This window comes from Streptomyces geranii, from assembly GCF_002954775.1.
GTDB classification, from domain to species: domain Bacteria; phylum Actinomycetota; class Actinomycetes; order Streptomycetales; family Streptomycetaceae; genus Streptomyces; species Streptomyces geranii.
Genome location: NZ_PJME01000037.1, coordinates 1 through 55,939, shown reverse-complemented (window position 1 = coordinate 55,939; position 55,939 = coordinate 1). Strand labels below are relative to the sequence as shown.

At 69.0% G+C, this 55,939-nt stretch carries 58 protein-coding genes (2 of these 58 running past the window's edge); 28 read left to right on the top strand and 30 right to left on the bottom strand.

The window, feature by feature from the left end:
• On the top strand, positions 1-22 hold the final stretch of the coding sequence (gene lepB, locus CW359_RS32345) for a signal peptidase I (protein WP_105973755.1). 1,061 nt of this gene lie to the left of the window's left edge; the window shows 22 of its 1,083 coding nt (coding positions 1,062-1,083); its start codon lies beyond the left edge, outside the window; it ends in the stop codon at positions 20-22.
• A protein-coding gene (gene lepB, locus CW359_RS32340) for a signal peptidase I (RefSeq protein ID WP_232838709.1) crosses the window boundary here: on the top strand, positions 1-950 show its 3' portion. It extends 88 nt beyond the left edge of the window; only the last 950 of its 1,038 coding nucleotides appear in the window; the start codon falls outside the window, past its left edge; it ends in the stop codon at positions 948-950. The genes lepB (CW359_RS32345) and lepB (CW359_RS32340) overlap by 110 nt, the downstream gene beginning before the upstream one ends.
• A gap of 37 nt (positions 951-987) precedes the next feature.
• On the top strand, positions 988-1,737 hold the full coding sequence (gene lepB / locus CW359_RS32335) for a signal peptidase I (protein WP_105973792.1): 750 nt from the start codon (positions 988-990) through the stop codon (positions 1,735-1,737).
• Complete coding sequence (locus CW359_RS32330; protein ID WP_105973754.1) at positions 1,727-2,257, top strand: NUDIX hydrolase; 531 nt, start codon at positions 1,727-1,729, stop codon at positions 2,255-2,257. Before lepB (CW359_RS32335) ends, CW359_RS32330 begins: the two co-directional genes overlap by 11 nt.
• Positions 2,258-2,312: 55 nt before the next feature.
• A complete protein-coding gene (locus CW359_RS32325) occupies positions 2,313-2,621 on the top strand; it encodes a DUF2469 domain-containing protein (RefSeq protein ID WP_003965949.1) in 309 nt (102 codons plus the stop codon).
• A 107-nt stretch (positions 2,622-2,728) separates the two neighbouring features.
• Entirely contained in the window at positions 2,729-3,133 is a 405-nt protein-coding gene (locus CW359_RS32320) for a YraN family protein (protein ID WP_105973753.1), read from the top strand.
• On the top strand, positions 3,133-4,758 hold the full coding sequence (locus CW359_RS32315; RefSeq protein WP_105973752.1) for a YifB family Mg chelatase-like AAA ATPase: 1,626 nt from the start codon (positions 3,133-3,135) through the stop codon (positions 4,756-4,758). The genes CW359_RS32320 and CW359_RS32315 overlap by 1 nt, the downstream gene beginning before the upstream one ends.
• 180 nt (positions 4,759-4,938) lie before the next feature.
• Positions 4,939-6,147 carry a DNA-processing protein DprA gene (dprA, locus tag CW359_RS32310; RefSeq protein ID WP_408647541.1) on the top strand — a complete coding sequence of 403 codons (1,209 nt, stop codon included), beginning with the start codon at positions 4,939-4,941 and terminating at the stop codon, positions 6,145-6,147.
• Between the two features lie 322 nt (positions 6,148-6,469).
• Entirely contained in the window at positions 6,470-7,312 is an 843-nt protein-coding gene (whiG, locus tag CW359_RS32305; protein WP_105973751.1) for an RNA polymerase sigma factor WhiG, read from the top strand.
• Positions 7,313-7,408: 96 nt separating this feature from the next.
• Positions 7,409-7,966, top strand: a complete 558-nt coding sequence (locus tag CW359_RS32300; RefSeq protein ID WP_105973750.1) for a TetR/AcrR family transcriptional regulator — start codon at positions 7,409-7,411, stop codon at positions 7,964-7,966.
• Between the two features lie 79 nt (positions 7,967-8,045).
• Here CW359_RS32300 and CW359_RS32295 read toward each other — a convergent pair whose 3' ends face one another.
• Positions 8,046-8,627 (bottom strand): M23 family metallopeptidase, encoded by a 582-nt coding sequence (locus tag CW359_RS32295; protein WP_105973749.1) that lies wholly within the window; start codon positions 8,625-8,627, stop codon positions 8,046-8,048.
• 302 nt (positions 8,628-8,929) lie between these two features.
• On the opposite strand from CW359_RS32295, the gene rpsB reads away from it, so the two are divergent.
• From rpsB to CW359_RS32265, 6 genes are all read left to right on the top strand, one after another.
• Positions 8,930-9,874, top strand: a complete 945-nt coding sequence (rpsB, locus tag CW359_RS32290; RefSeq protein WP_105973748.1) for a 30S ribosomal protein S2 — start codon at positions 8,930-8,932, stop codon at positions 9,872-9,874.
• 98 nt (positions 9,875-9,972) lie between these two features.
• The gene (gene tsf / locus CW359_RS32285) at positions 9,973-10,809 is read left to right on the top strand and encodes a translation elongation factor Ts (protein ID WP_105973747.1); all 837 of its coding nucleotides are present in this window, start codon (positions 9,973-9,975) and stop codon (positions 10,807-10,809) included.
• Between the two features lie 203 nt (positions 10,810-11,012).
• The gene (pyrH, locus tag CW359_RS32280) at positions 11,013-11,771 is read left to right on the top strand and encodes a UMP kinase (protein WP_105973746.1); all 759 of its coding nucleotides are present in this window, start codon (positions 11,013-11,015) and stop codon (positions 11,769-11,771) included.
• Positions 11,772-11,920: 149 nt separating this feature from the next.
• Positions 11,921-12,478, top strand: coding sequence for a ribosome recycling factor (gene frr / locus CW359_RS32275; RefSeq protein WP_105973790.1), 558 nt, complete (start codon positions 11,921-11,923; stop codon positions 12,476-12,478).
• Positions 12,478-13,605 carry a phosphatidate cytidylyltransferase gene (locus CW359_RS32270; protein ID WP_105973745.1) on the top strand — a complete coding sequence of 376 codons (1,128 nt, stop codon included), beginning with the start codon at positions 12,478-12,480 and terminating at the stop codon, positions 13,603-13,605. Before frr ends, CW359_RS32270 begins: the two co-directional genes overlap by 1 nt.
• Positions 13,606-13,768: 163 nt before the next feature.
• On the top strand, positions 13,769-14,440 hold the full coding sequence (locus CW359_RS32265; protein ID WP_157968690.1) for a hypothetical protein: 672 nt from the start codon (positions 13,769-13,771) through the stop codon (positions 14,438-14,440).
• A 219-nt stretch (positions 14,441-14,659) separates the two neighbouring features.
• Here CW359_RS32265 and CW359_RS32260 read toward each other — a convergent pair whose 3' ends face one another.
• From CW359_RS32260 to CW359_RS32240, 5 genes are all read right to left on the bottom strand, one after another.
• On the bottom strand, positions 14,660-15,853 hold the full coding sequence (locus tag CW359_RS32260; protein ID WP_105973743.1) for a pentapeptide repeat-containing protein: 1,194 nt from the start codon (positions 15,851-15,853) through the stop codon (positions 14,660-14,662).
• A 98-nt stretch (positions 15,854-15,951) separates the two neighbouring features.
• Entirely contained in the window at positions 15,952-17,178 is a 1,227-nt protein-coding gene (locus tag CW359_RS32255; RefSeq protein ID WP_105973742.1) for a tyrosine-type recombinase/integrase, read from the bottom strand.
• 87 nt (positions 17,179-17,265) lie between these two features.
• Positions 17,266-17,508 carry a helix-turn-helix transcriptional regulator gene (locus CW359_RS32250; RefSeq protein ID WP_105973741.1) on the bottom strand — a complete coding sequence of 81 codons (243 nt, stop codon included), beginning with the start codon at positions 17,506-17,508 and terminating at the stop codon, positions 17,266-17,268.
• 456 nt (positions 17,509-17,964) lie between these two features.
• Positions 17,965-19,437: an ATP-binding protein gene (locus CW359_RS32245; protein WP_105973740.1), complete on the bottom strand. Its 1,473-nt coding sequence runs from the start codon at positions 19,435-19,437 to the stop codon at positions 17,965-17,967.
• A 2-nt stretch (positions 19,438-19,439) separates the two neighbouring features.
• Positions 19,440-20,306: a bifunctional DNA primase/polymerase gene (locus CW359_RS32240; RefSeq protein WP_105973739.1), complete on the bottom strand. Its 867-nt coding sequence runs from the start codon at positions 20,304-20,306 to the stop codon at positions 19,440-19,442.
• 112 nt (positions 20,307-20,418) lie between these two features.
• Between CW359_RS32240 and CW359_RS32235 the strand changes: the two genes are divergently transcribed.
• Positions 20,419-20,718 carry a hypothetical protein gene (locus CW359_RS32235; protein ID WP_157968689.1) on the top strand — a complete coding sequence of 100 codons (300 nt, stop codon included), beginning with the start codon at positions 20,419-20,421 and terminating at the stop codon, positions 20,716-20,718.
• 7 nt (positions 20,719-20,725) lie between these two features.
• Here CW359_RS32235 and CW359_RS32230 read toward each other — a convergent pair whose 3' ends face one another.
• From CW359_RS32230 to CW359_RS46045, 9 genes are all read right to left on the bottom strand, one after another.
• Positions 20,726-21,190: a hypothetical protein gene (locus tag CW359_RS32230; RefSeq protein ID WP_105973737.1), complete on the bottom strand. Its 465-nt coding sequence runs from the start codon at positions 21,188-21,190 to the stop codon at positions 20,726-20,728.
• A gap of 203 nt (positions 21,191-21,393) precedes the next feature.
• The gene (locus tag CW359_RS32225) at positions 21,394-23,514 is read right to left on the bottom strand and encodes an FtsK/SpoIIIE domain-containing protein (protein ID WP_105973736.1); all 2,121 of its coding nucleotides are present in this window, start codon (positions 23,512-23,514) and stop codon (positions 21,394-21,396) included.
• Between the two features lie 109 nt (positions 23,515-23,623).
• Positions 23,624-23,923 carry a hypothetical protein gene (locus CW359_RS32220; RefSeq protein WP_232838708.1) on the bottom strand — a complete coding sequence of 100 codons (300 nt, stop codon included), beginning with the start codon at positions 23,921-23,923 and terminating at the stop codon, positions 23,624-23,626.
• A 2-nt stretch (positions 23,924-23,925) separates the two neighbouring features.
• Positions 23,926-24,243 (bottom strand): hypothetical protein, encoded by a 318-nt coding sequence (locus CW359_RS32215; RefSeq protein ID WP_105973735.1) that lies wholly within the window; start codon positions 24,241-24,243, stop codon positions 23,926-23,928.
• A gap of 3 nt (positions 24,244-24,246) precedes the next feature.
• Positions 24,247-24,639, bottom strand: coding sequence for an RRQRL motif-containing zinc-binding protein (locus CW359_RS32210; RefSeq protein ID WP_105973734.1), 393 nt, complete (start codon positions 24,637-24,639; stop codon positions 24,247-24,249).
• Positions 24,639-25,499, bottom strand: coding sequence for a protein spdB (locus CW359_RS32205; protein WP_105973733.1), 861 nt, complete (start codon positions 25,497-25,499; stop codon positions 24,639-24,641). The genes CW359_RS32210 and CW359_RS32205 overlap by 1 nt, the downstream gene beginning before the upstream one ends.
• Positions 25,496-25,945 carry a Pycsar system effector family protein gene (locus CW359_RS32200; RefSeq protein WP_105973732.1) on the bottom strand — a complete coding sequence of 150 codons (450 nt, stop codon included), beginning with the start codon at positions 25,943-25,945 and terminating at the stop codon, positions 25,496-25,498. Before CW359_RS32200 ends, CW359_RS32205 begins: the two co-directional genes overlap by 4 nt.
• A complete protein-coding gene (locus CW359_RS32195; protein ID WP_105973731.1) occupies positions 25,942-26,208 on the bottom strand; it encodes a DUF6284 family protein in 267 nt (88 codons plus the stop codon). Before CW359_RS32195 ends, CW359_RS32200 begins: the two co-directional genes overlap by 4 nt.
• Positions 26,209-26,298: 90 nt before the next feature.
• Positions 26,299-26,439: a hypothetical protein gene (locus CW359_RS46045; RefSeq protein WP_198655477.1), complete on the bottom strand. Its 141-nt coding sequence runs from the start codon at positions 26,437-26,439 to the stop codon at positions 26,299-26,301.
• Positions 26,440-26,859: 420 nt separating this feature from the next.
• Between CW359_RS46045 and CW359_RS32190 the strand changes: the two genes are divergently transcribed.
• Positions 26,860-27,633 carry a helix-turn-helix domain-containing protein gene (locus tag CW359_RS32190; RefSeq protein WP_105973730.1) on the top strand — a complete coding sequence of 258 codons (774 nt, stop codon included), beginning with the start codon at positions 26,860-26,862 and terminating at the stop codon, positions 27,631-27,633.
• Positions 27,634-27,635: 2 nt separating this feature from the next.
• Complete coding sequence (locus CW359_RS32185) at positions 27,636-28,109, top strand: NUDIX domain-containing protein (protein ID WP_105973729.1); 474 nt, start codon at positions 27,636-27,638, stop codon at positions 28,107-28,109.
• Here the strand turns inward: CW359_RS32185 and CW359_RS32180 are convergent.
• The 5 genes from CW359_RS32180 to CW359_RS32170 form a co-directional block, all read right to left on the bottom strand.
• Positions 28,097-28,663, bottom strand: coding sequence for an HD domain-containing protein (locus CW359_RS32180; RefSeq protein ID WP_232838707.1), 567 nt, complete (start codon positions 28,661-28,663; stop codon positions 28,097-28,099). The two genes, CW359_RS32185 and CW359_RS32180, sit on opposite strands and share 13 nt — an antisense overlap.
• The gene (locus CW359_RS32175; protein WP_105973727.1) at positions 28,660-29,127 is read right to left on the bottom strand and encodes a GntR family transcriptional regulator; all 468 of its coding nucleotides are present in this window, start codon (positions 29,125-29,127) and stop codon (positions 28,660-28,662) included. The genes CW359_RS32180 and CW359_RS32175 overlap by 4 nt, the downstream gene beginning before the upstream one ends.
• 215 nt (positions 29,128-29,342) lie before the next feature.
• Positions 29,343-30,344, bottom strand: coding sequence for a ComEC/Rec2 family competence protein (locus CW359_RS45515; RefSeq protein WP_157968688.1), 1,002 nt, complete (start codon positions 30,342-30,344; stop codon positions 29,343-29,345).
• A 94-nt stretch (positions 30,345-30,438) separates the two neighbouring features.
• The gene (locus CW359_RS45510; protein WP_157968687.1) at positions 30,439-30,774 is read right to left on the bottom strand and encodes a hypothetical protein; all 336 of its coding nucleotides are present in this window, start codon (positions 30,772-30,774) and stop codon (positions 30,439-30,441) included.
• Between the two features lie 209 nt (positions 30,775-30,983).
• A complete protein-coding gene (locus CW359_RS32170; protein ID WP_105973726.1) occupies positions 30,984-31,712 on the bottom strand; it encodes a hypothetical protein in 729 nt (242 codons plus the stop codon).
• Positions 31,713-32,032: 320 nt separating this feature from the next.
• On the opposite strand from CW359_RS32170, the gene rlmN reads away from it, so the two are divergent.
• From rlmN to CW359_RS32145, 5 genes are all read left to right on the top strand, one after another.
• The gene (gene rlmN, locus CW359_RS32165) at positions 32,033-33,139 is read left to right on the top strand and encodes a dual-specificity RNA methyltransferase RlmN (protein WP_105973725.1); all 1,107 of its coding nucleotides are present in this window, start codon (positions 32,033-32,035) and stop codon (positions 33,137-33,139) included.
• Between the two features lie 254 nt (positions 33,140-33,393).
• Positions 33,394-34,494 (top strand): thiamine ABC transporter substrate-binding protein, encoded by a 1,101-nt coding sequence (locus tag CW359_RS32160; protein WP_105973724.1) that lies wholly within the window; start codon positions 33,394-33,396, stop codon positions 34,492-34,494.
• Positions 34,470-36,167 (top strand): ABC transporter permease, encoded by a 1,698-nt coding sequence (locus CW359_RS32155; protein WP_105973723.1) that lies wholly within the window; start codon positions 34,470-34,472, stop codon positions 36,165-36,167. The genes CW359_RS32160 and CW359_RS32155 overlap by 25 nt, the downstream gene beginning before the upstream one ends.
• Positions 36,164-37,192 carry an ABC transporter ATP-binding protein gene (locus CW359_RS32150; protein WP_105973788.1) on the top strand — a complete coding sequence of 343 codons (1,029 nt, stop codon included), beginning with the start codon at positions 36,164-36,166 and terminating at the stop codon, positions 37,190-37,192. The genes CW359_RS32155 and CW359_RS32150 overlap by 4 nt, the downstream gene beginning before the upstream one ends.
• Positions 37,193-37,354: 162 nt before the next feature.
• Positions 37,355-38,152, top strand: coding sequence for a maleylpyruvate isomerase family mycothiol-dependent enzyme (locus tag CW359_RS32145; RefSeq protein ID WP_105973722.1), 798 nt, complete (start codon positions 37,355-37,357; stop codon positions 38,150-38,152).
• Between the two features lie 77 nt (positions 38,153-38,229).
• On the opposite strand, the gene CW359_RS32140 is transcribed toward CW359_RS32145, so the two are convergent.
• From CW359_RS32140 to CW359_RS32110, 7 genes are all read right to left on the bottom strand, one after another.
• Complete coding sequence (locus tag CW359_RS32140; RefSeq protein WP_105973721.1) at positions 38,230-38,919, bottom strand: LAETG motif-containing sortase-dependent surface protein; 690 nt, start codon at positions 38,917-38,919, stop codon at positions 38,230-38,232.
• 152 nt (positions 38,920-39,071) lie between these two features.
• Positions 39,072-40,193: an LOG family protein gene (locus tag CW359_RS32135; protein WP_105973720.1), complete on the bottom strand. Its 1,122-nt coding sequence runs from the start codon at positions 40,191-40,193 to the stop codon at positions 39,072-39,074.
• 37 nt (positions 40,194-40,230) lie between these two features.
• Complete coding sequence (locus tag CW359_RS32130) at positions 40,231-40,650, bottom strand: VOC family protein (protein WP_105973719.1); 420 nt, start codon at positions 40,648-40,650, stop codon at positions 40,231-40,233.
• 151 nt (positions 40,651-40,801) lie between these two features.
• Positions 40,802-42,106 carry a hypothetical protein gene (locus CW359_RS32125; RefSeq protein ID WP_105973718.1) on the bottom strand — a complete coding sequence of 435 codons (1,305 nt, stop codon included), beginning with the start codon at positions 42,104-42,106 and terminating at the stop codon, positions 40,802-40,804.
• The gene (locus CW359_RS32120; RefSeq protein WP_105973717.1) at positions 42,088-42,900 is read right to left on the bottom strand and encodes an ABC transporter ATP-binding protein; all 813 of its coding nucleotides are present in this window, start codon (positions 42,898-42,900) and stop codon (positions 42,088-42,090) included. The genes CW359_RS32125 and CW359_RS32120 overlap by 19 nt, the downstream gene beginning before the upstream one ends.
• A gap of 192 nt (positions 42,901-43,092) precedes the next feature.
• Positions 43,093-44,493 carry an aspartate aminotransferase family protein gene (locus CW359_RS32115; RefSeq protein ID WP_105973716.1) on the bottom strand — a complete coding sequence of 467 codons (1,401 nt, stop codon included), beginning with the start codon at positions 44,491-44,493 and terminating at the stop codon, positions 43,093-43,095.
• Positions 44,478-44,993, bottom strand: coding sequence for an Lrp/AsnC family transcriptional regulator (locus CW359_RS32110; protein WP_105973715.1), 516 nt, complete (start codon positions 44,991-44,993; stop codon positions 44,478-44,480). The genes CW359_RS32115 and CW359_RS32110 overlap by 16 nt, the downstream gene beginning before the upstream one ends.
• Positions 44,994-45,158: 165 nt before the next feature.
• Here CW359_RS32110 and CW359_RS32105 point away from each other — a divergent pair, with 165 nt between their 5' ends.
• Both CW359_RS32105 and CW359_RS32100 read left to right on the top strand, forming a co-directional pair.
• Positions 45,159-46,598, top strand: a complete 1,440-nt coding sequence (locus CW359_RS32105) for a gamma-aminobutyraldehyde dehydrogenase (protein ID WP_105973714.1) — start codon at positions 45,159-45,161, stop codon at positions 46,596-46,598.
• Positions 46,599-46,624: 26 nt separating this feature from the next.
• Positions 46,625-47,815, top strand: coding sequence for a polyamine ABC transporter substrate-binding protein (locus tag CW359_RS32100; protein ID WP_105973713.1), 1,191 nt, complete (start codon positions 46,625-46,627; stop codon positions 47,813-47,815).
• Positions 47,816-47,973: 158 nt separating this feature from the next.
• On the opposite strand, the gene CW359_RS32095 is transcribed toward CW359_RS32100, so the two are convergent.
• Positions 47,974-48,924 (bottom strand): LacI family DNA-binding transcriptional regulator, encoded by a 951-nt coding sequence (locus tag CW359_RS32095; RefSeq protein ID WP_105973712.1) that lies wholly within the window; start codon positions 48,922-48,924, stop codon positions 47,974-47,976.
• Between the two features lie 113 nt (positions 48,925-49,037).
• Here CW359_RS32095 and CW359_RS32090 point away from each other — a divergent pair, with 113 nt between their 5' ends.
• A complete protein-coding gene (locus tag CW359_RS32090; RefSeq protein WP_105973711.1) occupies positions 49,038-50,006 on the top strand; it encodes an alpha/beta hydrolase in 969 nt (322 codons plus the stop codon).
• A 116-nt stretch (positions 50,007-50,122) separates the two neighbouring features.
• Positions 50,123-52,621, top strand: a complete 2,499-nt coding sequence (locus CW359_RS32085) for a glycoside hydrolase family 2 TIM barrel-domain containing protein (protein WP_105973710.1) — start codon at positions 50,123-50,125, stop codon at positions 52,619-52,621.
• 45 nt (positions 52,622-52,666) lie between these two features.
• Here the strand turns inward: CW359_RS32085 and CW359_RS32080 are convergent, their stop codons facing one another.
• A complete protein-coding gene (locus tag CW359_RS32080) occupies positions 52,667-54,199 on the bottom strand; it encodes an MFS transporter (RefSeq protein WP_105973709.1) in 1,533 nt (510 codons plus the stop codon).
• Between the two features lie 300 nt (positions 54,200-54,499).
• Positions 54,500-55,666, bottom strand: a complete 1,167-nt coding sequence (locus CW359_RS32075; RefSeq protein WP_105973708.1) for a serine hydrolase domain-containing protein — start codon at positions 55,664-55,666, stop codon at positions 54,500-54,502.
• Positions 55,667-55,939: the final 273 nt, after the last annotated feature.

The following is a 55,939-nucleotide window of genomic DNA, read 5'->3' as shown; positions in this document are numbered from 1 at the left end:
ACGCCGGCCCCGCCGCGAGTGACCCCGGGGCTCCAGGGTTCCCGGCGGGTGGCTCAGGGTCCTCCGGGACGGACATCGGCGGCTCCGGGCACTCGGGTGACTCCGGGGACGACACCGCGCAGGACGTCGACGAACCCGGCCGCAAGCCCAGGAAGCAGCGCTCCTTCTGGAAGGAGTTGCCGCTGCTCATCGGTATCGCGCTGGTGCTCGCGCTGCTGATCAAGACCTTCCTGGTGCAGGCGTTCTCCATCCCCTCGGACTCCATGCAGCACACGCTGGAGCAGGGCGACCGGGTCCTCGTCGACAAGCTGACCCCGTGGTTCGGCTCCGAGCCCGAGCGCGGCGAGGTCGTCGTCTTCCACGACCCCGCCGACTGGCTGGCCGGCGAGCCGACCGTCGAACCGAACCCCGTGCAGCGGGTCCTCGGCTGGATCGGCCTGATGCCGTCCGCCAACGAGAAGGACCTCATCAAGCGCGTCATCGGCGTCGGCGGCGACACCGTCGAGTGCAACGGCACGGGACTGCTGAAGGTCAACGGCAAGGCGCTCGACGAGCCTTACGTGTACGCGGGGAACACCCCGTGCAGCCTCGACGACCAGGGTGGTCAGTTCAAGGTCACGGTACCCACGGGCAAAATCTGGGTCATGGGTGACCACCGCCAGAACTCCCTGGACTCCCGGTACCACCAGGAGGACAAGAACGGCGGCTTCGTCCCCGTGGACAACGTCGTCGGCCGTGCGATCGTCGTCGCCTGGCCGCCCACTCGCTGGAACACGCTGCCGATTCCCGACACCTTCGACCAGAACCTGAGCGCCGCCGCCCCGGGCGCGCTGGGCCTCGCGGGCGCGGTCCCGCTGGTGCTGTGGCGCAGGCGCTGGGCGGCCGGTGGTACGACCGCTCGCGTTACCCCCGGAAACTCCGGTGTTCCCGGGTCGGGTACCGCCGGGTAGGGTGCCGTCCCAGGCAGCCGATCTGGGGGACCACTGGATGACCAGCACGACAACACGTACGGACGAGGGCCACGGGCGGCTCGGCAGCAAGCTGTCGGGAATCGCCGTGGCCCTCGGCTGTGTGCTCTTCCTGGGCGGCTTCGTCTGGGGCGCGATCATCTACCGCCCGTACACCGTGCCGACCGACTCCATGTCACCCACCATCGTGGCCGGTGACCGGGTGCTGGCCCAGCGGATCGACGGCGGTGAGATCAAGCGCGGTGACGTCGTGGTCTTCACCCAGGAGACCTGGGGCGACGTGCCCCTGGTCAAGCGGGTCGTGGCGGTGGGCGGGGACACGGTGTCCTGCTGCACGGACGGCAAGCTGGTTGTCAACGGCAAGCAGATCAAGGAGTCCTACATCCCCGAGGGCCAGTCCGCGGAGCTGATGGGCATCCCGTCGGTCACGGTCCCCGAGGGGCGGCTGTTCGTGCTCGGGGACGAGCGCACCGGCTCACTGGACTCCACGGCGCACCTCACGGAGGCCTTCAACGGCACCGTGGCGCGCGGTGCGGTGGCCGCCCGGGTCGACGCCGTGGTGTGGCCCATGAAGGGCATGCTGGCCCGTCCCACGGGCTTCGACACCCTGGGGAGCCTGTCCTCGCCCGGGCCGCTGCGGCTGCTCACCGTCGCGGTCGTGGTGGGCGGGGTGCTCGTCCTGGGCGGCGCCGCCTACGGCCCGGTCGACAACCTGCTGGCGAAGCGGCGGCGCCGTGCCGCGCAGGCGGAGCCCGCCGGTGCCCGCTGAGGCGGCGGGCGGTGCGGAGGACTCGTACGCCGGCGGGCTGCGCAGGGTGTCCAGGGTCGTGCTCCTCGATCCGAAGGACCGGATCCTGCTGCTGCACGGGCACGAGCCGGACGATCCGGCCGACGACTGGTGGTTCACCCCCGGCGGCGGCCTGGAGGGCGACGAGACCCGCGAGGAGGCCGCGCTGCGGGAACTCGCGGAGGAGACCGGCATCACCGCGGCCGACGTCGAACTCGGTCCGGTGCTGTGGCGGCGCAGGTGCTCCTTCCCGTTCGCGGGGCGCCGCTGGGACCAGGACGAGTGGTACTACCTGGCCCGTACGGACCGGACCGAGACCCGGGCCACGGGCCAGACCGAGCTGGAACGGCGCAGTGTCGCCGGAGCGCGCTGGTGGACGTGCCAGGAACTGACCCGGGCACATGAGACGGTGTATCCGACCAGACTCGCCGAGCTCCTGCGCAAGGTGCTCGACGAAGGTCCCCCGCCCATGCCTGTGACGCTTGAGACGGAAATCGTCTAGAGGCTCCCAGGACTGGCGCACAATGGGGGGACGCACGGCTGAAGGGGAACATGCCATGAGCGCCGAGGACCTCGAGAAGTACGAGACCGAGATGGAGCTGAAGCTCTACCGGGAGTACCGCGATGTCGTCGGTCTGTTCAAATATGTGATCGAGACCGAACGGCGCTTCTACCTCACCAACGACTACGAGATGCAGGTGCACTCGGTCCAGGGCGAGGTGTTCTTCGAGGTGTCGATGGCCGACGCCTGGGTGTGGGACATGTACCGGCCGGCCCGGTTCGTGAAGCAGGTGCGAGTGCTCACGTTCAAGGACGTGAACATCGAGGAGCTGAACAAGAGCGACCTGGAGCTGCCGGGCGGCTGACGGTCACTCGTGCGGGTGGCGGGGTTATCCACAATCGTGAGGTTGTCCACCAAGATCCAATAGCTCGCTGAACTGCCCGCAATGTTGGCGCCGGAGGTGGTGCCGACATGAGCAGCGACGAGAACACGCGCAACGGCGACGGACGACGTGGCGCACTGGGCAGGTACGGCGAGGAACTGGCCGCGCGGCGGCTGACCGAGGCCGGGATGACGGTCCTGGACCGCAACTGGCGGGCCGGCCGCACCGGCGAGATCGACATCGTGGCCCGGGACGGCGACGCGCTCGTCGTCTGCGAGGTCAAGACCCGCCGGGCGACCGGTCCGGCGGGGGCCTTCCAGCACCCGATGGCCGCAGTCACCCCGGCCAAGGCCGAGCGATTGCGGGGCCTTGCCGAACGTTGGGTCCAGGAACACGGGGGTGCGCCGCCCGGCGGCGTCCGTATCGACCTGGTCGGCGTGCTGCTGCCCGAGCGCGGGGCGCCCGTGGTGGAACACGCGCGGGGGGTGGCGTGATGGGATTCGCCCGTACGTGTTCGGTGGCGCTGGTCGGCGTCGAGGGCGTGGTCGTCGAGGTCCAGGCGGACCTCGAACCCGGCGTCGCCGCGTTCACCCTGGTGGGACTGCCCGACAAGAGCCTGACGGAGAGCAAGGACCGGGTCAGGGCGGCGGTCGTCAACTCGGGGGCCGCCTGGCCGCAGAAGAAACTCACGGTGGGGCTCAGCCCGGCCTCTGTGCCCAAGAGCGGCAGCGGCTTCGACCTCGCCGTCGCGGCGGCCGTGCTCGGGGCCGCCGAGCGGATCGACCCCCGGGTCCTCGCCGACATCGTGATGATCGGCGAACTGGGCCTCGACGGCCGGGTGCGGCCCGTCCGGGGCATCCTGCCCGCGGTACTGGCCGCCGCCGACTCCGGGTACGAACAGGTGGTCGTGCCGGAGTGCGCCGCCGCCGAGGCCGCGCTGGTCCCCGGGGTGTCGGTGCTCGGTGTGCGCAGTCTGCGCCAGCTGATCGCCGTTCTCACGGACGAGCCCGTGCCCGAGGAGGAACCGGACGAGCACGGCCGCCCCGACCCGCTCATGGCGGGCCTGCGGATGCCGGGCACCGGGGCGGCCACCGGCATGCACAGCATGGGCGCCGCCCAGTACGACAACGGCCACGACCTGGCCGACGTGGTGGGCCAGCACTCCGCCCGCACGGCGATGGAGGTGGCCGCGGCCGGCGGCCACCACGTCTTCCTCGAAGGCCCACCCGGGGCGGGCAAGACGATGCTCGCGGAGCGGCTGCCGGCGGTCCTGCCCCGGCTCACCCGGGAGGAGTCGCTGGAGGTCACCGCCGTCCACTCGGTCGCGGGCCTGCTGCCACCGGGCAGGCCCCTGGTCGAGACGGCGCCCTACTGCGCCCCGCACCACTCGGCCACCATGCAGGCACTCGTGGGCGGCGGACAGGGCATCGCACGGCCCGGAGCGGTCTCGCTCGCCCATCGAGGCGTGCTGTTCCTGGACGAGACCCCGGAGTTCGGCAGCCAGGCACTGGACGCGCTGCGCCAGCCGCTGGAGGCCGGGCACGTGGTGATCGCCCGGAGCGCGGGGGTCGTCCGGTTCCCGGCGAGGTTCCTGATGATCCTGGCGGCGAACCCCTGCCCGTGCGGCCGTTTCTCGCAGCGGGACACCCTGTGCGAGTGCCCGCCCTCGGTGATCCGGCGCTACCAGGCCAGGCTCTCCGGCCCCCTGCTCGACCGGGTCGACCTGCGGGTTGAGGTGGACCGGGTCACGCGCTCCCAGCTCACCGGGACGGGGGCACGGGGCGAGTCCACGGCGAAGGTCCGCGACCGGGTACGGGTGGCCCGCGAACGGGCGGCGGCACGGCTCCTGGGCACCCCGTGGCGCACCAACAGCGAGGTGCCGGGCCGCGAACTGCGCAGCCAGTGGCATGCCGTGCCGGGCGCGATGGAGGAGGCCGAGCGGAACCTGGAACGCGGGATGCTCACCGCGCGCGGCATCGACCGCGTCCTACGGGTCGCCTGGACGGTCGCGGACCTCGTCGGCCACGACCGCCCCGACGCGGCGGATGTCGCCCTGGCGCTGCAACTGCGTACGGGGGTGCCGCGGGGGGTTCCGATGGCCATCGGGGCGATGACGTGAGGGGGAGCGGGGGCGGGGGCCCGGTCGGTGCTGGGCCGACCGGCCCCGTCCCGGCGGGCCGGGCGGCCTGCCGTGACCGGCTCGGTGGGACGGGTGGTCCTCCGGTGCCGCGGTCGCGTGCGGGGGTGTCGTGGGGAGTGCCTGGGGCGAACGGGGTGTGCACGTGACGGGAGAGCAGACGTGACGGGAGAAGTGGCTGGGCGCCCGACCGGCGGCGACCGGACCGGGGGCGAGGCGGAGGGCTCGTCGGCCGGGGACGGGCTCGCCCGGGTCTTTCTGACCCGGGTCGTCGAGCCCGGCGACGAGGTCGCCGGGCGGTGGGTCCGGGAGTGCGGGGCCGAGGAGGTGGTGCGGCGGTTGCGGGACGGGGGGCCCATGCTGACCGGGGTCACCTCGACCCGGTGGGCGGGGCTGTGCGCGCGGGCCGAGCGGGCCGAGCCCGAGCGGGATCTCGCCGTCGCCCGGGAGGCGGGGGTGCGGTTCGTGTGGCCCGGCGAGGCGGAGTGGCCCGCCCAGCTCGACGACCTCGGGGACGCGCGGCCCACCGGGCTGTGGGTGCGCGGGCGGCCCAGTCTGCGGATGTGGGCGCTGCGATCCGTCTCCGTGGTGGGGGCCCGCGCCTGCACCGAGTACGGCGCCCACATGGCGGCCACCCTCGCCGCCGGGCTCGCGGAGCGGGGGTGGGTGGTCGTGTCGGGCGGGGCGTACGGGGTCGACGGGGCCGCGCACAGAGGTGCGCTCGGCGCGGGCGGCGCCACCGTCGCCGTACTCGCCTGCGGGGTCGACCGGCCCTACCCGCGCGGGCACACCCAGTTGATCACCAGGATCGCCGAACAGGGGCTGGTGGTGGGCGAGTTGCCGCCCGGGGATCATCCGACGCCGAGCCGGTTCGTGCTGCGGAACCGGGTGATCGCGGCCCTCACCCGGGGGACCGTGGTCGTCGAGGCCGCCTACCGCAGCGGCTCGCTCGTCACCGCGCGGGCCGCGCAACGGCTGGGGCGGTTCACGATAGGGGTGCCCGGGCCCGCCACCAGCGCGCTCTCCGCCGGGGTGCACGAACTCCTGCGCGGCGAGGCGATGCTGGTCACCGACGCCGCCGAAGTCGCCGAACTGGTCGGGGACATGGGCGACCTGGCGCCGGAACGGCGCGGGCCGGTGCTCCCGCGCGACCTGCTGGAACCGGCGGCGCAGCGCGTCCTGGCCGCGCTGCCCGCGCGCGGGACGGCCACGGTGGACGACATCGCGCGGGGCGCCGCGACGGCGAACGACGACGCGGTCGCCCGGCTGTACGAGCTCCGATCACTTGGTTACGTCGAACGACACGACGACGGCTGGAAGTTGACACGCCAGGCGATGATCTCCGTCCGGTCGGGCCGGGACCGGTGCTGACCGAGCGTGTTCGGCCGTCCGGGGGATGCCCGACGCCCTTGGCAATTCCCGCAGTTGGTCCGCTCCGATGGTCACACAGGGCAACGGCCGTGACCCCGGAGGGCGTCCAGCGGAACGTATCTGCGCACACCCCGTCCCGCCGACCTCGCACACTGCGACACCTCAGTCACGCTACGCTCACGTGGATTCCGGCGCAGAACGGCAGTCGGACAGGCAATTCGACCAGACGGGTAATTCGACATCAGACCGCATCAGACCGGCGGCCCGACCGGGCACCCGACCAGACATCACCGGTTCACGGCAGAACGGCACTAGGCGACGTATGCCCCAGCACACCTCCGGGTCCGACCGGGCGGCGGCCCCACCGGCCGCCCGCGACGGCGGTAACGTGCGTCCGCCCGCCCCCTCGACGGTCGACGAGCTGTGGCGCTCGTACAAGACGACGGGCGACGAGCGGCTGCGCGAGCAGCTGATCCTGCACTACTCGCCGCTCGTGAAGTACGTCGCCGGCCGGGTGAGCGTCGGGCTGCCGCCCAATGTCGAGCAGGCGGACTTCGTCTCCTCCGGGGTGTTCGGGCTGATCGACGCGATCGAGAAGTTCGACATCGAGCGGGAGATCAAGTTCGAGACGTACGCGATCACGCGCATCCGGGGCGCGATGATCGACGAACTGCGGGCCCTGGACTGGATTCCGCGGTCGGTGCGGCAGAAGGCGCGGAACGTGGAGCGGGCGTACGCGACGCTGGAGGCGCGGCTGCGGCGGACGCCGTCGGAGGGCGAGGTGGCCGCCGAGCTGGGCATCGGCGTCGACGAACTCCACGCCGTGTTCAGCCAGTTGTCGCTGGCCAACGTGGTCGCGCTGGAGGAGCTGCTGCACGCCGGGGGTGAGGGCGGGGACCGGCTCAGCCTCATGGACACCCTGGAGGACACCGCCGCCGACAACCCCGTCGAGGTGGCCGAGGGGCGGGAGCTGCGGCGGTTCCTGGCGCGGGCGATCAACACGCTGCCCGACCGGGAGAAGACCGTCGTGACGCTGTACTACTACGAGGGGCTCACCCTCGCGGAGATCGGCAACGTCCTGGGGGTGACCGAGAGCCGGGTCAGCCAGATCCACACCAAGTCGGTCCTGCAACTGCGCGCGAAACTGGCCGCCTTCGGCCGCTGACCTGGCGGCCCGGCCGAGCCGGGTGGTCTGGGTGTCTCCCCTCCGGCGCCGTCCGTCCGTAGAGTGGACGGCGTGCCAAGGATTCGAGCGGCCTCCGTGGCCGAGCACCGGTCGATGCAGCGAGCCGCCCTGCTGGACGCGGCGAGGTCCCTGCTGTCCGAGGGCGGGACGGAGGCGCTGACCTTCCCGGCCCTGGCGGAGCGGACGGGGCTCGCGCGGTCGTCCGTCTATGAGTACTTCCGGTCCCGGGCGGCCGTCGTCGAGGAGCTGTGCGAGGTCGACTTCCCGGTGTGGGCGGCCGAGGTCGAGACGGCGATGGCGCTGGCGGAGGATCCCGAGGGCAAGGTCGAGGCGTATGTGCGTCGGCAGCTCGCCCTGGTCGGCGACCGGCGGCACCGGGCCGTGGTGGCGATCTCGGCGAGCGAACTGGACGCGGGCGCCCGGGAGAAGATCCGGGCCGCGCACGGCGGGCTGGTCGCGATGGTGGTCGAGGCGCTGCGGGACATCGGGCACACGGAGCCCCGGCTGGCGGCGATGTTGTTGCAGGGGATCGTCGACGCGGCTGTGCGGCGGATCGAGTTCGGGGTTGTCGAGGATCCCGCGGTGATCACCGATGCGGCCGTGGCGATGGCTCTGCGGGGTGTGCGGGGCTGAGGGTGCGGGTGGCTGAGTCGGGGTGGGTCGCGCGGCCCGGCGCTTGCGGGGTTGCCGCCTGCGCCCACCTGTGACGCCCTCAGCGGCACGCATCCCCGCAGGGTGCGGGGACCGGGACACCCTGCACCGGTAGCAGGCGGGACGGGCCCCTTCGTAGGAGCCATGGGGGTAGCAGTGTCAGTGGGTCCAGGTAGGTCGTGCCTCTGAGCAGGCCCCAGTGCACGCAAGTCGTCGTGCAGTGGCCGCTTCCCGGCTCCACCGTGCCCACCACCTCGCCCGCCCTCACCTCCGCTCCCTTCCTCACCGCCGGTGTCACCGGTTCGTATGTTGTCCGTAGGGGCGGGGTGCCCGTGCCCGTCAGTTCCAGCGAGACGACTCCTCGGCCCGCCACCCGGCCCGCGAAGTGCACCCGGCCCGGTGCCACCGCCCTGACCGGGGCGCCGGGCGTTGTGCCCAGGTCCACGCCTCGGTGGCCCCTTGCGTAGGGGGTCGGGGGTGGGTCCCAGGTCCGTAGGACCAGGGGGCGGGTTCCCACGGGCCACGTGCGGGCGATCGCGGGGGCGGGCGGGGCGTCCGGCGGGACGGGGGTGGGATTGCCGGCTCCCCGTGCCGTCGACGCCGTCGGTGTCGTCAGCGTCAGCAGTGTCAGCAGTAGTCCCATGGCCCAGCACACTCCTCGGTTCGCTCGCATGCCGTGAGGGTGGCGTGATTCGCGGGGGTTCGTGCGGGGCTGTGGAGTACTGACCGGTTGTGGATATCGGCGTCACCCGGGGCCTCGCGGGTCCCGTACACTTCCTTTGGCGATCCGGGTCACCGGGTCGACTTCGCACGCCCCGACATCAGGCCCCGTACAAGGGCTGGTGTCAGCGCCTCTCGGTCCCTCGTGGCAAGGCGCAATCGGGCGTCAGGCGCGGGTGCCGGCCGGTACCCGCGGCACAACCGAGAAACACAAGGAGAACGGCCATGGCCGTCGTCACGATGCGGGAGCTGCTGGAAAGCGGCGTCCACTTCGGTCACCAGACCCGTCGTTGGAACCCGAAGATGAAGCGGTTCATCTTCACGGAGCGCAACGGCATCTACATCATCGACCTGCTCCAGTCGCTGTCGTACATCGACCGCGCCTACGAGTTCGTCAAGGAGACCGTCGCCCACGGCGGCACGGTCATGTTCGTCGGCACGAAGAAGCAGGCGCAGGAGGCGATCGCCGAGCAGGCGACCCGCGTCGGCATGCCCTACGTCAACCAGCGCTGGCTGGGCGGCATGCTCACCAACTTCTCGACCGTCTACAAGCGTCTGCAGCGCCTCAAGGAGCTTGAGCAGATCGACTTCGAGGACGTCGCCGCGTCGGGTCTCACCAAGAAGGAGCTTCTCGTGCTCTCGCGCGAGAAGGCCAAGCTGGAGAAGACCCTCGGTGGTATCCGCGAGATGCAGAAGGTGCCCAGCGCCGTCTGGATCGTGGACACCAAGAAGGAGCACATCGCGGTCGGTGAGGCCCGGAAGCTCAACATCCCGGTCGTCGCGATCCTCGACACCAACTGCGACCCCGACGAGGTCGACTACAAGATCCCGGGCAACGACGACGCGATCCGCTCCGTCACCCTGCTCACCCGCGTGATCGCCGACGCCGTCGCCGAGGGCCTCATCTCCCGTTCCGGCGTCAACACCGGTGACAAGGGCGAGAAGGCCGTCGCCGAGCCCCTCGCCGAGTGGGAGCGCGACCTCCTCGAGGGCGAGAAGAAGGCCGACGACGCCGAGGCGCCCGCCGCCGAGGCCGCTGCTGTCGAGGCTCCCGCCGAGGCCGTCGCCGAGGCTCCGGTCGAGGCCGCTGCCGAGGCCGAGGTCGTCGCCGAGGCCCCCGTCGAGGCTCCCGTCGCCGAGGCTCCGGCCGCGGACGCCGAGCAGGCCTGACCCTCACCCCTTCGGGTTGTTGACGGCGGGGGCACCTCCATCGGGCCCCCGCCTTCGATCCGTAGATCTTTCAGACTTCGAGAGAGACTCCGAGAATCATGGCGAACTACACCGCCGCCGACGTCAAGAAGCTCCGTGAGCTCACCGGCGCCGGCATGATGGACTGCAAGAAGGCGCTGGACGAGGCCGAGGGCGATGTCGACAAGGCCGTAGAGGCCCTGCGCATCAAGGGCCAGAAGGGTGTCGCCAAGCGCGAGGGCCGGTCCGCCGAGAACGGCGCCGTCGTGTCGCTCATCGCCGACGACAACACCTCCGGTGTCCTCGTCGAGCTGAAGTGCGAGACGGACTTCGTCGCCAAGGGCGAGAAGTTCCAGGCCGCCGCGAACGCGCTCGCCGAGCACGTCGCCAAGACCTCCCCGGCCGACCTGGAGGCGCTCCTCGCCTCCGAGATCGAGGCCGGCAAGACGGTCCAGGCGTACGTCGACGAGGCCAACGCCAACCTGGGCGAGAAGATCGTCCTGGACCGCTTCGCGCAGTACGCGGACGGTTTCGTGCTGGCGTACATGCACCGCACGATGCCCGACCTGCCCCCGCAGATCGGTGTCCTCGTCGAGCTGGACAAGCCCAACGCCGAGGTCGCCAAGGGTATCGCCCAGCACATCGCCGCCTTCGCGCCGAAGTACCTCTCCAAGGAGGACGTGCCGGCCGAGGTCGTCGAGACCGAGCGCCGTGTCGCCGAGGAGACCACCCGCGCCGAGGGCAAGCCCGAGGCCGCGCTGCCGAAGATCGTCGAGGGGCGTATCAACGGCTTCTTCAAGGACGCCACGCTGCTCGGCCAGCCGTACGCCCTGGACAACAAGAAGTCCGTCCAGAAGGTCCTGGACGAGGCCGGTGTCACCCTGAAGCGCTTCACGCGCATCAAGGTCGGCATCTGAGTCCGTACCGCGATCGACGCGCGGCCCGCGTAGGCATGCCTATAGGGTCGACGTCAGTCACGCGCGTGCGCCGTCACGCACGCGCGCGTGGCGGACGACAGCAGATCTGACGAGGAGGCCATTGCCGAGCATGGGATGCGATCGACACCCCACCGGCAGTGGCCTTCTTCGTATGTGTGACACGTGAAGAGGCGAGATTCTCCATGACCACCAAGGCCCAGAAGAGCGACGACGGCAAAGTGCGCGGCCGGTACATGCTGAAGCTGTCCGGAGAGGCCTTCTCCGGTGGCGGGGGCCTGGGCGTCGACCCCGACGTGGTGCACAAGATTGCCCGCGAGATCGCGGCCGTCTCGCGCGACGGCTCCCAGATCGCCGTCGTCATCGGCGGCGGCAACTTCTTCCGCGGCGCGGAACTCCAGCAGCGCGGCATGGACCGGGCCCGTTCGGACTACATGGGCATGCTCGGCACCGTGATGAACTGCCTCGCCCTCCAGGACTTCCTGGAGAAGGAGGGCATCGACTCCCGGGTGCAGACCGCCATCACCATGGGGCAGGTCGCCGAGCCGTACATCCCGCTGCGCGCCGTACGGCACCTGGAGAAGGGCCGTGTGGTCATCTTCGGCGCCGGTATGGGCATGCCGTACTTCTCCACCGACACGACCGCCGCACAGCGCGCCCTGGAGATCGACGCCGAGGCGCTGCTGATGGGCAAGAACGGCGTGGACGGGGTCTACGACTCCGACCCGAAGACCAACCCCGCGGCCGTCAAGTACGACTCGCTCGGGTACGGCGAGGTCATCACCCGGGACCTCAAGGTCGCCGACATGACCGCGATCACGCTGTGCCGGGACAACAAGCTCCCGATCCTCGTCTTCGAGCTTCTGGCCGAGGGCAATATCGCGCGGGCCGTCAAGGGTGAGAAGATCGGCACTCTCGTCGGTGAGCAGGACAGCCGGAACTGACCGGGGATCAGCCCTGCTCAGGGACGCACCCTGAGCGGGGGATGGACAATGGCCTGCCGGTCGGGAACCGTGCAGGAAGAAGACGCGACGCAGCCGGCCGCGGACCGCGAAGAGCAGCCGGGCCTACTCAAGACACGCAGGAGCAAGTGGTGATCGAAGAGACCCTCCTCGAGGCCGAGGAGAAGATGGAGAAGGCCGTCGTGGTCGCCAAGGAGGACTTCGCCGCGATCCGTACCGGTCGTGCGCACCCGGCGATGTTCAACAAGATCGTGGCCGACTACTACGGCGCGCTGACGCCGATCAACCAGCTGGCCTCGTTCTCCGTGCCCGAACCGCGGATGGCCGTGGTGACCCCGTTCGACAAGAGCGCGCTGCGCAACATCGAGCAGGCGATCCGCGACTCCGACCTCGGCGTCAACCCGAGCAACGACGGAAACATCATCCGCGTGGTGTTCCCCGAGCTGACCCAGGAGCGCCGCAAGGACTACATCAAGGTGGCCCGGACCAAGGCCGAGGATTCCAAGATCTCGATCAGGGCCATCCGCCGCAAGGCCAAGGACTCCATCGACAAGTTCGTCAAGGACGGCGAGGTCGGCGAGGACGAGGGCCGTCGCGCGGAGAAGGAGCTCGACGACACCACCGCGAAGTACGTCGCGCAGGTGGACGAGCTTCTCAAGCACAAGGAAGCGGAGCTCCTCGAAGTCTGATGAACGACTCTTCCTGGGGGGCGCCGCCTCACACCGGGTACTGGGGGCCGTCCGACCGGGGGCCTGTCCAGGGGGCTGCCCCGGCGGGTCCCGCGTACGATGCGCACCACGCGCAGCAGACTCGCCCCATGCCCATCGTGCCCGACGTACCCGCACACGGCGGAGACCAGGATGACGACCGGGGGGCCGCTCGGCCGGGCGGCCCCTTGTTCCGCGACGAGATGCCGCAGGCACAGCCCTACGGGACGGTGCCGCAGAAGCCGGATTCCATGCCCATGCCCGACGACTCCGCCCAGCCCGCCCCCGTCCCGCAGAAGAAGAGCGCGGGCCGGGACCTGGGCGCGGCCATAGGGGTCGGGGTCGGGCTCGGTGCGGTCATCATCGCGTCGCTGTTCGTCGTCAAGGCCGTCTTCGTCGGCGTGATAGCGGTCGCCGTCGTGGTGGGCCTCTGGGAACTGACGTCCAGGCTCCAGGAGCGCAAGGGCATCAAGGCACCCCTGGTGCCGCTCGCGCTCGGCGGCGCCGCGATGGTCGTCTCCGGCTACGTCCGGGGCGCCGAGGGCGCCTGGGTCGCGATGGCGCTCACCGCCCTCGCGGTCCTGGTCTGGCGTATGACGGAACCACCGGAGGGCTACCTCAAGGACGTCACCGCGGGCGTCTTCGCGGCCTTCTACGTCCCGTTCCTGGCCACGTTCGTCGCGATGATGCTCACCGCCGACGACGGTGCGCAGCGCGTGATGACGTTCCTGCTGCTGACCGTCGTCAGCGACACCGGGGCGTACGCGATCGGCTGGCGCTTCGGCAAGCACAAGCTCGCCCCGCGCATCAGCCCCGGCAAGACCCGCGAGGGCCTGTTCGGGGCGATCGGGTTCGCGATGGTGGCGGGCGCGCTGCTGATGGAGTTCGCGATCGACGACGGCCACTGGTGGCAGGGGCTGCTGCTGGGCCTCGCGGTCGCGGCCAGCGCCACCCTCGGTGACCTCGGCGAGTCCATGATCAAGCGGGACCTGGGCATCAAGGACATGGGCACGCTGCTGCCGGGGCACGGCGGGATCATGGACCGGCTGGACTCCCTGCTGCCGACGGCTCCCGTGGTGTGGCTGCTGTTCGTCGCCTTCGTGGGCTGAGGGCACAGGATCAGGGACCGGGTGACTGGGAGACCGCGTGACTGCCGGAATGTTCCAGTACGGTCCGGGTTTCCTTTGAAACAGCTACGTCGGCCTGAAACCACCCCTTTCGAACCTAAGATCGACTTCAGTGCGGTCGATCTGTCCGGAAGGGGTGGCGTGCATGTGGGGGCGTAGTCGTGCGAGACGCCAGCGGCAGGCCGAGGGGCTGGCAGCTGTCACCGGTCCCGTGGAGGCGGCCGACGCGGCGCACCAGGCCTTGCTTGAGCTGCGCCGGGAGGTGCGGGGCGAACTGGCGAGGCTGGAGGCGCTGCTCGACCAGGGCGACGGACTGCCCTCGGACACCATCCGCGAGCAGACGCTCGGCGCGGTGAGCGTCTTCGCCGACCTGGACGGTGTCTCCCGGGGGTACGAGGAGATCCGCACCGGGACCGTGGAGGCCGCCGAGCACGGGGTCGAGGCGACCCTGCCCTGGCTGGAGGCGCTCGGTGAGCAGGTCAGGTCGATGACCGAACTGGGGGAGACCTTCGCCGGTGTCGGCGAGTCGTTCGCCTACCTCCGCCAACGCACCGAACGCCTGCGCGCCGACCTGGTCCCGCTGCGCGAGGGGGTCCACACGGCCCTGCGCGCCGCCCAGCAGGAGCTGGCGTCGGCCGAGGGCGCCGAGGGCTGGGAGGGCTGGCGGACGGACCTCACCGCGCTCGTCGACCAGCTCACCGAACTGGACGCGGGCCATGTCGTACCGACGGCCCGGCGCAAGGTCAGCGACCACTACCGGGAGCTGGAGCGTGAGGTGGCCGAGCTGCGGGGGGTGATGGCGGCGGCGGCCCGGTGAGGCCGTAGGACGCTGCTGAGCTGGGGTTTCGCGGCTGCTCCGGGAGTTGTCCACAGGGCGGCGAGGGGGTGTCCGGATGTCTGCGACACTGGTATGGCCATGCCTAAGCCCGGAGAACTTGTTTACTCAACAAGCAATTGGGCTCTGACCTGCTGGTTCGAGGGCTAAGTGGAACTTGCAGCAGTCGTTGGGCCGTCCACGGGCCGTGAGGAGTTCGACTCAAGGTAGGTCGGGGGGCGGTGAGGGGACCTCCGCGCGCAGCTTGGCCCGGTTTTTGACCTGTTCCAATGCGACCTTCAGGCGTTCTGCCACGCGAGGCTCGTCCACCAGACTTATAGGCACCTTCGTGTTGGACCTAATCTGGGCAACCAACAACTGCTCTGCTTTGAGATCATTAGCCTCGCTGAAGTCGGTTCCATTCAGGAATGCGTCATCCAACCGAACTCCTTCCATGTATGATTCTTCGAACTTTGTCATCATTAGCCTTGATTTTGTGAAGTCGGCGCCTTCGAGATTTCCGGCAATCAGGCGGGCGTTGCTCAAATTCGCTTTCACGAGGCTGGCGTTGGTAAGATCGCAGTACCGTAGCAACGCATAAAAAAGTTTAGCGTGATCGAGTCGAGCTTCTTTGAGAGACGTGGAGTGCAGGTGTGACCTTCTCAGGTTGACGCTGGTTAGGTCCGCGCCACTTAGATCTGCGTTCTCCAAGTGGCATGCTTCCATATTGGCCTCTAGTAGGTCTGCGCCTTGCAGTTCTGCATATTCGAGGAAAGAACCTTGGAGATTAGCTGAACGCAACTTTGCCCTAGGCAAGTGGGCGGCACGCAGGTCGGTGTTCCGCAAGTTAATCGCGAACGACTCGGTACGCTCTGGCCTGCGCCCCAAGACAGTTAGCGCGGCTTGTACGTGGTCTTTCATGGTTTCGTGCTCGCGCTCGGACTCCACGCTTTCGTCTTGCTCTGGACGTGGGGAGTGCTCGCGTACAAATGCGGCAAGTACTTCGATAATGGTTTCGTGGTCTTTTGGAGAATCGCGCATTATTCGCTCTAGGGCGTAAATTCCTCCCAGTCTTTTGGTTAGCTCAGCCGCTGCAAGGAGTTCAATGGCTGTGGCGTAACGGTCAGTCATCTGACCTTCGCGCGTAAGGGTTGCCTGTTCTCTATCTTTGTCGCGTGTGTGTTGAAGAGTTACGTGAGTGTAGACCAAGCCGAGCGCGGCAAATATTGATGCCAAGATTGCCACGACCATTGTGCGAAAACCTGTTATGACGACACCATCGGCAGGTTGGAGATCTTTCCGGCGAAGGTGTGAGCCATCAAAAATCCATGGCCCTTTCCATAGGAGAATGAAAGTCAAGGCCAATAGTCCTAGACCTGCTGCGGCTACGGCGAATCGTGCGCCCCATTTCTTCATGGTCTCGTCATAACCTGCGGTGCTTCGTCGCAGTCTTGAATTGGGCAACCTGTGGCAGAACTGAGACGTCCTGCCACAGGTTGGTGGAACGAAGGGTTCTACGGAGCGAAAACTGCGTCGACTGCTCGCTGTGTCCGTTCACGGCTGTCGGGCATGAGATGTGCGTACACGCGCAAGGTGAGTCCCGGGTCGGAGTGCCCAAGGTACTGACTGACGGCCTTGATGTTCTCCCCTGCGTCCAACAGCGCGGACGCGTAGAAGTGCCTCAGCGCGTGCATGCCGTGCTCGCGTGCGGACACGTACTTGCTGCCCTTCTCGGCTTCGGAGATCAGGCCCGCAGCAGCGAGCGCGCGCTTCCACTCCTGCACGTTGAAGTTGCTCCGCCAGACGATCCCGTTCGCTGTGTTCGTGAACAGGAGACGAGCCGACACCATGGGGCCGTCAGGCTTCCGCCACGGAAGGGTGATCTCAACGGGCTTGTGCGCGTCCATGTGGGCCCGTATGGCTTCGGCAACTGAGGGCGGCAAGGGCACGTCCCGCTCCTTGTTGCACTTCGGCGGGGCGAACACGGCCTTTCCCCGGATGAGCTTCACTTGCCGGACCACGTGCAGCGTGGCGCCGTCGAAGTCGAGCGCGTCCTCAGCGAGCCCGACGATCTCCCCCTGACGCAGCCCGCATCCCGCTCCAAGGTTCACCACAGCCTGGTAGCGCTCGGGGAGCGCCGCGCGGACCGCGTGCACCTGTGAGGCCAGCCACGGTTCGACGCGCCGCTTCTCGACTGCTGGCGGGCGGACGGACCTCGCGCCGCACGGGTTCCGGGGCAACAGGCCGTCGTCGACTGCCGCACTGAGCACTGCTCGTACGTCGCCGTAGATGTTCCGCGCGTAGGAGCCACTAACGGCAGGGTCCCTCTCCAGGACGCTCACGAGTTCGCGGATGTGTTCGGGGCGGAACGAGTCCAGGGGGCGGGAACCGAGTACCGGGAGCGCATGAAGGCGCAGCCTCTGTTCGGTCACGATCTGACTCGACACGTCCGCGCTGTGGGTCTTGAGCCACTTCTCGGCATAGGTCTTGAAGGTGATCCGGGCGGCTTTCGGGTCGATGTAGTGGCCGCAGTTCATATCGGCTTCGATGCCCGTCAGCCACTGCTCGGCGAGCCGCTTCTGACGGTCGGGGAAGCTCTTGGACCTCTCGGTGCCGTCCGGGCCGATGTACCGGGCGCGGTAGCGGAGTCCGATGCCGTAACGGTCGCTTTTGACGCGGTGGGTCTTGCCGTTGGTGTCGGTTTCGGTCTTGTACCAGCGGTCTTGGATGTGGCCAGCCATGCGGCGGCGGTCCCTTCTGGGCATGGGGAAGGGAGGGCCACGGGGTGGCCCTCCCTGGGGTGTTGAGCTGTGCGGTGCGCCTGGGGGTCAGGCGGCGGTCCGGTCGTCGGCCATGCTTTGGGCGATGTAGGCGTGGACGACGGCGGGGTCGTAACGGACGTGTTTGCCGATGCGGAAGCTGGGCGGGCCGGTGTGCTTCTTGCGCCACTGGTAGACGGTCTCTTTGGGCACCTTTAGCAGCGTGGCGATGTCGTCGGGGGTGAGGTACTGGTCCGGGAGGCCACCTCGGAGGGTGGCGCGCGGGTCCGGATGTTCACGTGCGCTGCTCATGGCGTGTCCTCCGTGCGCGGGCCGAGCGTGCTGGGGGGGGCGTCGTGTGTGTCCGAGGTGGGAATTTCTGCGTCACCCGCGTCATCTGCGTCACGCGTGGCCCTGACCTGCGGTTTTGGGGTGACGCAGAGAGTTGGGCGTGCGTCATCGGTGACGCAGGCTGTCCGTCACCGATGACGCAGGTGACGCACGATGACGCAGAGACATGCCGTCTGCGTCACCCCTGTCTGCGCAGGTCACCCACCGTTTTGTGGGGTCGGGTGACGCAGGTGACGCAGCCTTCCCCTACTTAGGAAAAAAAGAGGGGCTGTCTGTGGTGGTGTGGGTGCATCTCAGGGAGCGAAGAAGGGGCCGCTTCGCGGCACGTCCTCGGGGCGCCGCGCGGCGGCGAACAGCAAGAGGAGCACGCCTCGCTGGGGGGTGCTCCTCTTGCTTGTGCGTGGTGGGTGGCGCCGGTCAGAACGCCCGTTCCTGCTCGTGCGAGGGCGGGGCGAGCCGGGTGATCTCGATGTAGCGGCCCTCTTTGGTGCGGCCGGAGTCGATGATCACGCCCCGGGCGGCGAGGGTGGGCTGAAGCCGCTTGAGACGGTCGGAGAGGACTTTGCCCGTGGTCGGCCACCCCTTGGGCAGAGCGCGCAGTTCGTCGCCGGCGTAGACGCGGCTGAGGCAGTGCAGCCACTGCGTGGACGTCATCCGCTCTTCCGCGCCCGCCTCCATGGCCGCCGCGTGCTCAATGACAGTCTGCGCCAACAGGTCGCCCTCGATGACGTCGTCGTTGAGGTCATCGAGGCTGGCCCGGTAGGCGGGCAGCGCTCCGAGACCGGTTGCCGCATCGAGCTGCGCGCACAGGTGCGCGAAGTCCGCCATCCGCAGGTCGGTCGGGGTCTCCGCCGCCACCGCACGCACCTTGACCGTAAGGTCGAGGAGCGAGCCGAGCACGACGGGCAGAGCTTCCGCGTAGTCGATCCACAGATCCGCTTCGGTACGCCGGATGCTGGGTCGCTCCAGGCGCAGGGGTAGAAGCCGTTCGGCGAGATCGGGCCGGATGACTCCGACGTCGATGCCGGTCAGGAGCAGGGGGCGGCGGTAGCCGACGCGGAACACGTCCCCGTCGGTGAACAGGGCCCGCTTGACGCTCTCGGCTCCGGTGACGATGCAGCACATCGCGTCGGACAGATCGGGGGTCATGTGGGAGAGGTTGTCGAGGGCCGTAACCCATCCGGCCGCCACGGCCGCGATCAGGTTCTCCTCGTCTTTCGGGGCCCGGCGCAGGTCCCCGCTCATGCCCTCGATGATCCGAACGAGCATCCGCCCGCCGGTCGATTTGCCCGCGCCCTGCGGGCCGGTGAGGAACGGGGCGGGGACGGGGACGGACGGTCCGAGACAGCCGATCAGCCACGCGATGGCCAGGCACTCAGTCTCCGAGTTGGCGAAGTTGCACAGCCGCATCAGGAGATCGATGCCCTTGCCGTCGGTGTCCTTGACGGGCAGCGGAAGTTCCCCGGTGAGCTGGGTACGGCGCCAGCACACTTCCTGCGGGTCGGGCGTGAGGATGTCCCAGCCTGTGGGGTGGATACGCACGGACTGACCGTCATCGCGTCCCAGGTCCAGCCAGGTCGCCCCGTCGAACCCCGGGGCGACGCGGATGTGCACGGGCTGCACGGTCTCGGTCAGGGCGAGTGCTTCGATCAGGTCCAGTGCCTCTTTGAGCGCGCTGCCGTTGAAGGCGCCGCGTCCGTCGCGGTAGAGGCCGACCATGAGTTCCTGGCGGTGGCTGCCGGTGGTGCCCTGGGAGCGGATGGGGCGGGCGACGGGCTGGCCGTTCTTCTGCGCGTACACGGTTCCGTCCGGGGTGCGGAAGTAGCGGAAGTGGGATTGCGCGTAGTCGGTGATGATTTGGCGGGCGGGGTTCTTGTCGTCGTCGGCCATGGTCACAGTCCCAACGTGGTGAGGGCGTTGGTCCACGCGTCGGTGCAGTGCCGGGGCGATTCGCCCTTGGCCTGCGCGGCGGTGAACAGCCGGGCGACGTGCGTGTCGGTGAGGCAGCCGCACCGGCCGTGCGTGAACAGCACCGCAAGGAACGTCCGGTAGACGGTGGCGTGCACCGCCTCACGGGCGCCGGTGATGTGCTGCTCCGCCATGGCGATCCCACGGTCCAGGAACACGGGCGAGCGGTGGCGGCACTGTCCGCCTTGGCCTCCCAAGGGCGCTGAGAGGGTCTGTGGCGCCCTACGGGCGGGAGAGGGGTCCGTCAGTGCCAGAGCACGCACAGCGCCCGGGAGGGCGGCCATGGCGCCGCTGCCCCATCCGCGCCAACGGGCGTATCCCATAAGGGACTTGATGTCGACGCCGGGCCGGACCGCGTTGGCGGACGGCATGACGCCCTGGTAGATCCAGTGCTCACCCCGGGTTGTCGGCACGATGCAGGTCGAGGGCAGCGCTGTGCGGGCCCACGCGATGGCTTCCGCGTTGTCGAGGTCGACGACGGTGAGGCCGGCGCCGCCGGGGTGGTAGGCGACCGCCGCCGCTTCCCGCCACGCCCTCGCCCATGCAGGCGAGTTGAGGACGGTCGTGTCGGTGGTGGCGGCGGCCCATGCGTGGCAGGGCGCCGGGCAGTGGCAGGGGCCGGGGGTTTTCATGTTCGGTCGGCCGCCGCACGCGTTGTTCGCGCAGGTGCGGCAGTTGCCGAACGGGACCTTTCCCGCCCGCAGGGGCAGCGGTGGTACACCGGCCGTCGCCAGGCTGAGCGCGGTGTGCAGGTGTTCGGGGGCTCGCCGAATGTCGGTGGGTTGGGTCATGCTGGATGCCTCCACAGGTCTGTTGAGGGCAGGTGGATCAGGGCGGCCCCGGTTCTTTGGCGAGATGCGGGGGCTGCCCTGTCTGTTGCTGGCTGTGAGCGAGGGGGATGGCGTGGCCGAAGACGTGATCAGTGCTCGTCTGCACGCGAGAGTTCGGCGGGACTTTCCGGATGCCGACGTTGCGCGGGGAGTGGCCGGTGCCCTGCGTGTGCTGGCCGACGAACTCGCCAACTCGCTACAGGACACGGAGCGGCTCTTGGCTGCGGCCGTGTTCATTGCCGCCGGGGACATCGACCAGTTCCGTGCGGCGATCCGCCTCGCACGGGCGGACTGGCGCGATCTCCTCATGGCAGGGGAGTTGGGTCACGGGAACTGGCCGCACGTGCTTGATGAGGAACTGGGTTCCCCGTAGCTGTTGGTCAGCCGTAGAACTTGTTGCGCTTGATGACTGCCTTGCGGATGTTGACCGTGGTCCCGCCCTTGTGGCCGCTCGCGCTGAACACCTGGACGGCGATCCAGCCGCCGAAGATGACAGCGGCGAGCGTGATGAGCTGAGTGATCAGTGCGGTGAGGGCGGTGATGAAGGTGGTGAGGAGCAGCAGTCCGCCGCACACGGCGAGGAATCCGACGCCCCCGAGGGCGACGTTCACCGCAGTGCGGGAGACGGCCGGCGGGGTGGCGACCGGTTCGGGCCGCATGGGGTCGATGGCGTAGCCGGTGACGACCCGCCCGTCCGGCAGCACGACAGATGCGACCGCCGGGACGGTGCCCGGCTGGACGGGAACGAGGGGCGCGGGTACGGCGATGACGGGTTGTATCGGGGTCGGTTGGTGGATGGTCACGGCCCGTTCGGCGGGCGCGGGGCCGGTGGTCTCGGGGTACATGCGGAATCCCTTCCGGCGGTATGGCAGGGAGGCAGGGACACCCCCTGGCAGGTGAGCTGTGGAGGGGGTTTTCGGGGTCTGACCTGCGTCCCCTCCCTGACTCCCTGGCGATCATTTGTGCAGGTCAGGCCCAGGGAGGTGGGCCAGGGAGGGGGCCAGGGAGGTCTCCCTTCCTCCCTGGCCCGCCGGGGGTCGGCTCCCTGTCACTCGGCGGCGGAAGCGGAACCGTCGCTGTCGCGGTTGGTGAGGGCGCGGGAGACGCGTTCGGCACCGACGACCATGCGGCCGTCCGACTTGTAGGGCTCGGCTCCGGTGCCGTCCAGCTCGCGCTTGAGGTCGATGAACGACCAGGCGCCGTAGGCGTCCGCGTCCAGCACGGTCAGCCGCTTGAGAACCTCCTGCGTGAGCACACGCGGGGCATCCCCGAGCACGGACGCGATGTCGGCGAGCGCGTCTCGCTCCTCGCCGGTGTCGACGACGCGCAGGGTGGTGATGCCGGCGCGCATGGCCTTGGCGCGGTCGGTGATGGCTTCGGCCGCGTCGTCGTCGATGTAGTGCGTGCGGACCGTGATGGACGCCTGCCCGGCGGGAATGGCGATGCCGGACGAGGCGAGGACCAGGGTTCCCTGATCCAGACCGGGACGCAGCAGATTGGGTGCCGCACCGCCGTCAACTGCCTTGTCCCCCAGCGCCATCCGCGCCTGAGACTCCGTGCCCAGCGCGAGCGAGGCCCGCGTGTGGGCACCCTCCCGGACGAGCTTGGGGAGGTTCTGGTCGGTGGGGTCCTGCGTGCCCTGCCACATCAGGACGTTCACGGCGCGGCCCTGGTTGTGAATCTTGCGGACCGCCATGAAATACCGGGACGTGGCCTTGGAGCCGCCGTAGGGGCGGCGCTCGTCGTCGACGACCGGGCACATGAACGCCATCTGTGCTTCGTCCACGATCACGATCAGGGCGGGGAACACCGTTCCGGGCGGCGCCTGGATACGGCGGTTCATCTCCTCGACCGCGTTCTCGACCATCTCGGTCACCTGGATGACGTGGTCGTCGGTCGGGCCCTGGATCAGCACGTCGGCCAGGCCGTAGAACATCTTCCAGTCACCGACGCCCTTGAGGTCGCCGATCCAGAACTGCACCGACTTGTCCAACGCGAGCCACAGCGCGAGGGAGCGCAGGGCGACGGTCTTGCCCTGGTTCGACAACCCGGTGATCAGCAGGTGGCGCTGATACACGCTCAGTGCCGCCATATCGCCACGCAGGTCCTGACCCCACGGCGCCTTGCCCTTGGTGTAGTCGGCGGTCATCGTCTCGTCCGTGACCAGCGGAGACGGACCGATCGGCTCGTCCAACGCACCCGAGTCGGCCACCCACAGCCGCACCGTGCGCGCCGCCTGGGGGATGGTGATGAACACTTCGTGCTCGTGCCGGGTCAGGTTCTCGGCGAGCTTGCGGCGCCGGTTCTGCACCTCGATCGTGGAGACCCCGGACGGAAGGGTGACGTCGACTTCGACGCCGCATCCGGCGATGCGGATCGGTCCGAGCATGGAGGCGCCGGCGTCGCCCATGTCCTTGATGGCGTTGCGGAGTGCGGGTACTCCGAGGTCGCGCAGGGCCTTGACGACGATGGACGGGGTGACCGGTTCGCCCTCGCTGCTGCGGACGTTGGCGGGCAGTGCCCACTGCGGTGCAGCTTGCTGCTTGCTGCCGACCGCCCACAGCGCGAACAGGGCGAGCAACGGGCCGACGATCAGCGCGGTACCCCACGTGACCTGGACGATTCGGATGAGTAGGGCGATGAACTCGATGGTTGCTTTCAGTGGGGTGATGACGTCGGTGATGTCGTGGTTGTTGATCGCCATGACGACCCCGAGGGCGACCAGCACCCCGATGCTCACCCCGGTCCCGACCGCGAGGCCCTTGGCGGCCTCTACCGGCGAGTGCAAGAGGTCCATGCGGCGGTGGTGGCGGGCCTGGCGGAAGCGCTGCAAACGCTCCTCCCACTCCTCGGCAGCTTCCAGGTTTCCGGCTGCTTCGGCTGTGCGGATCATGCGTTCGTAGCGGGCGCCGGTCTTGCCGTCCCAGGTGCGGCGGGCCACGATCCGGCCCCCGTTGAACGTGTAGAGACTGTGCCGGGCCACCGCACGGGCAACGGTGCGGGTGTTCTCGTGCGTGACGGCGGTTTTGACGGCGCGTCCGGAGCGCACCCACAACGGCGTCAGCGGCGCCGGCGGGGCGTCGGGCACCACGGTCAGCACCGTCGGTGTCACGTCCGGCTCAGGGCCGGTCGGCTCGGTTTTGGTGAGAGGGATGACGTTGTCGGTCATGCTGGTACTGCTCCTGACTGCCCCCCTTTTTTGCGGGGGCGGGATGGGTGAGGGTGCCGGGGTGCCTGTGTCCGTGGAAAGAGCGGGCACCCCGGCGGTCGTACGACGTTCAGCAGTGGCGGCGAGCGCGGTTCTCGGCATGGCTGAGCTGGGACGGCCTGGTACGGGGCCCGTCGATCCAGCAGAAGGGGCGGATGCCGTCGGCGGCGTTGAACACACGGATCGCCGCCCCCGGCGGGGCGTCGGGCAGGGGGTAGACGCGACCGCCGGCCAGCGAGGCCAGCAGTCGGGCACCGTGATGCTCACATCCGTCCGCCCCCTCGTTGACCTCGTCCAGCACGGTCACCACGGGCGGGCCGACACACGGGGTCGGGTCCTGCGGGTGGGCGGCGGGGCAACGGGCGTCCATGCTCACCACCACCCCGAACGCTTCTTCGCGGCCTTCGCGCGGGCGGCCTCCGTGATCAGACGCTGCTTCTCGCCGTACAGAGCGGTCAGCTCGGCGGTCAGCCGCATCTCCGCGTTGGCGATGGTGGTATCCATCCGCTGCTCCGCACGGGCGGTGCTCTTACCGCGTACGACCCGGTAGGAGCCGCCGACCGTGGCCCGGGCCATCGCCCGACGCTCCGCACCGTTCAGCGGCCACGACTCACCACGCTTGACCGCTTCCAGCTTCGCGGCGGCCTTCTGGATCTCACGGTCCAGACGACGGATATCGGACTTGGACACAGATCAGCCCTCTTTCGGGGTCGGCTCGGGGAAGGCACACAGGACACACATGCCGAGCGACGTCGGCAGGCAGTAGCCGTAGATCACCCGGCACTCCGGGCAGGTGCGGCGGGCCAGCATCGCCAGCGCCAGGGCGCCCCACTTGCGGGACGTCATCGGGCGGACGGGCTTGGCGAGGTCGATCCGGTACAGGTAGGCGACCCTCACCCCGCCCGCCCGCCGGTTGACGCGCATGACCTGCGCCGCTATCGGCTGGCCCCCCGGACGCAGCCCCCTGGCCCGTAACTGGCGGCGGGTGGCGAACTGCTCGTCGTCGGGGGCGAACTTCCACGGGAAGGTGGGGACGCCGTAGCGGGCGCCGGTGGGGTCGAAGCACCTGCCGTACGCGGCGGACATCAGGCAACCCGCTTCCATGCCGCCCGAAGACGGACCTCGGAAGCGGAGTGGCCGGCCGCACGGAAACGAATCGCCATCTCGCGATACGACAGGGCAGGGTTCTGGCTGTGCCGGATCTCGTCGACCAGGTCGTCAAGCTCCTGATCGGTGAGCGCGGGTACCGCTTCCAGCGAGCGCGTTCCCACGGGCTGTGTGGCTCCCCAGACGGGGAGTTCCCAGCGGGGTGTGACGTCGGGTGTGACGCGGCTCGTCACGCTGGTCAGCGCCCTGCCGGTGTCATCTCCCTGCCGTGCCGCTTCCAGCGTCGACCACGCCCCGGCAAGGGACTTGGCGGTCTTGGCCTGGACGCGTGCGACGCGGGCTCCGGCCTGCGTCACGGCCGTCAGCCGCGTCTCCTCGGTCGAGGCTTCGGCCCTCAGCCGAGCGCGGGCCACCGCTGCTTCGTCACGGGCCTCTTGCTGGATGCTCTGGATCGCTCCGAGGGCGGACGGGGTGAGCGCGGTGCGCTCCCACAGTCCGTGCACGAGCCACAGCGCCTTCGCCGCGATCGGCAACCAGGCAACGGCCAGCCACGCGCCGGTGCCCTGCTCTGCGGTGAGCGCGTGCGCGACCAGGACACCGGCCGCGATCAGACCGAACGACCAGCCGACGGCGGTCACGGCGCGGTTGTGGTCGCCCTGCGCTGTGAGACGGCGCTCGTAGGCGAGGGTGGCCAGCCAGCCGCCGTCGATGCCGAGACCGACGACCAGCGCGACCGGCCACGGCACCGCCGTGCCCAGCCACATGAGGACCACGGCCAGGGTGAGGACCATGGACACGGCCGTCATCGCGACGGCGGGCAGGACGGTCTTGGCCTTCATGCCGCACCCCCGAGGGTGAGCAGGGCGGCGAGGATGAGCAGGGCGCCGCCGGTCAGGGTGCAGTCGACCGCGCGGCGCAGCCCCGTGAACTTGGCCACCGCGATCCGGGACAGGCCCGCGATGTCCGCGCCCCTGTCCTCAGCGAGCACGGCGGTGATCTGCTCGGGGGTGAGCGTGGCCCACAGCGGGAAGCCACGGCCCCCGCGCAGGTTCGGACGTACCGACCACAACAGCACGCCGGCCGCCGCGACCAGCAGCCCCATACCGAGACCGCCTGCCACACAGGCGGGAACGGTCAGCGGGGCATCCTTGGCGACGGTCCACGTGCCGGCCAGGACCGCGCCGACGAACGCGAGCAGCAGACCGGTCTTGGTGTCGGTCCGGGCGATCTCCGCTTTCACCTCCGCATGCGCGGCGGCGAGAGCCTGTGAGGTGGTGGTGTTCACGCGCCCACCTCCGGAGTGAACGGGGCGGTGGTGTTGGCGAGGGTGCGGCCGGCGGCGAGCACCTTGCGGCGGGCCCGGCGGACACGCCGCACGTCCAGCTCGGTCGGGGTGCGGTCCATGGTGATGATCTGCGCGTCCAACAGGTGGACCTGCGCGAGGATCAGCGGCATCTCGAGCTCGATGCCGTCCAGCTCAGCGGCCGTCGGCTCCATCCAGTCGGCGAACGCGGTAACAGCATCCTGAACAGTGACGATGTGCTTCATGGGTCGTGGTCTCCCTAGCAGGTGGAAACGGCCCGAAGCGGCGCCCGGGTAGCCCCCCGGGCGCCGCGCGCCGTTGATGTGGTGGGTTGGTCAGCCGTTGCGGCCGTAGGCCACGTTCAGCTCCGCCACCGCGTCCGTGCACTCACCGGACGTGATGCGGTCGTAGACCTCCTGGCCGGCCTGGACGGCTTCGGGGGAGGTCAGGTCGGTGGCGGACTCCTGCGACTTCATGCCAAACACATGCGCTCCTGGTGTCGTAGGTGGTGGGCCATCGCCGACGGATCGGCGGGCCGCGTGCCCCTGCCTGCTTCGCTGCGTACGCCCGTTGTGGCCGGGCAGGGGCCAAGGTTCGTTGTTCTCGAATCACGCTGTTCAGTTCTCAAGCAACTGCCGATCGCGGACGCTCGCGGCGAGCGGCCGAAGCCGCCTTCCTGACGAGCTGTTCCGTTCCAGCTATGCAGTACCTGTTTTACAGGTACTGCATAGGGGTCCGTCAAGTACAGCGACGGGACTTCCTGGTTTTCGCACCGGGACTTCTTGGTGCACCATCAGCATCGGTGCAGGTCGGGGGAGTTGGTCACCCCATACGTGGACACCTCAGGGACATCTAGCTACCGTCAAGAAGTCCCAGACGTCCTACCGGGAGAGCAGATGTCCAACGAGCGTTTGCGGTCAGCCCTGTTGGCCCGTGGCATGACCGTCCAGGGGCTGGCCGAAGAGATCGACGTCAACCCGAAGACCGTGGAACGGTGGATCACCCAGGGGAAGGTGCCGTACCGGCGACACCAGTACGCCACGGCGTCGGTGCTGAAGATGGACGTGACGACACTGTGGGATGACACCCGCGCTGTGGACAGCGCTGCGGACCTCAGCAAGGCGGAAATCGTCACCGTCTACCCGCACCGCCACCTGGTCCCGTCCGGCCTCTGGCGCGAGATATACGAGCGCGCTGAGAGGTACCTCGATGTCCTCGTCTACTCGGGACTGTTCCTGTCCGAAGACCCCCAGTTCCTCGGCCTCCTCAAAAAGAAGGTGGAACTCGGGGGACACATGGGTCAGACCCAGGTGCGCATCCTGCTCGGAGATCCCAAGTGCGCGGCAGTGAAGCAGCGCGGCATCGATGAGGGACACGGGATCATGGACGGCAAGATCCGCAACGCCCTGGTCAACTACCGCCCGCTCTTCGAGAGCCACCCGGAGATACGGTTCCGGCTGCACGAAGCCACGCTCTACAACTCGCTGTTCCGCGCGGATGACGAGATCCTGGTCAACACCCATGTCTACGGCGTCGCCGCTTACATGGCTCCCGTCCTTCACCTGCGACGAATGCCCGGCGGCGGATTGTTCGACACCTACGCCAATAGCATCGAACAGACCTGGGGAGGAGCACGCCAGGCAACAGAAGCCGACTTCAAAGGAGCCTGACCATGGGACGCATTGACCACTTCCACAACCCCGACGCCCCGCCGGCCAACTCAGTCGTTCCGTCCGTGGTGGCGTTCGTACAGAACTCCGCAGGGCATGTGCTCCTGATCAAGCGTTCCGACAACGGCCGGTGGGCACTGCCGGGCGGGGGCCATGACGCCGGCGAGTTCATCAGCGACACCGTGGTGCGGGAAGTCTGGGAAGAGACCGGCATCAAGGTGGAGGTCCTCGAACTGTCCGGGATCTATACCGACCCCGCGCACGTGCTCCAGTACGACGACGGCGAGGTCCGGCAGCAGTTCAGCATGTGCTTCCGCGCGCGGCCGGTGGGCGGCGACGTCCGTACGAGCAACGAAACGACTCAGGTCCGTTGGGTCAACCCAACGGACCTGTCTCAGTACGACATCCACCCCACCATGCAACTCAGGATTGAGCACGCGATGGATCAGACGCGGACGGCGCCCTACATCGGCTGACGCTTGGCGGCGGCGACCCGTTCGAGCACGCGCGATGTGGTCGCGAGGATCTCCGGCTCGGCTCGGCGGATGAACGTGCCGATCAGGCTGTCCGGCCCGTAGCGGCCGGTGATCTCGTTGATCCGGTCCACGGGGTTCGTAGGCGTACCGTCCGGCGTCGTATTCATATCGCAGTAGCAAAGTGCGTCGTTCAGTCCGGCGGGTTCGCGGGCGAACTCACCCTCAAGCTCCTCGCGCAGACCCCGGGCTTCCGCCTCCATCCACGCGCAGGAATGGTGCGCTACCAGGTTCACGACCCGTTCGTCCGCCCGCGCGATGTCCCGGAGGTAGCGCGCACCATCGAGCGGGTGGAACCCCGTCTTGGCGAGGTCCGGCGCGTAACCGATGTCGTGCAGTACCGCAGCCGCTTCCAAGAGTTCCGCGTCCTCGCCGACGACGGCAGCGATGGTGCGTGCCCTCTCAGCGACTCCGAGCGAGTGCTTCCAGCGACGCGGCAGCGGCTCGGACAGCAGCGATTCCGCGAGCGGGTACGCCCACTCAGTCAGTCCCGTCAAAGTGACGAACGCTCCTCTCGATTCGGCAGGGCCCGCACAGTTCGTAGCTTGCCCTGCCCTCCCTCGGACAGCCATCCCGCAGCTTCCAGCTTCTCCAGTGCCTTCGTCACCGTCGGACGCGAGACCTCAAACCTCTCGCACAGGGCGGAAGCACTCGGGAAGGTTGCCCCCACCTTCAGCTTGTCATCCGCGATGACCTCAACGAGCCGTTCCGCGAGCGGCCGGCTGTCGGTCCGCTGTCCATCCCGGATCACGCGCCAGCGTCCGCCAGGAACTGGCTCCGCAACACCCTCTTTCTGGAGTGCTGCGAATGCCCGGAGTACTACGCCGCGCGAGACTCCGTGATCACGTACGAGTTCTGAGGCCGATGGCAGCTCCGTCATCCCCGGCTCCGCCGCAATCTGAGCCTTCACCGCGTACGCAATCTTCAGGAAAGTCCCCCGAGGGCTTACCTCCTGAGACACCTGTTCTCCCTCCCCGTCGGTCCATCGTTGGGGCCAAGCCTCGCATGACGGGCCCTCATCCATGGCGAGCAGGCACTATAGGGGTACTCCCCTCTTCAAGGCTGCACCCATTTCCCTTATCGTTAACCCTCGCCGGTTGGTTCCGCCGATTCGTGCCTCTTCCGGGGCGGTAGGTTTTTTTGTGATGCGTACCAAGCGCGTGTGGATTCGGTAGTTTAGATAGGAACCTTGAGCGGATTGGCCGGGGCGAAGGTGTCAACTTTCCAGACTCCGCCAGTCAGCGGAATTCGTGCGCGAAGATGGCCAATAACTCCGTAGGGATCTCGGGGATTCTTTGCCATACTGCCGAGCTTGGCCGCCTGTCTCCTGAATGCTGCATTCGGAGTGGGTTGACGTGGCGAGGTGATCCATGCCTTATCGGTGTGTTGGAGGAAGTATCTAATTTCGTCATTGTTGGGAACGTTTGCACTGCCTCCGCGAAAGGGTGCAAGCAGTACAACCGGCATATCGCTCAATAGCTTATCCCAGAGTCCGTCGTGGTGAGACGTGCTGGAACCATGGTGTGCGGCTTTGTAAAGCGTTGCGGGATCTGTAGGGTTGAAGCTCTGGAGGACCGCCCCCCAACCGCATCCCATAGGCCCCTTAAGGATGTCTGCGCCAAGCAGCACATTTACCGTGCCTGCGGTCACCCATAGGGCGATCGATGCCTCGTTAGGGTTGTAAGTCGAACGGCGAGTGCGTTCGCCCATCTCGTATAGGTGATCAGTCGCCAATGCTTCAAGGGCCCGAGTGACGGCATGCTCCGATGGGGATAGAGCGGTTACGCGTGCGGCTGGCGCGGTGCCCAGGGTGGAGAGATCCAGTAGCACCTTGTTCTCTTCGGCCCGACGTAAAGGGCGCACACCTATTCTATTTTTTCGCTGTTTAACAATTTCAAAAATTCTTCTATATTCGCTATAGGCGGCAGTGTTGGTAACTCCAGCGATATCGTGATCGGCCACGACGAGTGCAAGGAATTCGCGGGTCATCAATGCCTGGGACGTGACGACGGTGGCCGCAGAACAAGCCTCGACAGTTTCTGCAATTCCGTCGAAGTGATCATCGTGGGCGTGAGTTGCTACCACTGCGAGAACCTCAGTGGCGAGATCAACGCCGATTCCGCGAAGATAATCCAGGGAAGCGACCTTGCGAGTTCGTTGATCGCGACACGAATCCACGACTATCCATCGTCGTGCTCCGAGGTGCACGACAACGGACTCACCTTTACCGGGGCCGAATAGAGAGACCTCGAATGCGTCGGGTGAGGGCGGCTCAGTCGAATAGCTGCTCAAGGTGCTCCATGAGGGCGTCAGCTTTGGCGTACACGTCTTGTACGTCCTTTTGGGTGATTCGGCCCAGTCGTCGAAGTCGTAGACTCTCGGTCAAGGTCGGCCGTTTTCCAGGAGAACTTACCTTGCGAACTGATAGGTAGAATACGTCGCCAGGCGCGGCGCTGGCAGCATCGGAGCCGAGCAATTCTCGATCAAAATCCGCTGTGATGGATATTCCCTCGCGATCGATCGGGTACAGCTCTGCGGTGAAGAATCCCTCGTCGACGGCGAGAATCTTTCCCTCCCACTTGTTTAGCCCGGTGAGCGTGCCCGGCATGATCGGCTGTGTATGGGGGGCGTGGGTGCTCCAAGTCGAGGGGCTCCTGCGGGGCTGCTCCGACTGGGTGGGGGTCTGGGTTTCGCTAGGTCGTCTGGAGGGGTCAGCGGCAACCGGAGCCCTCGGAGCGTCGTAATCCGATAGAGCAGATGAAGTCAGTGAGCTGCTTTGGGCTGCTTGGCTAGGAGGAGTGAACGATGTGGCGGTCCTCATTGACGTCCCCTTGCCGCACTCCCTAGGGATGCGACGCGATCGATGATGGACTGAGCGCGGAGGCGGGAGCTGCTGAAGTCTTCGGTCAAAATCTTTGTGGCGACGGCGACCTTGTCAACCGACCGATCTAGATTCGTCTGCTCTGGAAGGGCAGGTGCCGTCCGTCCGGTGGGAGGTGCCGCCTGGGTGAGGGTGTGGTGGTCGTTGACTGAGACGAACACGCCGGGCTGAACTACAACGGAAGGCTGGACCTGGATGTTGACGGAACCGCTGTAACCGTCGTTTCGTGCAGCGCAAATACCGATGTTCGCCATTCCCGGCAAGTGCAGCACGTCATTCCACAAATCCTTGGGTGTCAGAGCATCGCCGATAGCGTGCCACTCTTCGAACCTTGCCGAGAAGTGCACTACACGGTTGATGCCCATCGCGCTGATGCGTGGGGTTCCTGATGAAAGCAAGATCCCAGCAGCCAAATCTCTGGCTACCTCTACGTCGTCGATAGCATCGGTTTTGACCTCAAGAGTGTCTGGCAATACTTTGAGGTCAATCGAGCCGAGGTGAACGAGGGTGCCATTGGAGCTGATGAGGTCGGTTCGATAGGACTCGTAGTCCTCGGCGCCGATCAGATCCATCTGTCGAAGCCAGCGTGGCGTGACAACAAGTGGATCGAACTCGCCCAGCACCACCACCGCCAGGGTGTCGCTGACCAGCTCCGGCTTGTCCACCTGGTTCCTTCCCTCGCGCGGTCTTTGCCCGAACACTGGTGTCCTCCCTGGCATGCTATCCGCTGCTGCACCGCCGGGAACATGGTCTTGCTACCTGCACACGAGATGTCGTCAACCTGAACCACGAGAAGGCGAGCGGGGTCGCTGTGCCTGTACATACAGGGGCTCTACCAGCGCACACGCGCCCCAGGTCACGGTAGGCCGGGCCGTCTCTGGGCCGTCCGAGGGGGACCCATGACGACCAGAGACGACCAACAACGACCACCACCCCCGCCTCGCGCTCCAGGTCACACGATTCGATCTGCGACACTGGTACAGCCATGCCTAAGCCCGGAGAACTCACATTCGTCGCCCCGCGCGGAGCCCAGAAGCCGCCGCGGCATCTCGCCGATCTCACGCCCGCCGAGCGTAAAGAGGCCGTTGCCGCGATCGGTGAGAAGCCGTTTCGTGCCAAGCAGCTCTCGCAGCACTACTTCGCGCGCCTCGCGCACGACCCGGCCGAGTGGACGGACATCCCCGCCGCCTCGCGCGCCAAGCTCCAGGAAGCGCTGCTTCCCGAGCTGATGACGGTCGTGCGGCATCTGTCGACCGACCAGGAGACCACCCGCAAGACCCTGTGGCGGATGGTCGACGGGACGCTCGTCGAGTCGGTGCTCATGCGGTACCCGGACCGGGTGACCATGTGCATCAGCTCGCAGGCCGGGTGCGGGATGAACTGCCCGTTCTGCGCGACCGGGCAGGCCGGTCTCGACCGGAATCTGTCCACCGCCGAGATCGTGCATCAGATCGTCGACGGCATGCGTGCGCTGCGGGACGGGGAGATTCCCGGTGGGCCCGCGCGGCTGTCCAACATCGTCTTCATGGGCATGGGCGAGCCCCTCGCCAACTACAAGCGCGTCGTCGGCGCCATCCGCGCGCTGACCGACCCCGAGCCGGACGGGCTCGGGCTGTCGCAGCGGGGGATCACCGTCTCGACCGTCGGGCTGGTGCCGGCCATCAACCGGTTCTCCGACGAGGGCTTCAAGTGCCGGCTCGCCATCTCCCTGCACGCACCGGACGACGAGCTGCGCGACACCCTCGTGCCCGTCAACACCCGCTGGAAGGTCCGCGAGGTCCTCGATGCCGGGTGGGAGTACGCGGCCAAGTCGGGGCGTCGGCTGTCCATCGAGTACGCGCTGATCCGGGACATCAACGACCAGGGCTGGCGCGGTGACCGGCTCGGGCGGCTGCTCCGGGGCAAGCCCGTGCACGTCAACCTGATCCCGCTGAACCCGACGCCGGGGTCCAAGTGGACCGCCTCGCGGCCCGAGGACGAGAAGGCGTTCGTCGAGGCCATCGCCGCGCACGGGGTGCCCGTGACCGTGCGGGACACCCGGGGGCAGGAGATCGACGGGGCTTGCGGACAGCTCGCGGCCACCGAGCGGTAGGTCGGGAGCACCGGGCGGTAGCCCGCGGCCACCGGGCGGTACTCTTACGTCGTACCTACATATCTTCATATTCCGACAGGGGAGCGCCACAGCGCTGAGAGTGCGGGACAGCCCGCAGACCCTCTGAACCTCGCCCAGGTCATTCTGGGTAGGAAGTTCGGTCACCACTCAAGCTGTTGCGCCCTGCCCGGAACCCGCCATGGGTCCCGGGCAGGGCCGCGTCTCTTCCTGGTCATCCCAGGAGGAAAAGTCCAGTGAGCACTACCAAGCAGGTCACGTTCGCGGCCACCGCCGTGGCCGTCGCGCTCGGGCTTGTCACGCTGTCCGCGTGCGGGTCGTCCGGCGGTGACAGTTCCAGCGGGTCGGCGACGGAGTCCAAGAACGTCACCCTCATCAGCCATGACTCGTGGGCCGTCTCCAAGGATGTCCTCGCCGCCTTCGAGAAGCAGTCCGGGTACACCGTCAAGGTCCTCAAGGACGGTGACGCCGGGCAGGCCGTCAACAAGGCGATCCTGACCAAGGACAACCCGCAGGGCGATGTCTTCTTCGGCGTCGACAACACGCTCCTCTCCCGCGCGCTCGACAACGGGCTTTTCCAGTCGTACGAGGTGAAGGACGCCGCCGCGATCCTGCCCGCCTACCGCACCGACGACGACAAGCACCGGGTCACGCCGATCGACACCGGCGACATCTGCGTCAACTACGACAAGGCCTGGTTCAGCGAGCACAAGCTGACCCCGCCCGAGTCGTACGACGATCTGATCAAGCCCGCCTACAAGGACCTCCTCGTCACCGAGAACGCCTCCACCTCCTCGCCCGGCCTCGGCTTCCTGCTCGGCAGCGCCGCCAAGTACGGCGACGACGGCTGGCAGGACTACTGGACGAAGCTCAAGGCCAACGGCGTCAAGGTCGTCGACGGCTGGGAGCAGGCGTACAACGAGGAGTTCTCCGGGTCGGCCGGCGGCAAGAAGGCCAAGGGGGACCGGCCGCTCGTCGTCTCCTACGCCTCCTCGCCGCCCGCCGAGGTGATCTTCGCCGACCCGAAGCCGAGCACCGCTCCGACCGGGGTCTCGACCGGCACCTGCTTCCGGCAGATCGAGTACGCGGGGCTGCTCAGCAACGCCGAGAACGCCACCGGTGGCAAGGCGCTGCTCGACTTCCTCGTCGGCAAGACCTTCCAGGAGGACATGCCGCTCAACATGTTCGTGTACCCCGTGCGGGAGGGCGCCCAGGTGCCCGCCGAGTTCACCGAGTACGGGCCGCAGGCCAAGGACCCCGAGACCATGGCCCCCGCGAAGATCGCCGAACACCGTGACCAGTGGGTCAAGTCGTGGACATCGCTCGTACTGAAGTAGCCGCCCGAGGAACAGCCCCGGCGGCCGGGCGCGCGAAGGGTGCCGTACTGCGCGGTGCCCTGCTCGCGCTGCCCGTCTTCTTCTTCGCGCTCTTCTTCGCCTACCCCGTCGCCGCGATCGTCGCCCGTGGGCTCCACGTCGACGGGGTCTGGCGGTTCGGGCAGGTCGGGGACGTGCTGGCCGACTCCGGTATCCGGCACGTCCTCTGGTTCACCTGCTGGCAGGCGCTCGCGTCCACCGCGCTCACGCTGCTGATCGCGCTCCCCGGCGCGTATGTCTTCGCGCGCTTCGATTTCAGGGGCAAGCAGATTCTGCGGGCCGTGGTGACCGTGCCGTTCGTGCTGCCGACCGTCGTCGTCGGTACGGCGTTCCTGGCGCTGCTCGGGCGCGGCGGGCTGCTCGACGAGCTGTGGGGCGTACGGCTGGACACGACCGTGTGGGCGATCCTGCTCGCGCACGTCTTCTTCAACTACGCGGTCGTCGTGCGGACCGTCGGCGGGCTCTGGGCGCAGCTCGACCCGCGGCAGGAGGAGGCCGCACGGGTGCTCGGGGCCTCGCGGTTCGCGGCCTGGCGGCAGGTCACCCTGCCCGCTCTCGCGCCCGCCGTCGCCGCCGCCGCGCTCATGGTCTTCCTCTTCACCTTCACCTCCTTCGGGGTCGTGCAGATCCTCGGCGGCCCGACCTTCGCCACCCTCGAAGTGGAGATCTACCGGCAGACCTCCGAGATCTTCGACCTCGGTACGGCCGCTGTCCTGACGATCGTCCAGTTCGTGGCCGTGGGCGCGGTCCTCGCCGTGCACGCCCGGACGGTACGGCGGCGGGAGAGCGTACTGCGGCTCGTGGCACCGGAGATCACCTCGCGCCGGCCGCGCGGGCGGGGGCAGTGGGCGCTGCTGGGCGGGGTGCTGGTGAGTATCGCCGTGCTGCTCGTGCTGCCGCTCGGGGTTCTTGTGCAGCGGTCGTTCGACACGGCTGGCGGGGCCGGTCTCGGCTACTACAGGGCGCTCACCAGCGACGACTCCGGGATCTTTCTGGTCGCGCCTATCGCCGCCATCGGGAACTCGCTTCAATACGCCCTTGCCGCCACCGGTATCGCTGTCGTGGTGGGGTCGCTTGCCGCCGTCGCGCTCACCCGGCGCGATGCCGGGCGGATCGTACGAGGGTTCGACGCGTTGTTGATGCTGCCGCTCGGGGTGTCGGCGGTGACCGTCGGGTTCGGGTTCCTCATCGCGCTCGACGAGCCGCCGCTGGATCTGCGCAGCAGCTGGATCCTCGTACCGCTTGCGCAGGCGCTGGTCGGGGTGCCGTTCGTGGTGCGGACCATGCTGCCGGTGCTGCGGGCCGTGGACGGGCGGCTCCGGGAGGCGGCTGCCGTGCTCGGGGCGTCGCCCTGGCGGGTCTGGCGCGAGGTCGATCTGCCCATCGTGCGGCGGGCGTTGCTGGTCGCGGCCGGGTTCGCGTTCGCGGTGTCGCTGGGGGAGTTCGGGGCGACCGTGTTCATCGCGCGGCCCGACAGCCCGACCCTGCCGGTCGCCGTGGCCCGGCTCCTCGGCCGTCCCGGTGACCTCAACTACGGCCAGGCGATGGCCCTTTCGACGATCTTGATGGTGGTGTGCGCGGTGGCCCTGCTGGTGCTGGAGCGGCTGCGGACCGACCGGACCGGGGAGTTCTGACGATGACCATGCTCAGTCTCGAAGGCGCGACCGTACGGTTCGGGGCGCGGGCCGTGCTCGACGGGGTCGGGCTCGATGTCGCCGAGCACGAGATCGTGTGCGTGCTCGGGCCGAGCGGCAGCGGGAAGTCGACGTTGCTGCGGGTGGTCGCCGGGCTTCAACCCCTGGACGCGGGGCGGGTGTTGCTCGACGGGCGGGACCTTGCCGGGGTGCCCGCGCACAAGCGTGAGGTCGGGCTGATGTTCCAGGATCATCAGCTGTTCCCGCAGCGCGATGTCGGCGGGAATGTCGGCTTCGGGCTGCGTATGCATCACGTGTCCAAGGAGCAACAGGGCTTGCGGGTGCGGGAGTTGTTGGAGCTGGTGGGGTTGCCGGGGGCCGCTGGGCGGGCTGTTGCCGCGTTGTCCGGTGGGGAGCAGCAGCGGGTCGCTCTTGCCCGGGCCCTTGCGCCTCGGCCCCGGTTGCTCATGCTCGACGAGCCGCTGGGGCAGCTGGACCGCTCGTTGCGGGAGCGGCTTGTCGTCGAACTCCGGGAGCTTTTCGGGCGGTTGGGGACGACCGTGCTTGCGGTCACCCATGACCAGGGGGAGGCGTTCGCCCTTGCCGACCGGGTGATCGTGATGCGGGACGGGTTGATCGCCCAGTCCGGTACACCGCTTGAGGTCTGGCAGCGGCCCGCCGATGAGTTCGTGGCTCGGTTCCTCGGCTTCGACAATGTGGTCGAGGGGACGGTGAGCGGGCAGGTCGCGGATACGGCGTGGGGCAAGGTGCCGGTGCCCGAGGGGAGTTCGCAGGGGGTGCGGGTGTTGTTGGTGCGGCCTGCTGGGGTGCGGTTGGTGTCTGTGGAGGAGGGGCTGCGGTGTGTGGTGGCCGCGCGTACCTTTCGGGGGACGCATGTCGCTGTGCGGCTGCAGCCTGAGGGGGCACCTTCGGTGGAGGCGGCTTGTGCGTTGCGGGAGGCGCCGGAGTTGGGGGAGGTGGTGGGGGTGGTCTTCGAGGTGGGGGAGACTGTTGTGCTTGGGTGAGGGGTTGGGTTTTCTCGCCCCCGCCGCCCCTACCCGTCCCATCCCGTTCCTGGGGGCTGCGCCCCCAGACCCCCCTATCGCGCTGAACGCGCTCGTCCTCAAACTCCCCCAGAGGGGGGACCCCCAACGGGCTGAAGGTGCCCCGGCACTAGGGTTTTGGGTATGACGACGCTCCCGCACAGCCGCTACTGCGATGAGATCGCCCACCAGGTCGGGCAGTTGAGAGGTGTGCTCACCTCCGGTGTCGAGCTGTCCGCCACCGTGCCCACCTGCCCCGACTGGACGTTCGAGCAGTTGGTGCGGCACACGGGTGGGGCCCTGCGGTGGGTGGACGCGTTGGTGCGTACGCGGGCCGAGGAGGAGATCGACGAGGCGCAGGTATTTCTCGGTGGTGGTCCCGAGGCTCAGGGGGATGTCGCCGCGTTGGACGCCTGGCTCGCCGAGACCGGTGAGCTGGTCGTCGGGGCGTTGCGTGAGGCCGGGCCCGACGCCAAGGTGTGGGCGTGGGCCGGGGTGCACACTTCGGGGTTCTGGGCGCGGCGGATGGCCCACGAGGTCACCGTTCACCGCGCCGACGCGACCCTTGCCGCCGGGCTGCCGTACGAGGTCGCGGACGACATCGCCGCCGATGCCATCGACGAGTGGCTGCAGATCGTCGAGTTCGTACAGCGCACCGATCCGCACGACGCGGCGCGGGAGTTGCGTGGGGCGGGGCGGAGTATTCATCTCCATGCCACGGACGCCGCCCCCGAGTTGAACGCCGAGTGGCTCGTCGAACTCACCGAGGACGGTGTCGTCTGGCGTCGTGGGCATGAGAAGGCGACCGTCGCTCTGCGCGGGCCGCTCACCGACGTCCTGCTCGCCTTCTACCGCCGACTGCCGCTGGACAGCCCGCGGTTGGAGGTTCTCGGGGATCGGGAGCTGCTGGAGTTCTGGCTAGAGAGGGCCACCTTCGGGTGACGACCTGACTACAGGGGTGTGGCCCGGCCCCTGGAACTTGGCGCTCCGGGGTCGGGCCACAACGTACTGGCGGAACGTCAGTTGTTGCTCGACGTCCCACGACGGCGCATGCCGAAGAAGACGGCGCCGCCGCCGACGGCGACCAAGGCCGCCGCGATGCCGGCGATCACGCCCGTGTTCGAACTGGCGCCGGTCTCCGCGAGGTTGGAGCTGCCGCCCGCGGGCGTCGGAACGCTGCTGGCGGGGGCACCCGGGGTGCTCTCGTCGGCCGACGGGGTCGGGGTCGCCGACTCCTCGGGCTCCGATGCCGACGGGGTCGGCGTCGCGGACTCGGACGGCTCCGGGGTCTCCGAGGCCGGCGGGGTCGGAGTCGGGGTCGGCTCCGTCTTGCAGGCCTCGCCCGGGGTGGTCACGTCACCCTTGATGTACTCGTCGACCTGACGGCCGGCCTTGACGTGGACGCGGTACGTCGTGTTCGGCGCCCAGTCCTCCGAGAAGTTGACGGTGACGCCCTCACGGGTGCCCACGACGTCCTCAGAGCCGATGACCTTGTCGCCCAGGTACACGGTGACCGTGGCGGGCGTACCCGACGGGTCCTTGTCGGTCACGCTGATGACACCCTTGTCGCCGTCGCACTTGGCGACGGCGGAGAACTCACTGATGTTGCAGGCGAACGCGTTGCCGGCGACGCCCAGCGCGAGCGCGGCCGAGGCGGAGGCAACACCGAGAAATCGCACGGAACGTGCGGTACGGCGGGATATGGACACGATTGCCCTTCACGGAATGCGCAACTGAGGGGGGTGGAGGGAGTGAAGAGACCTCATCACCTCATCACCCCCAGGAGTCTCACAGGTTTATAAGCGCGGCATAAGGGCTGTCAATCTATATGCAGGCTCCAGGCATTGGTTTTGCCTAGCCGTTAACCAGCGAGACGTTTCAAGGCCTCCGGGGCCTCCTCGATCCGGTCGACCAGGGCGATCCGGTCCTCCATCGCCCGCTCCCGCGCGAGCGCCCGCAGCAGCGGCCAGGCGGGCAGCCGTTCGGTCCAGTGCGCGCGGTCCACGAGCACCATGGGCGTGGGCTCGCCGCGCGACTCGTAGTAGTTCGGGGTCGCGTTGTCGAAGATCTCCTGTACGGTCCCGGCGGCGCCCGGCAGAAAGACGACCCCCGCGTTCGAGCGGGCCAGCAGGCCGTCCTCGCGGGTGGCGTTGGCGAAGTACTTGGCGATGTGCGAGGCGAAGGCGTTCGGCGGCTCGTGCCCGTAGAACCAGGTCGGGATGCCGACCGAACCGCCGCCCCCGGGCCATCGCGAGCGGACCTCGAACGCGGCGCGCGCCCACTCGGTGATCGAGGGCGTGAACGAGGGCGCCGCCGCGAGGAGTTCGCACGCCTCGTCGAGCGCGCCGTCCTCGAACGGCGCCGTGTACGCGCCGAGGTTCGCCGCCTCCATCGCGCCCGGGCCGCCTCCCGTGGCGACGGTGAACCCGGCACGGGTCAGCTCACGCCCCAGGCGCGCGGCACCGGCGTACGCCTCGGTCCCGCGTGCCATCGCGTGCCCGCCCATCACCCCCACCACCTGCGTGCCGCGCAGGAGTTCGTCGAGGGCGTCGGAGACGGAGTCGTCGTGGACGGAGCGGAGCGTCGAGGCGTAGATGTCGCCGTCGGCCTTGGTGCGCTGGAACCAGGCGTATGCCAGGGCGTCGGGGGTGTGTTCGTAGCCCTTGTCGAGACCGGCGAACAGGTCGTCCGGGGTGTAGAGATGGCCTCGGTACGGGTCGAACGGCAGGTCCGGTACGGGCGGGAAGACCAGGGCGCCCGCCGCGCGGACCTTCGCCGCCGCGTTCTCCCGCATCGCGCAGCCGAGGAAGACGGTGCCCGCGGTGTCGCTGGTCAGCAGTTCCTTCGTACGGTCCGTCAGGTCGACGGCCTGGACACGGAATCCGGCGAGGGTGCCGCGCGCGGAGACGACGGCGTCGAACTCCGCCAGCGTCTCGATCTCACGGTCGTCGTGGTGGGCCGCATGGGCGGGGCTCGTCTGCACCCGCCCATGTAAGCACGGTCCGTGTCGGGGGTTCGTCCTAACCCTGGACGGCCGCCGGGTCCATCCACACGACCTCCCAGGTGTGGCCGTCGAGGTCGTCGAACGAGCGGCCGTACATGAAACCGAGGTCCTGTGTCTGGCCGGTCGGCGAGCCGCCGGCGGCGAGCGCCTTGTCGACCAGCTCGTCGACCTTCTCGCGGGTCTCGGCGCTCAGCGCGATCAGCACCTCGCTGGTCTTCGTCGCGTCCGCGATCTCCTTCGAGGTGAAGGTCGCGTAGAACGCCTTGGTGAGCAGCATCGCGACGATGCTGTCGCTGATCACGATCGACGCGGCGTTGTCGTCGCTGAACTGCGGGTTGATCGTGTAGCCCAGCTCCGTGAAGAACTTCTTCGACGCGGCGAGGTCGCTCACGGGCAGGTTCACGAAGATCATCTGCTGGTAGGTCGGCGAGGTCATCGGAGTCTCTCCCAATCGGACTTTCGGATGTGTGTTGTTCGGAGGGGTAGACCCGGGGGTCGGGCGTAACTCATCGGTGGGTGCGAGATTTTTTTCGTACGAGTCTGCCGCCGGGTCTCGCTACGGATACAGATGCGGGTACGCGTACGGGTCACGCGGTCAGGGGGAGCGCCGCCAGTTCCGCGATCAGGAAGGTCAGCGGGACGAACAGGGCCAGCAGGGCGGTCGCGCGCAGGGCTGCCGCGGTGCGCAGGGTCGTGGCCGGGGCGCCCAGGCGCAGCAGCGCGGCGGTGGTGTCCGCGCGGGCCGCTCTCGCCTCGACGGCGGCGGTGAGGAGCGTGGCGATCGTGCAGCCCGCCACGACCAGGGCGCCCAGGGCGGTGAGCGGGCCGAGGGACGGGTCGTCGGCGTCGTACAGCGTGACCATGGCGTACGCGCCGGATGCCACCGCGCACACGACGCCGAGGGGGCGGCCGATGCGGGTCGCCTCCGCCATGAGGACGCGGCCGGCGAGGAGACGGAGGGCGCCGGGGCGGACGGCCTGGAGGAGGCGTCCGCAGAGGTGGGTGAGGCCGGGGCCGGCGAGGGCGAGGCCCAGGGCGGTGAGGGTCCAGCCGGCGAGGACGGCCGCAGGGCTGCCGGTGGCTCCGCCGGGGATGGTGAGGCCGGGGGTGTGCGGGTCGCGGCCGGCGTATGCCTCGACGGCGAGGCCGGCCGCCAGGACCGCGATGCCCCAGGGGAGGTCCCGGGGGGTGGGGTTGGGGGCGGGGAGGGGGTTCGGGTCGGTGGGTGGTGAGGGGGCGGGCTCCTGGGCCGGAGTTTCCGCGTAGCCCGGGGTGGTGGCCGGGGCGTCGATCGAGGCACTGGTGTCCGCGGTCTGGGCGGCCCGGCGGCCGGAGGCGTTGTACGGGCGTAGACGTGGGCGGTTGCCCGGAGTCGGGCGGGGGTCCCGTGGGCGCAGCGTCAGGGCGACCGACAGGGATGCCGCCGCCGGTACCAGGGTCAGCAGGGTCAGGGCCGCCGGGAGGGGGAGGGGGTGGTCGGCGGCCAGGAAGTCCGCCGCGTCGCCGTCGAAGGGCATGCCCGTCAGGTCGCCGCGCAGGTGGAGGAAGAAGAGAAGGGCCAGCATCGAACCCAGCAGGCAGGACAGGGCCGTCGTCGCCGCCGAGACGGCCATCAGGCGGGCCGGGCCCAGGCCGATCGCCGACAGGCCGGGGCGGGGTCTCGTGCCGGGGTCGGTACGGGCCACCGCCACCGCGAAGTAGACCGTGGCCGCCATGGGGGCCAGGCACCAGGCCAGCCGCAGGGCCGAACCCCCGGCGGTGTCCTGGTGGGCGAGGGCGTGGCCCAGCGTGCCCAGGAGGAGGAAACCCGTGGCCGCCGTGGCCGTCGCGACCAGCAGACGGCGGAACTGGACGCCCGGGTGCGACCCGCGGGCTAGACGGAGAGCGAGCACGCGGCCCGGCCTTCCGCATCGGTTCCGGCACCGGCGTCGGCCTCGGCACCCTCGTCGGCCGCTGTCTCTGCCGCTGCCTCGGTCTCCTTCTCCGGCACCGGTGGCAGATGCACCGTGTTCACGCCCCGTCCGTCCAGGAGGGACACCGTGCGGTCCGCGAGCGATGCCGTCGCCGCGTCGTGTGTCGCCAGGATCACCGTGATGCCGTGCGAGCGGGCCGCTGTCGTCAGGGTCCGCAGGACGTGCGCGCGGTCCGCCCGGTACAGGGGAGCCGTCGGTTCGTCCGCGAAGAGGATCGTGGGGGCCGGGGCCAGTGCCCGCGCGATCGAGACGCGCTGGCGTTCGGACTGGCGCAGTTCGTGCGGGTGTCTGCGGGCGCGGTCGCCGATGTCCAGGCGTTCCAGCCACTCCATGGCCGCCGTCTTGGCGCGCCGGCGGCTGGTGCCGCGCAGCATCAGGGGCAGGGCCGCGTTCTCCCAGACGTTCAGTTCGGGTACGAGGACGGGGGCCGGGTCGATCCAGCCGAACCGGTCGCGGCGCAGCCGTTCGCGGGTGAGCGGGCCCATCGTGTGCACGGGCACGCTGTTGAACCAGACCTCGCCGCGCTGGGGTCGTACCAGGCCCGACAGACAGCGCAGCAGGGTCGTCTTGCCGCTGCCGCGCGGGCCGCTGACGGCGAGGATCTCGCCCTCGCGGACGCCGAGCGAGACACCGCTCAGCGCGGGCGAGCCGTCGTTGTGCTGGAAGTGCAGGGCGCGTGCCCAGAGCACGTCGTTGTCCGGCGGGGCCACCATCGCGTACACCTCGTTCTGGTCCGTTGTGCCTTGCAGTCCCCCGTGCGGGGGAACGAGAGCAGGGCCGATCGGTTACCAGGCACGCTAAGGATCCCGGGTGCGCACCGCGGACAGCACGCGGCCCGGGGTGCACCCTTCTCACTTGTATGGGTGCAACTCCGGGCCGTTGTCCAGCGGCTGAACCGCCGGCGGCTACAGCTTGGTCCAGGCCTCCGTCAGGGTCGCGCGCAGGATCTGTTCGATCTCGTCGAAGGTCTCCTGGTTGGAGATCAGCGGCGGGGCGAGCTGGACGACCGGGTCGCCGCGGTCGTCTGCGCGGCAGTACAGGCCGTTCTCGAAGAGGGCCTTGGAGAGGAAGCCGTAGAGGACGCGCTCGGTCTCCTCCGCGTCGAAGGACTCCTTGGTCGCCTTGTCCTTGACCAGTTCGATGCCGTAGAAGAAGCCGTTGCCGCGGACGTCGCCGACGATCGGCAGGTCGTACAGCTTCTCCAGGGTCGAGCGGAACGCGCCCTCGTTGTCCAGGACGTGCTGGTTGAGGCCCTCGCGCTCGAACAGGTCGAGGTTGGCCAGGCCCACCGCAGCCGAGACCGGGTGGCCGCCGAAGGTGTAGCCGTGCAGGAAGGTGTTCTCGCCCTTGTAGAAGGGCTCCGCGAGGCGGTCGCTGATGATGCAGGCGCCGATGGGGGAGTAGCCCGAGGTCATGCCCTTGGCGCAGGTGATCATGTCCGGGACGTAGTCGAACTTGTCGCAGGCGAACATCGTGCCGAGGCGGCCGAAGGCGCAGATGACCTCGTCAGAGACGAGCAGGACGTCGTGGCGGTCGCAGATCTCGCGGACCCGCTGGAAGTAGCCCGGCGGGGGCGGGAAGCAGCCGCCCGCGTTCTGGACCGGCTCCAGGAAGACCGCGGCGACCGTGTCGGGACCCTCGAAGAGGATCTCCTGCTCGATCTGGTCGGCGGCCCAGCGGCCGTACGCCTCCGGGTCGTCGCCGAAGAGCGGGGCGCGGTAGATGTTGGTGTTCGGGACCTTGTGGGCGCCGGGGACCAGGGGCTCGAAGGGGGCCTTCAGGGCGGGCAGTCCGGTGATGGACAGGGCGCCCTGCGGGGTGCCGTGGTAGGCGACCGCGCGCGAGATGACCTTGTACTTGGTGGGCTTGCCGGTCAGCTTGAAGTACTGCTTGGCGAGCTTCCAGGCGGTCTCGACGGCCTCACCGCCGCCCGTGGTGAAGAAGACCTTGTTGAGGTCGCCGGGAGCGTGGTCCGCCAGGCGCTCCGCCAGCTCCACCGCCTTGGGGTGGGCGTACGACCACACCGGGAAGAAGGCCAGCTCCTGGGCCTGCTTGAAGGCGGCCTCGGCGAGCTCGACGCGGCCGTGGCCGGCCTGGACCACGAACAGTCCCGCCAGACCGTCGAGATAGCGGCGGCCCTTGTCGTCGTAGATGTACGTGCCCTCGCCGCGGACGATCGTCGGGACGGGGGCGTTCTCGTACGAGGACATACGGGTGAAGTGCATCCACAGGTGGTCGTACGCGGTGCGGCTGAGGTCCTTGGGAGTGTCGGTCGACTCGGTGGTCACGGTTATCGGGTTCCCCACATGTAGGTCTGCTTCTTGAGCTTGAGGTAGACGAAGCTCTCGGTGGAGCGCACGCCGGGCAGGGCCCGTATGCGTTTGTTGATGACTTCCAGCAGGTGGTCGTCGTCCTCGCAGACGATCTCCGCGAGGAGGTCGAACGAGCCCGCCGTCATCACCACGTACTCGACTTCCGACATGGCCGTCAGCGCGTCCGCCACCGACTCCGTGTCCCCCTCGACGTTGATGCCGACCATCGCCTGCCTGCGGAAACCCACGGTGAGCGGGTCCGTGACGGCGACGATCTGCATCACGCCCTGGTCGAGCAGCTTCTGGACGCGCTGGCGCACGGCCGCCTCCGACAGGCCGACGGCCTTGCCGATCGCGGCGTACGGCCGCCGGCCGTCCTCCTGGAGCTGTTCGACGATGGCGAGGGAGACGGCGTCCAGCTGAGGCCCGCCGTTCCTGTGCTCACGGGCGTCCTTGTGCTCTGCGCTTCGACTGGCCACGCGCTCACTGTGCACGAGGAGTCGGCGGTTTCGCAAGGCTCGATCGATGAAATCCGTTGTTCATGGATGCCTGACTTGCGGATTTCGCAGCCTTCGGGGGATCGGGGGTGTTGAAAACGTGGGATCGCGGAATAGGGTGGGTGTCTCAGCCAATGGACATCTGAACCTGGAGGGCCGGCAGTGAGCACCGAGCTGCGTCGTCTGCGCAACTACATCGATGGTGAGTTCCGGGACGCCGCCGACGGGCGGACCACCGAGGTGGTCAACCCCGTGACGGGCGAGGCGTACGCGACCGCGCCGCTGTCCGGGGCGGCCGACGTCGACGCCGCGATGACGGCCGCCGCCGCCGCGTTCCCCGCGTGGCGGGACGCGACGCCCGCCGAGCGGCAGCGGGCCCTGCTGAAGATCGCGGACGCGTTCGAGGAGCGTGCCGAGGATCTGATCGCGGCCGAGGTGGAGAACACGGGCAAGCCGATCGGGCTGACCCGGTCGGAGGAGATCCCGCCGATGGTGGATCAGATCCGGTTCTTCGCGGGTGCCGCGCGGATGCTGGAGGGGCGGTCGGCCGGCGAGTACATGGAGGGCATGACCTCCATCATCCGGCGCGAGCCCATCGGTGTCTGTGCGCAGGTCGCACCGTGGAACTACCCGATGATGATGGCCGTGTGGAAGTTCGCGCCGGCGCTGGCCGCGGGCAACACGGTCGTCCTCAAGCCCTCGGACACCACCCCCGCCTCCACCGTCCTGATCGCCGAGATCATCGGCTCGATCCTCCCCAAGGGCGTCTTCAACGTCGTCACCGGCGACCGTGACACGGGCCGGCTGATGGTCGAGCACCCCACCCCCGCGATGGCGTCGATCACCGGTTCGGTGCGCGCGGGCATGTCGGTGGCCGAGTCCGCGTCGAAGGACCTCAAGCGCGTCCACCTGGAGCTGGGCGGCAAGGCGCCGGTCGTCGTGTTCGAGGACACCGACATCGCCAAGGCCGTCGAGGACATCTCCGTCGCGGGCTTCTTCAACGCGGGTCAGGACTGTACGGCGGCGACACGCGTCCTCGTACAGGAGTCCATCCACGACGAGTTCGTCGCCGCGCTCGCCAAGGCCGCCGCCGAGACGAAGACCGGGCAGCCGGACGACGAGGACGTGCTGTACGGGCCGCTGAACAACCCGAACCAGCTGAAGCAGGTCTCCGGGTTCATCGAGCGGCTGCCCGCGCACGCCAAGGTCGAGGCGGGCGGTCACCGGGTCGGTGAGAAGGGGTACTTCTACGCCCCGACCGTCGTGTCCGGGCTGAAGCAGGACGACGAGATCATCCAGAACGAGGTCTTCGGGCCGGTCATCACCGTCCAGTCCTTCGCGGACGAGAAGCAGGCCGTGGAGTGGGCCAACGGCGTGGACTACGCGCTCGCGTCGTCCGTGTGGACGAAGGACCACTCGCGCGCGATGCGGATGTCCAAGGTCTTGGACTTCGGCTGCGTCTGGATCAACACCCACATCCCGCTGGTCGCGGAGATGCCGCACGGCGGCTTCAAGAAGTCCGGCTACGGCAAGGACCTGTCCGGCTACGGCTTCGAGGACTACACGCGGATCAAGCACGTGATGACGTCGCTGGACGCGTAGCGCCCCGCGACCCGGTGGAACGGTGCATGGCAGTGAGGAGTACGTCCGCGCCCCTCGCCCGGCGGTCCCTGTTGCGCGCGCTGGGCGGGGGAGCCGCGCTCGGGGCGCTCGCCGGGTGCGGGGTGCCCGCCGCCTATGTGGCGCCGGGGGAGCGGGCCGGGGTCGATCTGTCCGCCAGTGAGAAGCGGCTGACCTGGGCGAACTGGCCCCTCTACATCGACACCGACGACGAGGACACGACCCGGCGGCCCACGCTGGAGGGGTTCGAGAAGCGGACCGGGATCGCCGTCGACTACGTCGAGGAGATCAACGACAACGACGAGTTCTTCGGGAAGATCAGCCCGGCGCTGATGAACCACCAGAGCACCGGACGCGATCTCGTCGTCATCAGCGACTGGATGTGCGCGCGGTTCGTCCGGCTGGGCTGGGTCCAGGAGATGGACCGGACCCGGCAGCCGAACGTCGCCGAGTACCTGGACCCGCAGCTCCGTTCGCCCGCCTTCGACCCCGGGCGGCGGTTCACGGTGCCGTGGCAGTCGGGGATCACCGGTATCGCGTACAACCGCCGCCGGGTCGGCCGGGAGATACGGCACGTCTCCGACCTGTGGGCGGACGACCTCAAGGGGCGCGTCACCCTGCTCTCCGGGCTGGACGAGGCGTTCGCGCTGCTCATGCAGGGCAACGGCGTCGACATCACCCGGTGGACGGCGGCAGACTTCGAGCTGGTGTGCGAGCAGGTCGCGGCGCGGGTGCGCAGCGGGCACATCCGGCGCTTCACCGGCAACGACTACATCAAGGACCTGGCCAGCGGTGACGTACTGGCCTGCCAGGCGTACTCCGGCGATGTGATCCAGCTCCAGGCGGACGACCCGGACATCCGCTTCGTCGTCCCCGAGGAGGGCGCCGAGCTGTGGGCGGAGTCGCTGATGATCCCGAACCTGGCGCGGCACAAGGCGAACGCCGAGGCGCTGATCGACTACTACTACCAGCCCGAGGTCGCCGCCGAACTGGCCGCGTGGGTCAACTACGTCTGCCCGGTACCCGCCGCGCAGGACGTGCTGGCCTCCTCCAACGGCGAGGACACCGCCGCCCTCGCCGAGGACCCGCTGATCTTCCCCGACGCCGAGATGCGCAAGCGGCTCGTGATCGCCCGGGACATCACCGGGGAGGAGCGGGTGGGGTTCGCCAAGCGGTGGAATGTGATCGTGGGGTTGTAGGAGTCGGGTGTCGGGCGGCTTCACCGTGCGTTGCGCGTTCTGTTCACCGCTGACGGTCGTGGTGTCCGGTCGGTCGTCGCGGTGGTCGTCCTGGAGCAGGCACCACCATGGAGATCCTCAAGCGGCCCGCGACCGTCAAGCAGTACCCGTACCGCCCGCTAGCCGGACTGGCGGACGATCACCCGGGCCGGTTCCGGGGCGGAAGCGGCTGTCGGCAGGCCCAGTGCGTCGCGTGCGGCGACGCGGCCCAGGGCCTCCGCGTCCAGGCGTACGGTCGTCAGCGCCGGGGAGAAGAGGGCGCCGTACGGGGTGTCGTCGAAGCCGATGACGGCCAGGTCCTCCGGCGCCCGGAGGCCGAGGCCGCGCATCGCGGCGAGCGTCACGAGCGCGACGTCGTCGTTGTAGGCGGCGAGGGCGGTCACCTCGGGGTGTTCGGCGCGGAAGGCCCGTAGGCGTTCCCCGGCTGCCTCGTGGTCACCGGGGACGACGAGCGTCGGGCAGCCGGGCAGGCCCGCGGTGCGCGCCGCCTGCCGCATGAGCCGTTCGCGCAGACCGGCGAGGGACTGGAGTTCGGGCGTGTCCGGCAGGACGGTCGCGATGTGCCGGTGGCCCTGCCCGACGAGGTACTGGACCGGGATGTCGGCCTGGGCCGAGAACGCGGTGAGGGAGCCCTCGACACCGGTGGCGAGCGCGTCCGCGTCCACCTGACCGGCGTCGCCCAGATCGATCACGGCCCGGGCGGAGACGGTCTGGGCCACGTCGGAGAGCGCCTGCGAGGAGAGATGGCCGTGCAGCACCAGGAGTACGTGCTGGTGCGCGGCGAGTTCGGCGTCCAGACCGCGGATGTAGCTGCCGAGGCCGCTGCCCGTGGGGATGCCCTCGACGTTGAGCAGCACGATCCGCGACGCCCCCTTGCGCAACGCCTGCGCCGAACCGTTGGGGACATAGCCGAGCGTGCGAGCCGCCTCCCGCACCCGCTCCCGTGTCTCCTGCGATACGTGCCCGGCGGCGCCGTTGAGGACGAAGCTCACCGTCGTCTGCGAGACACCGCTCACCCGGGCGACATCCTTGGCCGTCACGCGCGGGGACCGTCGCGTGGACTCGCTCACCTGCTGGCTCCTAGGGGCTGGGGAAGGGGGTCCCGGGTCTTGTGCGGTCTCCGGATCGGTGGTTAGGCTACCGCGAACTCATGGTAATACGATTTACCAAATGGGGAGTGCCCATGAAGCTCGACCCGGTCGCCCCGGAACTGCGCCGCAGCGTCTCGCGGATCCCACGCCTGCCCCTCCGCCTGGCCTGGGTGCTGCGCGGGGTGCGCGCCCTGGCCCGGCGGCACAGCCCCGGCGATCCGGTGAAGGGCGTCACCGTCGAACTCGTCGACGAGGGCCAGGGCATACGCGTCTACACCCCGGCCGGGGACCGTTCGGGGGCGGCACTGCTGTGGGTGCACGGCGGTGGCTACGTCATCGGCGACGCCCTCCAGGACGAGGTCTTCTGCTCCGCGACAGCCCAGGCCCTCGGCATCGTCGTCGTGTCGACGAACTACCGCCTCGCGCCCGAACACCCCTTCCCGGCCGCCCTCGACGACGCCTTCGCCGCCTGGGAGTGGCTCGGGAGGTCGGCGGAAGCTCTGGGTATCGACCGGGACCGCGTCGCCGTCGGGGGCGGCAGCGCCGGTGCGGGGCTGGCCGCCTGTCTGGTGCAGCGGCTGTACGACGCCGGCGGCACCCGGCCCGTCGCGCAGTGGCTGTTCGCCCCGATGGCCGACGACCGCACCGCCGCACGCCGCGAACTGGACCCGGTACGGCACCGGGTGTGGAGCAACGCGGCCAACCGGCGCGGCTGGCGTGCCTACCTCGGCACCGAGCCCGGCGGCTCCCACGCCCCCGACTACGCGGTCGCCGCCCGGCGTGCCGACCTGCGCGGACTGCCGCCCGCCTGGATCAGCGTGGGCGACATCGACCTGTTCGCCGACGAGTGCCGCACCTACGCCGAACGCCTGCGCGACGCGGGCGTGGAGTGCGCCTTCGACCTGGTCCCCGGCGCACCCCACGGCTTCGAGACCTGGGCCCCCGACACCCGCCCCGCCCGGGAACTGCTGGAGCGCAGCCGCGCCTGGCTGGGGGCACACCTGAGCGGTTCGGGAGCGGGTTCGGGGCCCGGATCCTCTGTCGTTCCCGGCGAGCCGTAGGCCCGTACCGGCCTCGATCCCGCCGTTCCCGCCACTTCGACCGACCGCGAAACCCGCACCGCCTCGGCCTCCCCCGGACCGGTGTGTCGCCCCGAGCCGCGCCCCATGGAGACAACATGATCCGCACGTCCTTCAACGACGGCTGGCAGACCCGCCCCAAGGTCAACCCCTTCGCCGAGATGTCCGGCACGAACGTCCCCTTCCGGCCGGTGACGCTCCCGCACGACGCGATGATCGAGCGGGAGCGTACGGCTCCCGGCGACGAGGTCACGATGCAGGGCGGGGCCGGCGCCTACTTCCCGGGCGGCGCGTACGAGTACCGCAAGACCTTCGCCGTCCCCGAGGAGCACCGGGGCAAGCGGATCCTCGTCGAGTTCGAGGGCGTCTACCGCGACGCCCTCGTCTACATCAACGGCGACTACGCCGGCCAACGCCCCTACGGCTACTCGCAGTTCCGCGTCGACGCCGACCGTTTCCTGCGCTTCGGCGAGGACAACGAGATCCGCGTCGAGGCCCGCGCCCACCGCGACTCGCGCTGGTACACCGGCGCGGGCATCTACCGCGACACCTGGCTGCTGGTCGGCGAGGTCGTCCGGATCTCGCCCGAGGGCGTCCGCGTCAGCACCCCGGACATCGACGGGGAGCGGGCGGTGGTCGAGGTCGCGACCCGGGTCGAGAACGACTCGATCGCGATCCGCACGGTCGAGGTCGTCACCGAGATCCGCGACGCCGCCGGGAACGCCGTCGCGACCGACACCTCGAAGCTCACGGTGCTGCCCGGCGAGCCCGCGACCGCACGCCAACGCCTGTACGTCCGGGGCCCCTCGCTGTGGAGCCCGGACTCGCCCGCCCTCTACACCGCCACCGTCGCCCTCAAGGACGCCGAAGCCGAGGTGGACGCCGAGACCGTCACCTTCGGCGTACGGTCCCTGCGGCTCGATCCCGTGCACGGCCTGCGGATCAACGGCGAGACGGTCAAGCTGCGCGGCGCCTGCGTCCACCACGACAACGGCGTCCTCGGAGCCGCCACCTTCGCCCGCGCCGAGGAACGCCGCGTCCAACTCCTCAAGGACGCGGGCTTCAACGCGATCCGGATGTCCCACAACCCCATGAGCAAGGGGATGTTGGACGCCTGCGACCGCCTCGGTGTGCTGGTGGTGGACGAGGCCTTCGACGTCTGGACGTCCGGCAAGAGCGAGTTCGACTACAGCCTGAACTTCCCCGAGTGGTGGGAACGGGACATCGAGGCGATGGTCGCCAAGGACTTCAACCACCCCAGCGTCATCATGTACTCCATCGGCAACGAGATCCCCGAGACCGGCTCACCCTCCGGAGCGGCGTGGGGGCGCAAGCTCGCGGAGAAGGTCCGCGCGCTGGACGGCACGCGCTACGTCACCAACGCGGTGAACGGCCTTCTCGCCGCCATGTCCGAACTGGGCGCCCTGATGCGGCAGAGGCACGAGAAGGCGGCGGACGCGAGCGAAGGTGAGGGTGAGGGGGAGAGTCAGGGCGAGGGCGCGGAGAAGGGCATCAACACCCTCATGGCCAACACCGGGGACATGATGAACGCGATCAACGCCTCCGACCTCGTCACCGGCAAGACGGCCGAGTCCTTCGCCCTCCTCGACGTCGCCGGCATGAACTACGCCGAGGCCCGCTACGCCCTCGACAAGGACCTGTTCCCCAGCCGGATCATCCTCGGCACCGAGACCTTCCCCACCCGCATCGACGGCAACTGGCAGCTGGTGAAGCAACACGGCCATGTCATCGGCGACTTCACCTGGACCGGCTGGGACTACCTCGGCGAGGTCGGCATCGGCCGCCCCCAGTACCTCACCCCGGGCGCACCCGCCCCCGCGCACACCGCCCCCTACCCCTACCTGGTCGCGGGCTGCGGCGACCTCGACATCACCGGCCACCGCCGCCCCGCCTCCTACTACCGCGAGATCGTCTTCGGCCTGCGCACCGAGCCCTACCTCGCGGTCCGCCGCCCCGAACACCACGGCGAGACCTACGCCGGCACCCCCTGGGCCTGGAGCGACAGCATCGCCTCCTGGACCTGGCCCGGCTTCGAGGGCCGTCCGGTCACCATCGAGGTCTACGGCGACGCCGACGAGGTCGAACTCCTCCTCGACGGACGCTCCCTGGGGCGCCGCCCGGTGGGCCAGGACCACAGTTTCCGCGCCGAGTTCGACACCTCGTACGAACCCGGCGAACTCCTCGCCGTCGCCTACCGCGCCGGCGTCGAGACCGGCCGCCACACCCTGCGCACGGCGACCGGCCCGGTACTGCTGCACGCCGAGCCCGACCGTCCGGCCGTCACGGCGAACACCGGCGACCTCGTGTACGTCACCCTCACCCTGACGGACCCGGACGGCACCCTCCACCCGGCGGCCGACCGTCCGGTCACCGTCGAGGTCTCCGGCCCCGGCGTCCTCCTCGGCTTCGGCAGCGCCGCCCCGGCCACCGAGGAACGCTTCGACGCCACCGAACGCCGCACCTACGAGGGCCGCGCCCTCGCCGTCCTGCGCCCGACCGGCCCCGGCAAGCTCCACCTCGTCGCCACCGCCCCCGACTGCGACCCCGCCGAAGTCGTGGTCACCGTCGAGGAGTAGCGGAGCGCAGAGGAGTAAGGGAGTAACGGGCTAGCGGAGCAGGCCTCAGCCCATGTGCACCGGAGCCGCGCCCTCGACGTGTTGCTGCTTCTTCGCGTTGAGGGCGGTCCCGGTGATCACCAGGGCCGCGAGGAACATGACCGACGCGGCGGCGAAGGCCACGGTGTAGCCATGGGTCAGGGCCTCGCCCGCCTTGGTGATCAGGGTGTGGTCCTGGGTGGCCAGGCCCCGGTAGAGGGTGGTGGCCGCCTCGGGCAGCTGGTCGTTGGCGGCCGTGGTGGAGATGGTCGACAGGACGGCGAGGCCGAGTGCGCCGCCGATCTGCTGGGCGGTGTTGAGCAGGGCGGAGGCGCTGCCCGTCTCGTGGTGCTCGACGGCGTGGATCGCGCCGAGCGTCATCGGGACGAAGCTCATGCCCAGGCCGAGGGCGGTGACGAACATCGCGGGCATGAGATGGGCGGTGAACGAGGAGTCCGGGGTGAGCGCGGCGAACCAGACCATGCCCGCCCCGGCGACCAGCAGTCCGGGCCCGGCCACGACGCGCGGTGCGACATGCGTGACGAGCTTGGAGCTGAGGCCCGCCGCGATGCCCATCCCGAGGCTGAAGGGCAGATAGGCGAAGCCGGTCCTGACCGCGCTGTAGCCCAGGATGAGCTGCATGTAGAGGGTGAGGAAGTAGAAGAAGGCCATCATGCCCGCGCCGATGAACAGCATCGTGGTGTAACTGCCGGACCGGGTGCGGTCCTTGAACAGGCGCAGCGGCATCATCGGGTGGGCCGCGCGCCGCTGGCCGAGCACGAAGACCACGAGCAGTACGACGGCCAGCGCGAAGGAGGCCAGGGTGAGGCCGTTGGTCCAGCCGTGCTCGCCGCCTCGGGTGATGCCGTAGACCAGGGAGATCAGCCCGCCGGTGCCGGTGACCGCGCCGGGGACGTCCAGGCGCCCGGGGTGACGTTCGGCCTCGACGAGCAGCCGGGTGCCCGCCAGGACGGCCACGCCGATGGGGATGTTGACGAAGAACACCCAGCGCCAGTCCAGGGTGTCGGTGAGCACACCGCCGAGCAGCAGGCCGACGGTGGCGCCGATGCCGGCCATGGCCGCGTAGACGCCCATCGCCTTGTTGCGTTCCCTGCCCGCCGGGAACGTGGTGGTGATCAGGGCCAGCGCGCTGGGTGCCGCGAGTGCCGCGCCGACGCCCTGGAGGACCCGGGCGAGGATCAACAGGCCCTCGTCCGGGGCGAGTCCGCCGAGCAGGGAGGCCAGGGTGAAGACGGCGATCCCGGCCTGGAAGACGCGCCGCCGTCCGTAGAGGTCACCGGCCCGGCCGCCGAGCAGGAGCAGTCCGCCGAAGGCCAGGGCGTAGGAGTTGACGATCCAGGCGAGGTTCGCGTCGGACACGTCGAGTTCGGTCTGGATGGCGGGCAGGGCGATGTTCGTGATCGTGGCGTCGAGGATCAGCATCAGCTGGGCGGCGGCGATCACGACGAGGGCGAGCCCCAGATGACGCCGGCCGCCGGGGCCGCCGGTGTCCGTGCCGCTGTGGACGGAGGAGGTGACAGTCGCACTGTCGGAAGGCATGCGAGAACTCCAGAGGGAGTGTGGAGCGACGGCATTCCCGATAGCTTCGGATGGGGAAACGGCCCGCTGTCCGTGGGAATGGAGAGTGAGACCGTAGCACCTCCTCCATTCCGTCGGAGCCGTGAAATCGGGGAATCCTGATGTGGTCATTCTCGCGCTTGACATTCCGGCTCCGACCCCCGCAACAAGCCCTCTGATCTGCGTCGATATGGATTTGCCTTTTCTGTTTGAGTGTGGGCACGGGACGAGTGTGGCCGTGTCCGCGGTGCCCACACTTTCCCGGATTTTTCAAATTGCCGCTTACCGTCGGAACGCGGCCTCGATGATGCGCCCGGCGACGGGATTCATGTCGTAGCCCTTGGCATCGGTCGAGTTGACCGAGTAGACGAGAGTGCGGGACAGATCGCGGGTGCCGACGACTATCGTGTTGTAGCCCCAGCGACCGCCCGACTTCCCCCACAGCTCCGTGCCGTCGGCGGTGACATGCCGCTGGAGGCCCGCGCTCATCGTGGCCCCGGGAACACCGGCGGGCAGGGTGAACATCTCCGTCAGCTGCGGCTCGGGCACGACCCGGCCACGGAACAGGGCGGTCAGCAGCCGCTCCAGATCCGCCGTCGTGGAGATCATCGACCCCGCCGCTCCGGTGTCGGTGGTGCCCCACACCGTGACATCGCGCAGCTCCGTCGTCCCGTCCGCGCGCGGCACGGCCTGGTAGCCGTGGTTGTGCGGCCCCCTGATCTCCGGGTCGGAGCCCGGGAGATAGGTGTCCCGCATCCCCAGCGGGCCGAAGATCCGCCGGGCCGCCTCCCGCTCGTACGACTGCCCGGTGACCTGCTCTATCAGCACCTCCAGGACCGTGTAGCCGATGTTGAGGTAGTGCTGCCCGGTGCCCGGCGCGAACTCGGGCTCCTTCGCCGTGGCCGAGGCGACCATCTCGCGGGCCGTGTGTAGGTCAAAGCGGTGCGCGTACACCTCCTCGAAGGTGTCGCCGGGGAGGTCGGGGGCCGGGATTCCGCTGGTGTGGTCGAGCAGTTGGCGCACGGTCACGCCCTCGTACGCGGCCGGGATCAGATCCGGCAGGTACTCCCGCACCGGCCGGCCCAGGTCCACGTCGCCCTCCGCCGCCAGCTGCAGCACGACCGCCGCCGTCACCACCTTTGTCGTCGACCCGGCCCGGAACCGCCCGTCCGGGTCCGCAGCCCGGCCGCTCGCCAGGTCGCGTACCCCCGCGCTGCCGTGCCAGTCGGGGCCCTTGCCGCCGACCCGCACGAGCGCGGCTGTCGCGTCCGCGTTCGGGAGTCCGGTGATCGCGGCGCGCAGGGCCTTGGCGTCGGGGCCCGCGACGTACGCGGTCGCCGGTGCGGACTCCGCGAGCGCGGGTGCGGCGAGGGGGCCGGCCGCCAGGGCGAGGGTCAGGGCGGCGGCGAGGGCGGTGGCGCGCAGGCCTAAGACGGTACGTGTGCGCATGGGGGCTCCAGAGGGGTGGCCGGTGTCGATGTGCACATCCTCGATCCAGGCCGGACGGCACGGATCGTCACCGAGGATGACGTCGACCCTGGTGTCGGCCCGAGGCCAACTGGGTTACCGAGCAGGCGAGTTGTCGGGGATCGCACCTAGGCCGTGTTTTGGAACTGAGTCCCTGGCCATGCTTCATGCCGTGATGATCTAGGTGTGGGGCGTGGGGATCTTTCGGATGGGCAGTGGTCGGTGCTGGAGCCGTTGTTGCCGGTCGTGGGGCTG

What these genes read in the sequence shown, in the direction of transcription:
- tsf (WP_105973747.1), top strand. Translation starts at nt 9,973, where the DNA reads ATGGCGAACTACACCGCCGCCGACGTCAAGAAGCTCCGTGAGCTCACC.
- CW359_RS32245 (WP_105973740.1), bottom strand. Translation starts at nt 19,437, where the DNA reads ATGGCCGACGACGACAAGAACCCCGCCCGCCAAATCATCACCGACTAC.
- CW359_RS32230 (WP_105973737.1), bottom strand. Translation starts at nt 21,190, where the DNA reads ATGTACCCCGAGACCACCGGCCCCGCGCCCGCCGAACGGGCCGTGACC.
- CW359_RS32260 (WP_105973743.1), bottom strand. Translation starts at nt 15,853, where the DNA reads ATGAAGAAATGGGGCGCACGATTCGCCGTAGCCGCAGCAGGTCTAGGA.
- CW359_RS32320 (WP_105973753.1), top strand. Translation starts at nt 2,729, where the DNA reads ATGAGCAGCGACGAGAACACGCGCAACGGCGACGGACGACGTGGCGCA.
- CW359_RS32090 (WP_105973711.1), top strand. Translation starts at nt 49,038, where the DNA reads ATGAAGCTCGACCCGGTCGCCCCGGAACTGCGCCGCAGCGTCTCGCGG.
- CW359_RS32190 (WP_105973730.1), top strand. Translation starts at nt 26,860, where the DNA reads ATGTCCAACGAGCGTTTGCGGTCAGCCCTGTTGGCCCGTGGCATGACC.
- CW359_RS32220 (WP_232838708.1), bottom strand. Translation starts at nt 23,923, where the DNA reads ATGGACGCCCGTTGCCCCGCCGCCCACCCGCAGGACCCGACCCCGTGT.
- CW359_RS32100 (WP_105973713.1), top strand. Translation starts at nt 46,625, where the DNA reads ATGGCAGTGAGGAGTACGTCCGCGCCCCTCGCCCGGCGGTCCCTGTTG.
- lepB (WP_105973792.1), top strand. Translation starts at nt 988, where the DNA reads ATGACCAGCACGACAACACGTACGGACGAGGGCCACGGGCGGCTCGGC.
- CW359_RS46045 (WP_198655477.1), bottom strand. Translation starts at nt 26,439, where the DNA reads ATGAAGTCGCAGGAGTCCGCCACCGACCTGACCTCCCCCGAAGCCGTC.
- CW359_RS32185 (WP_105973729.1), top strand. Translation starts at nt 27,636, where the DNA reads ATGGGACGCATTGACCACTTCCACAACCCCGACGCCCCGCCGGCCAAC.
- CW359_RS32250 (WP_105973741.1), bottom strand. Translation starts at nt 17,508, where the DNA reads ATGAGCAGCGCACGTGAACATCCGGACCCGCGCGCCACCCTCCGAGGT.
- CW359_RS32255 (WP_105973742.1), bottom strand. Translation starts at nt 17,178, where the DNA reads ATGGCTGGCCACATCCAAGACCGCTGGTACAAGACCGAAACCGACACC.
- CW359_RS32080 (WP_105973709.1), bottom strand. Translation starts at nt 54,199, where the DNA reads ATGCCTTCCGACAGTGCGACTGTCACCTCCTCCGTCCACAGCGGCACG.
- CW359_RS32130 (WP_105973719.1), bottom strand. Translation starts at nt 40,650, where the DNA reads ATGACCTCGCCGACCTACCAGCAGATGATCTTCGTGAACCTGCCCGTG.
- CW359_RS32295 (WP_105973749.1), bottom strand. Translation starts at nt 8,627, where the DNA reads ATGGGACTACTGCTGACACTGCTGACGCTGACGACACCGACGGCGTCG.
- CW359_RS32265 (WP_157968690.1), top strand. Translation starts at nt 13,769, where the DNA reads ATGTGGGGGCGTAGTCGTGCGAGACGCCAGCGGCAGGCCGAGGGGCTG.
- CW359_RS32315 (WP_105973752.1), top strand. Translation starts at nt 3,133, where the DNA reads ATGGGATTCGCCCGTACGTGTTCGGTGGCGCTGGTCGGCGTCGAGGGC.
- CW359_RS32210 (WP_105973734.1), bottom strand. Translation starts at nt 24,639, where the DNA reads ATGTCCGCCGCGTACGGCAGGTGCTTCGACCCCACCGGCGCCCGCTAC.
- CW359_RS32195 (WP_105973731.1), bottom strand. Translation starts at nt 26,208, where the DNA reads ATGAAGCACATCGTCACTGTTCAGGATGCTGTTACCGCGTTCGCCGAC.
- CW359_RS32225 (WP_105973736.1), bottom strand. Translation starts at nt 23,514, where the DNA reads ATGACCGACAACGTCATCCCTCTCACCAAAACCGAGCCGACCGGCCCT.
- CW359_RS32240 (WP_105973739.1), bottom strand. Translation starts at nt 20,306, where the DNA reads ATGACCCAACCCACCGACATTCGGCGAGCCCCCGAACACCTGCACACC.
- CW359_RS32120 (WP_105973717.1), bottom strand. Translation starts at nt 42,900, where the DNA reads ATGGTGGCCCCGCCGGACAACGACGTGCTCTGGGCACGCGCCCTGCAC.
- whiG (WP_105973751.1), top strand. Translation starts at nt 6,470, where the DNA reads ATGCCCCAGCACACCTCCGGGTCCGACCGGGCGGCGGCCCCACCGGCC.
- CW359_RS32325 (WP_003965949.1), top strand. Translation starts at nt 2,313, where the DNA reads ATGAGCGCCGAGGACCTCGAGAAGTACGAGACCGAGATGGAGCTGAAG.
- CW359_RS32085 (WP_105973710.1), top strand. Translation starts at nt 50,123, where the DNA reads ATGATCCGCACGTCCTTCAACGACGGCTGGCAGACCCGCCCCAAGGTC.
- pyrH (WP_105973746.1), top strand. Translation starts at nt 11,013, where the DNA reads ATGACCACCAAGGCCCAGAAGAGCGACGACGGCAAAGTGCGCGGCCGG.
- CW359_RS32205 (WP_105973733.1), bottom strand. Translation starts at nt 25,499, where the DNA reads ATGAAGGCCAAGACCGTCCTGCCCGCCGTCGCGATGACGGCCGTGTCC.
- CW359_RS32145 (WP_105973722.1), top strand. Translation starts at nt 37,355, where the DNA reads ATGACGACGCTCCCGCACAGCCGCTACTGCGATGAGATCGCCCACCAG.
- rlmN (WP_105973725.1), top strand. Translation starts at nt 32,033, where the DNA reads ATGCCTAAGCCCGGAGAACTCACATTCGTCGCCCCGCGCGGAGCCCAG.
- rpsB (WP_105973748.1), top strand. Translation starts at nt 8,930, where the DNA reads ATGGCCGTCGTCACGATGCGGGAGCTGCTGGAAAGCGGCGTCCACTTC.
- CW359_RS32075 (WP_105973708.1), bottom strand. Translation starts at nt 55,666, where the DNA reads ATGCGCACACGTACCGTCTTAGGCCTGCGCGCCACCGCCCTCGCCGCC.
- CW359_RS32270 (WP_105973745.1), top strand. Translation starts at nt 12,478, where the DNA reads ATGAACGACTCTTCCTGGGGGGCGCCGCCTCACACCGGGTACTGGGGG.
- CW359_RS45510 (WP_157968687.1), bottom strand. Translation starts at nt 30,774, where the DNA reads ATGCCGGGCACGCTCACCGGGCTAAACAAGTGGGAGGGAAAGATTCTC.